Source organism: Streptomyces sp. NBC_01428, from assembly GCF_036231965.1.
GTDB lineage: Bacteria > Actinomycetota > Actinomycetes > Streptomycetales > Streptomycetaceae > Streptomyces.
Genome location: NZ_CP109499.1, coordinates 3432633 through 3490303 on the forward strand (window position 1 = coordinate 3432633; position 57671 = coordinate 3490303).

Sequence of the window (57671 nt, forward strand, 5' to 3'; positions counted from 1 at the left end):
CCCACACCACCACCGACGTCGTCTTCGCCGCTTCCGGCTGGACGCTGGAGGAGGCCGCCTCGGCGATGGCGCACGGCGGCTTCCGGCATCTGATCGTGCTCGACGACGGCGGGCCGGTCGGCATCGTCTCGGTCCGCGACATCATCCGCTGCTGGGCTCCCGCGCGGCAGCAGATCCCCGCCTGACCCGCACGGGGCGGGCACGTCCCGTACGACCCGACACGAGCGGGCCGGAACTCCGGGGCTCACCCCCGGGGTTCCGGCCCGCCGCCCGCGGCAAGGGCCGGCTGTCAGCCGCGCAGGGCCTGGACCGCGGCGTCCAGCCGCTTGCCGAAGTCACCGTCCGCGAGGCGGAAGTTGCGCACCGCGCGCTCGGCGATGTCGTCGCGGGAGACCTTGGCGATGAAGCCCGCCAGGTTCGCGATCAGCCGCTCCTTCTCGTCCTCGGACATCAGCCGGTAGAGGTCGCCCGCCTGCACGAAGTCGTCGTCCTCGGCGTGCACCGGGGCCGCGCCGTTCCCGGTGACCCCGTCGACCGGGACGGGCTGCCACAGCGGCCGGTCCGTCTGGACGGGGCCGCCGAAGCTGTTCGGCTCGTAGTTCTTCCCCCCGTCGTGACGGCCGTCGTACAGCGCGCCGTCGCGCGCGTGGGTGCGCGCCTCGGTGGCGTGCGGGCGGTTCACCGGCAGGTGGCCGGCGTTGATCCCGACGCGGTAGCGGTGCGCGTCCCCGTACGCGAACAGCCGTCCCTGGAGCATCTTGTCGGGCGAGGGCCCGACACCCGGCACGAAGTGGGCCGGCGAGAAGACGCTCTGCTCGACCTCGGCGAACACGTTCCGCGGGTTGCGGTTCAGCTCCAGCCGGCCGATCTCGACGGGAGGGTAGTCCTCGTGCGGCCACACCTTGGTGAGGTCGAACGGGTTGAAGCGGTACGTCGCCGCCTCGGCCGCGGGCATGATCTGCACCTGCACGGTCCAGGACGGGAAGTCACCGCGCTCGATGGCCTCGCGCAGGTCACGCTGGTGCGAGTCGGGGTCCACGCCGGACAGGCGGACCGCCTCCTCGGTGGTGAGGTTCCTGATGCCCTGGTCGGTCTTGAAGTGGTACTTGACCCAGAAGACCTCGCCGGCCGCGTTGTTCCACTGGTAGGTGTGCGAGCCGTAGCCGTTCAGGTGGCGATAGGAGGCCGGAATGCCGCGGTCTCCGAAGAGCCAGGTCACCTGGTGGGTGCTCTCCGGGCTCAGACCCCAGAAGTCCCACACGTTGTCGGCCTCCTGGGAGCCCGTGTACGGGTCGCGCTTCTGCGTGTGGATGAAGTCCGGGAACTTGATGGCGTCCTTGATGAAGAACACCGGGGTGTTGTTGCCGACGAGGTCGTAGTTGCCCTCCTCGGTGTAGAACTTCAGCGCGAAGCCGCGGGGGTCCCGCACGGCGTCCGCCGAGCCGAGGTTCCCGGCCACGGTCGAGAAGCGCAGGAACGTCTCGGTCCGCTTGCCCACCTCGGAGAGGAACGCCGCCCGCGTCCACCGCGAGACGTCACGGGTCAGCGTGAACGTGCCGTACGCGCCGGCACCGCGCGCGTGGACGACGCGCTCCGGAATGCGCTCGCGGTTGAAGTGCGCGAGCTTCTCCAGCAGGAGCTGGTCCTGGACGAGGACGGGGCCGCCGGCACCCGCGGTCTCACTGTTCTGGTTGTCGGCGACCGGCGCTCCGGCCTCCGTCGTCAGCGGTCCCTGCGTCACGTGCGCCTCCAGCGTCATCCAGGCCGGTTCGACTCCCCGGCCAATATCGATTCGATCCTACAATGGACTTTGTCCAAGTCAATTCATCTTCCAAAGTCACACCCATTCGGGATCTGGTTCACCTGCTGTTAGGCTGATCTGTATGAGTGACCTGTTGGAACGACTGCGCGGACGTGGCTGGCGGATGACATCGCAGCGGCGTGTCGTGGCCGAGGTGCTCGACGGCGATCACGTCCATCTGACGGCCGACGAGGTGCACGCCCGGGCCGTGGCCAAGCTGCCCGAGATCTCCCGGGCGACCGTCTACAACACGCTGGGTGAGCTGGTCTCCCTGGGCGAGGTTCTGGAGGTCGCCACCGACAAGCGCGCGAAGCGGTACGACCCGAACGCGCATCGGCCCCACCACCACCTGGTCTGCGCCCAGTGCGGCGCGATCCGTGACGTCCACCCGAGCGGTGACCCGCTCGGCGACCTCCCGGACACCGAGCGCTTCGGCTTCACGGTGTCGGGTGTCGAGATGACGTACCGCGGCGTCTGCCCGAACTGCGCGGCGGCGTAACACAGCCACCCGGAGCCACAGCCCTACGAAAGCCCCGGCACGCCTGGCGTGCCGGGGCTTTCGCCGTCCATCGGTCAGTCGTCGGCGAGGTCTCCGTCACCGGAGAACGCCGCGGGTCGAACGGGGCGCGCCGGTCGCACGGGGCGCGAAAACACCGAAGGCCGGAACCCTTTCGGATTCCGGCCTTCGGTCTTCAGTAGCGGGGACAGGATTTGAACCTGCGACCTCTGGGTTATGAGCCCAGCGAGCTACCGAGCTGCTCCACCCCGCGTCGATGAACTGAACAGTACGTCACCGCTGTGGACCAGCGCAAATCACTTGTCCGGAGGGCGGCGAAGGCCAGGTGCCGCACTGGAACAGGGGCACTCGGGGACCGACGCGGCACCGGCCTCACCCCTCGGCCGGACAGACCCCTGCGGCGTCGCAGCTCCCGTCACAGCTCCCGTCGCCGGGACCGTCACAGCTCCCGTCGCCGGGACCATCGCAGCTCCCGTCTCCCGGACCGGCGACGGGAGCTGCGACAGACGGCGCGTGCGCTCTCGGACGCGTCGCCTCACGCCGACAGTTCCTCCCGCAGCGCGTCCCGCAGCCGGGCCGCGCGCTCGGCGACCTCCGCAGGCCCCAGGGACACCGCGCGGTCGGCCCAGCGCTGGCCCTCGGCGAGCTCCCCGCGGCGCGCGTACACGAGGGCCAGCCGGAGCGCGGCCCGACCGTGACCGGCGTCGGCCGCCCGGGTCCACCAGAGCGCCGCCTCGGGCTCGCTGCCCTCGCGGGCCAGCAGCAGCCCGAGGTTGAACGCGCCGTTGCGCGAGCCCGCCTCGGCGGCCTCGCGGTACCAGCGGGCCGCCTCCACCACGTCACCGCGCGCCGCGGCCAGCATCCCGACGCGCACCTGGGCCCGCCGGTGCCCTTGGGACGCGGCCCGCTCGTACCACTCCTCGCACTCGCTCTTCTCCTGCGTGGGCTCGCCCAGTTCGTGCGCGGGCGCCGGCGGCCGGCGGGCGTCGAGCACGGCGGCGAGCCGGTACGCGGCCTCGGCGCTGCCCCCTCCGGCCGCACTGCGCAGATGCCGCTCGGCCGCCCGCTCGTCGCCCTCCCGCAGCCGAGCGATGGCGACCTGGAGCGCGGCCTCCGTGTGTCCGGCCGCGGCCGCCCGCTCGTACCACCGCAGGGCGGCGGCGTCGTCGCTGTCGGTCGCGCGTCCGGCGTGCAGGATGCCCAGGTTGAACGCGGCGTCCACGCTGCCCGCCTCCGCGGCCTTGGAGAACCAGGGCTCGGCCCCGGCCGCGTCGCCGACCTGGAGCAGCAGGATCGCCAGCGCGTTCGCGGCCTCGCGGTGACCGGCGTAGGCGGCCCGCCGGTACCACTGCTCGGCCTGCGCGGTCCGGCCCTGCTCCACGCAGAGCAGCGCGAGGTTGTGCGCGCCGTTCACGTCGCCCGCGTCCATCGCGGCGCGGTACCAGCGCTCGGCGGTCTGCGTCTCCCCGCGCTCGGCGTGCAGGGCACCCAGTGCGTTGGCGGCGTTGCCGTCGCCGTCCTGGGCGGCCCGGAGCCACCACACGGCGGCGCTCTCGGTGTCCCCGGCGTCGCGCAGCAGGAATCCGAGGGCGCAGGCGGCCCGCGCCTCGCCGTCCTTCGCGGACGTCAGGTACCAGCGCCCGGCCTCCTTGAGGTGGCCCCGCTTCTCCAGGATGGCGCCGAGATGCAGAGCGGCACGCCGGTGACCGCGCGCCGCGGCCTGCCGGTACCACTGCTCGGCGTCCTCGCCCGCCGCACCGATGACACCGTTGTCCGCCACGGCCTGGCCCGATTCCAGGGCCTTGCGGTCGAGCGCGCGCGCCAGCCGGTAGGCGGCCTCGCGGTGCCCGCGCTCCGCGGCGGACCGCATCCAGTGCTCGGCGCCCACGTCGCCGCGATGCTCCAGCAGGTCGGCGAGCGCGTACGCCCCCAGCGCGTGGCCCTGTTCGGCGGACTGGCGCAGCCAGTACTCGGCGGCCGGCTCGTCACCGCGCTCGCGGTGGTGCCGGCCGAGCGCGTGTGCCGCGGCCGCGCTGCCCGCGACGGCGGCGATCCGCCACCATCCGGCGGCCTCGTCGGCGTACCCGCGCTGGTGCAGGAGGACACCCAGGTTGTTGGCCGCGGCCCGGTCGCCCGCGGCGGTCGCCGCGCGCAACTGGGGCTCGGCCGCGTCGAGATCACCCCGGCGCAGCAGCATGGCCCCGAGGACGCTCATCGCCTCGACGTCGCCGGCCTGTGCCGCCGACCACTGGCGCGCCTCCTCGGCAGCCTCACCGGTTTCGTCCCGGTCGGAAGGCTGCGTGAGATCCGCAGGCTGCTCAAAGTCGGCAGGCTGCGCAAACCGCCCTGTATCCAACAGAGTTGCCTTGTCCCCCATAACGTCCATCGTCGCACCACCTGCAACCTGGGTACACCTGGTATACCGCAGCCAGTGAGGTCACTTCAGCGTTTTGTCGACATGCCCACAGAGAGACAAGTGAAACACAGATCCCTCAACTCCCCACGTACGGCGCAGCACTTCCTGGGAGTCGGCAGGTCACCGGGTGCGCCTCGGCGTGGCGTCACACACGCCGAAGGCCCGGATCCATGAACTGGATCCGGGCCTTCGACTTCAGTAGCGGGGACAGGATTTGAACCTGCGACCTCTGGGTTATGAGCCCAGCGAGCTACCGAGCTGCTCCACCCCGCGCCGTTGTGTTGCAACCGTACCACGGCGCGGAGTGGGCCCCTGACCAGCTACTTCAGGAGCTCTTGTCGCTGCTCGGACTGCTGCTGGGGCTGCCGCTCGGACTGCTCTTCTTGTCACCGCTCTTGTCGGAGCCCTTGTCCGTGCTCTTGTCGGCACCGGAGCCGCCGCTGCCGGCCTTGTCCGCCTTGTTCTGCGCGTCCTCGGCCTTCTTCAGCGCGTCCTCCAGATCCTTCTGCGCCTCCCCGTACGCCTGCCAGTCGCCCTTCTTGAGGGCTTCCTGGCCCTGGTCGAAGGCCTTCTGTGCGTCGTCCAGAGCGGCCTGCACCGTCGGGTTGCTCGACGTCGGCGGTTTCGTGGTGTTCTCGTCCGGTGGTGGCTGGGTCGAACTCTCGGCCCCGAAGACCTTGTTGAGCGCCTGGTCCAGCGTGCTCTCGAAGGCCGTGCTGCCTCCGTAGGTGACCAACACCTTGCGCAGCAGCGGGTACTTGAGGTCGCCACCGCGGACGTACACGGGTTCCACGTACAGGAGTCCGCCGTCGAGGGGCACCGTCAGGAGGTTGCCGTACTCCACCTTGGAATCGCCGCGTTCGAGAAGGCTGATGGACTCGGCGATCGACGGTTCGGAGTTGAACTGGCTCTGCACCCGTTTCGGTCCGTCGACGGTTTTGCCCGTCGGCAGTTTCAGGATGCTGATCTTGCCGTAGTCCGGCGTGCCCGCTTCGGCGTCGACGGACATGAACGCGGCGAGGTTGTCCCGGCCGTTCGGTGTCATCGTCGTCGTGAGCGAGAACGCCTGTGACGTCTCCCCCGGCAGCTTCATGCTGAGGTAGTACGGCGGCACGGCACTGCCCGAGTTGTTGCTCGGGTCGTCCGGGACCTGCCACACCTCACTGCCGCTGAGGAACGTCTGCGCGTCCTTCACGTGGTAGCGGGTGAGCAGTTCGCGCTGGACCTTGAACAGGTCCTGCGGGTACCGCAGATGGGCCATCAGGTCCGGCGAGATCGAGTCCTTCGCCTTCACCGTGTTCGGGAACGCCTTCATCCAGGTCTTCAGGACCGGGTCCTTGGTGTCCCACTGGTAGAGCTTGACCTCGCCGGTGTACGCGTCGACGGTCGCCTTCACCGAGTTGCGGATGTAGTTGACCTGGTTCTGCTGGGCCACCACCGCCCGCTGGTTGTTGGCCGCCGTCAGCGAGTCCGCCGTGGTGTCGCCGAGGGTGGTGCGGGAGGCGTACGGATAGCCGTTGGTCGTGGTGTACGCGTCGACGATCCACTGGATCTTGTGGTTGACGATGGCCGGGTAGGCGTCGCCGTCGATGGTGAGCCAGGGGGCCACCGCCTCGACGCGCTCCTTGGGCGTGCGGTTGTAGAGGATCCGGGAACCCTCGCCGATCGCGCCCGAGTAGAGGATCTGCGGCTCGCCGAACGCCACCGCGTACGCGGCGCGGTTGACCGGGCTGGAGAGGCTGATGCCGCTCTTGCCCTTGTAGCTGGTGGTCTTCTCACCGCTGTCGTCGGAGTAGTCGATCTCCTTCTGGGGACCGCCGACGATCGAGTACTGGGTGGTCTTCTCGCCGTAGTAGATCTGCTGCTGGTACTCGCCGAGGTCACCCCTCGACGGCAGGTTGTACTCGGTGAAGACCGGCCGGCCCTCGCTGTCGGCCGTGGTGCCCTTGGCCGCGACCGCGCCGTACCCGTGGGTGTAGCGGAAGTGGTCGTTGATCCAGTTGCTCTTCGGGATGCCCGCGAGGTTCAGCTCGCGGAGACCGATGACGGTGTCCTGGTCCTTGCCGTCCTTGCTGTAGCGGTCGACGTCCAGGTTCGACGGGAAGCCGTAGTAGTTCCGCACCTGCTGGAGCTGCTGGAACGTGGGCGACACGACGTTCGGGTCCATGAGCCGGATGCTCGCCGCCGTGTCGGCGTCGTCCCGGAGCTTGGCCTTGTCCTTGGTGTCGCTCGACCCCGGGTAGTCCTTCACGTCGGTGCCGTCGATCCCGTACGCCTCGCGGGTCGCCTTGAGGTTCTTCTCGACGTACGGCGCTTCCTTGGCCTGCTCGTTCGGCTGGACCTGGAACTTCTGCACGATCGCCGGGTACAGCCCGCCGATGAGGATCGCCGACAGCACCATCAGGCCGAAGCCGATGACCGGCAGCTGCCAGGTGCGCCGCCACAGGGTGGCGAAGAAGAGCAGCGCGCAGATGACGGCGATGCAGAACAGGATCGTCTTGGCCGGCAGATAGGCGTTCGCGTCGACGTACCTCAGGCCCGTCCAGTTGCCCGTCGCCTTGAAGTCGCTCGACTTCACCGCGAGGCCGTACCGGTCGAGCCAGTAGGCGACCGCCTTCAGCGCCACGAAGATGCCGAGGAGCACCGAGAGGTGCCCGGTCGCCGCGGCCGTGGCGCGCGCGCCCGGGCTGGTGACCCGCAGGCCGCCGTACAGGTAGTGCGTGAGCGCGGCGGCGATCAGGGAGAGCACGGCGGCGGCGAAGCCGAAGCCGAGCAGGAAGCGGTACCAGGGCAGGTCGAAGGCGTAGAACGAGACGTCGAGGTGGAACTGGGGGTCCTTCTGGTGGAAGGGCACTCCGTTCACCCACATCAGCCACGTGCGCCACTGGCCCGAGGCGGACGCGCCGGCGATCAGTCCCACCACGGAGACGATGCCGACCAGCAGCCACCGCTTGTAGGGCGCGATGCCCATGCGGTAGCGGTCGAGGCTCTGTTGCTCCATCGACATGGCGCTCAGCGGCGGACGAAGCCGGTGGGCCAGCCAGATGTTGAAGCCGACCGCGGCCGCCATGAGCAGGCCGAAGACGAAGAAGAGCCCGATCTTGGTCCACAGGGTGGTGGTGAAGACCGACGAGTAGTGAACCGATCTGTACCAGAGCCAGTCCGTCCAGAACCCCGCGAACATGACGAAGGCCATGGCCAGTACGGCCAGGACGCCCAGTGTCATGAGCAGGGTCCGGACACGCCGGGACGGCCGGCCCACTCTCATCCGTGGCCCCGTCGGGCCTCCGCCGCGGTCCGGCATCTGGAAAGCCAAGGTGCGCACCTCGAAGTCGCTGTTGATCCGTCAGGCCCCCCGACTTGGAGAGCCGTCCGTAAGGCTCCGTGATCGAGGAGCCTCATCTATGCAACTTACTCACGCTTTACTCGGTTCCCGTTTCCGGGTACGAACGAGGCAGGATTGTGACCATGTCCAACACTCCCATGGCAGCGAGCCCCCTCACCCGGGCCGTACTCGAGATCGACGAGTACGCATCCGGCCTCGGCTGGGACCAGCCCGCCCGCCTCTTCGCCCTCGTAGACACCGCACGGCTGCGGACCCAGGAACCCGGCCTCGCCCGCCAGCTCGGCCTGGAGGACGAGCAGGCGACCACCGGTCTCACCCCCGTCGAGCAGGACGAGATCCCTGCCGGCAAGCCGCTCGACGAGTTCCTCGGCACCATCGCCTGGCCCGACGCCGTGGTGGGCTGCGCGCTCACCGTGGAACGGCTGATGCTGCCGCCGTCCGCCGAGGCGTCCGTACCGGAAGGCCTCAGCGGCAAGAAGCTCACCCAGTGGGTCGCCTCGCACCCGGACCGCCAGGAGGTCCGCATGACGGTCGGCGTGCTGCGCGACGGAACCCGCGACTCCGCCCTGCGGCTGCGGGAGAAGGACGCGTCGACGGAGGTCCTCACGGGCGCGGGCCTGGTGCCGGGCCTCGCGGACGCGCTGTCCGCGACGTTCGCCGACTGATCCGCACAGCACGACGGAGAGGGGGCGCCCGGATGTTCCGGGCGCCCCCTCTCCGTCGTGGCGCTGTCGTACGGGCGGACGGTGTCCGTCAGCCCTTGGTGGTGCACTTCGGCAGGCCGGAGGTCCGGCCCGCGCTGATGTCCTTCAGGGCGTTCATCGCGTCGTCGATGGTGTTGACCTTGACGAGCGTGAGCCCGCTCGGGGTGTCCTTGGCCGCGGCGGCGCAGTTGTCCTTCGGCGTCAGGAAGTACTGGGCGCCCTTGTCGCGCGCGCCGACGGTCTTCAACTCGATGCCGCCGATGGGACCGACCTTGCCGTCGTCCTCGATGGTGCCGGTGCCGGCCACGAACTTGCCGCCGGTGAGGTTCCCCGGGGTGAGCTTGTCCACGATGCCGAGCGCGAACATCAGGCCGGCGCTCGGGCCGCCGACGTCGGCGAGCTTGATGTCGATGGTGAAGGGGTACGTGTGGTCGGTCCCGGCCGAGATCCCGACGATGGCACGGTCGCTGCCCTTGTCGTCGGACCTGGCCGTGGTGATCGTCACGTTCTTGGTGGCGGTCGCCGTCGTGTGCTCCTTCTCGGCGGCGGCCTGCTCCTTGGCGGGCACGATCGTGAACACGACCTTGTCACCGGGCTTGTGCTTGGTGACGAGCTTCGCGACGTCGTCGGGCGCCTTGACCACGGTGCCGTCGACGGACTTGATGACGTCACCGGCGTGCAGCCGGCCCTCCGCCGGGGAGCCCTTGAGGACGGTGGAGACGATCACCCAGGACTTCACCGGGATGCCCAGCTCCTTGAGGGCCGCCACCTTGGCGCTCTCCTGGGACTGGCTGAACTCCTCGGCGTTCTCCTGCGTCGACTGCTGCTCGGTCTTGCCGTCCGGGTACAGCGTGTCGTGCGGCACGACCTTGTTGTCGTGGGCCAGCCAGCCGTAGACGGCCTCGACGAGGTTCATGTTGTAGTCGGCGCTCGTCACCCGGACCGTGGTCATGTTCAGGTGACCGGTCGTCGGGTACGTCTTGCGTCCGGAGATCTGCAGCACCGGCTCGCCGTCGTGATCGCCCAGCGTGTTCACCGTGGGACCCGGTGACATCTCCGCGTAGGGCACTTTGATGAACACTCCCGCGCACAGGAGCGCGATCAGGATCAGAGTGGAGGCGAGCATCGTCGCGGTGCGGCGTGGCATGGAACGACAGTACGGGACAGTCCTGTCGGCGCACCGTCGGGGCCGTCCGTACGGGGTGCCGTCGGGGACCGTTCACCGGGCCCGCCGCAGCCGCGGTGGCCGGGGGGTCTCAGAGCACGTCGGAGGGTGACTTCTCCTCGACGTCCGACCGCTCCATGGCCTCACGGAAGCGTGTGTATCCAGCGAGCTCGACGCCGTCTCCCGCGGCCTTGCGATTCCGGCCGGCCCAACTGCCCCAGACTCCGGCACCGATCGCGGCCATAAGCGGAATCAGCAACCAGGCAAGCGCCGCCATGTCGACCTCCCAACCCCATGAGCGACCGCAACTGACTGATCAGCAGATTAACCATCCGCAGGGTTAACGCTCACGGCAGGGCCCCGGTTACGCAACCGGAGGATCGGTCACGCGACCGGAGGTGCGGATCAGCAGGCGCCGACCCACTCCTGCGAACCGTCGGAGAACGTCTGGTGCTTCCAGATCGGCACCTCGTGCTTGAGGTCGTCGATGAGCTTGCGGCAGGCCTCGAACGCCTCGCTCCGGTGCGGACACGCCACGGCGACGACGACCGCGAGGTCCCCGATCCGGAGATCGCCCACCCGGTGGACGGCGGCCAGCGCCCGCACCGGATAGTCGGCGACGACCTTCTCGGCGACCCGTCGCATCTCCGCCTCGGCGCTGGGGTGACCGGAGTACCCCAGCGCGTCCACGTCGGCACCCCCGTCGTGGTTCCGCACCGTTCCCACGAAGAACGCCGTCCCCCCGGCGGCGTCGTCCCCGACGGCGCGGAAGACCTCGTCCAGGGAGAGCGGCTCGTCGCGGATCGCCAGCAGACGGATCGGGTCCTGCGCGCCCTGCTCGCCGGGGTGGTCATTGGTAGGTGCCATGACTCCATCGTGCCGCACCCCGCCGACAGGGCGGAATAGACCTTTCACCCGGCACGCACGCGTGCCGGGTTGGAGCCTCCTACAGTCCGGGCCCGCCGGGCGCCCGCCGCTCAGGTCGCGCGCACCGTGCGCACGGGCCTCCCCGAGGGGTCCGGGGCCGCGACACGCCCGGGCTCAGATCCGGCGTCGAGCCTTTCGCGCCCGGCGGACGACGGCCGCCGCGCCGAGCAGAGCGACCGTCGCGCCCGCCGCGCCCGCCGCGGTCGCGTCCTTGCGGCCCAGTCGGCGCCCGGCCACGGTGTGCCGCCCGGCGACCTCCTCCAGCAGCTCGGCGAGGACCTCCTCGTTGGTCCACCGGGGCCGCCACCCGGCATCGTGCAGCCGGCTCCCGCTCACCACCCAGGGGTACATCGTGTAGGCCAGGTCACCCGCGGGCGAAGGGGTGAGCCCGATCCGGTGGAGCCGGGCGGCGGCGCCCAGCGCGACCGCGGACGGCAGCTCCATCCGCCGGATCCCGCTCAGCTCCTCCACCTCCTCCTGCTCCAGCCAGCCGTCACACCCGACGGCCAGCTCGCCCTCCACCTTCTCGACGACCGCGTACTCCAGGGCACTGCACAGGTCCTCGACGTGGCAGAACTGCCATGCGGGCCGGGACCCTGCCACGACCAGCAGGCGCGGCGACTCGAAGTACCTGGTCAGCGCGGTGTCGCTGCCGCCCCCGACCAGCACTCCGGGCCGCACGACCGTCACGTTCAGACCGGGGTGCGCGCGGGGCGCGCGCCGGGCCAGCCGCTCGATCTCCAGGAGGTCGCCCACTCCCGTGGCCTCGGCGGTCGCCCGCAGTTCTGAGTCCTCGGCGAGCGGCAGTTCGTTGTCGGGCAGCGCGCCGTAGACCATCGCCGACGTGCACAGGACGACCCGGTGGACACCGGCCGCCGCGGCGGCGGTGAGGACGGTCTGCGTCCCCCGGACGTTGTAGGCCGTCCGGGCCGCCGCGTCCGTCTCCAGGTCGAGGTCGAGGGCCAGGTGCACCACGACGTCCGCACCGCGCAGCTTCTCGGCGATCGCCGGGTCCCGCACGTCCAGGATGTGCCACTGCGCGTCGGCGCACTCGCCGCGCCGCTCGTCGATGGCGACGACCTGCTTGATCTCCTCACTGGCTGCCAGCCGCTCGGTGAGCATCGCGCCCACGCCTGCCGCGGCGCCGGTGACCGCGACGACGGGGCCGCGCGCGGCCGGGCTGGTTGAGCGGTTTCGCGCTGCGCGAACCTGTGGATCTGGGGAACTCACCGGGCGTCTCCAGCGGTTGTCTTCAGTAACGGACGCGCGTGACGCGCCCCTACCAGGTGGCATCCATCCTGCCGCAGGCGACGAGTCGGCGAAGCACCGAGGCCCGATCGGGTTCTGGTGTCTACGCTGGGTGGTGTTGTGGGCAGCCGCCGTCGGAACGAACCCGGCGGCCTTACCAGCCGAGGAATCCCGTGAGTGACACCCCATTCGGATTCGGCCTTCCGCCGGAGGAGCCGGAGAACGGCGACGAGGGCAAGAAGAAGGACCAGCAGGGCGGCGGTGGCCAGGGACCTTTCGGTTTCGGGCCCGGAGCCGGTGGTCCAGGAGGCGACAATCCCCTCGCAGCCATGTTCGGGTCGATGAACCCCAATGATCTCGGCGCCGCGTTCCAGCAGCTGGGCCAGATGCTCTCGTACGAGGGCGGCCCGGTGAATTGGGACATGGCCAAGCAGATCGCCCGTCAGACGGTCTCCCAGGGCGCTTCTGACGGCACCAAGGACGCGAGCGTCGGTCCGGCCGAGCGGCTCGCCGTCGAGGAGGCGGTGCGTCTGGCCGACCTGTGGCTGGACGACGCGACGTCGCTGCCGTCCGGCGCGGGCTCCGCGCTGGCCTGGAGCCGCGCGGAGTGGGTCGAGGCGACCCTTCCCGTGTGGAAGGAGCTGGTCGACCCGGTCGCCGAGCGTGTCGGCGCGGCCATGGGCGACGTCCTGCCCGAGGAGATGCAGGCCATGGCGGGCCCGCTCATCGGCATGATGCGCTCCATGGGCGGCGCCATGTTCGGTACGCAGATCGGGCAGGCCGTGGGTGTCCTGGCGGGCGAGGTCGTCGGCTCCACCGACATCGGCCTGCCGCTCGGCCCGGTCGGCAAGGCCGCGCTGCTCCCGCTGAACATCGCCTCCTTCGGCAAGGACCTGAGCGTCCCCCAGGAGGAGGTGCGGCTCTATCTCGCGCTGCGCGAAGCCGCCCACCAGCGCCTCTTCGCGCACGTGCCGTGGCTGCGCTCGCACCTGTTCGGCGCCGTCGAGGGCTACGCGCGCGGGATCAAGGTCGACACCGCGAAGCTGGAGGACGTGGTCGGCCAGTTCGACCCGCAGAACCCGGAAGAACTGCAGCAGGCGCTCCAGCAGGGCATGTTCCAGCCGGAGGACACGCCCGAGCAGAAGGCCGCGCTGGCCCGCCTGGAGACGGCGCTCGCGCTGGTCGAGGGCTGGGTCGACGCGGTCGTGCACGCGGCCGCCAAGCCGCGCCTGTCGTCGGCCGACGCGCTGCGTGAGACGCTGCGCCGCCGCCGTGCCACGGGTGGTCCCGCCGAGCAGACCTTCGCCACCCTGATCGGCCTGGAGCTGCGTCCGCGCCGGCTGCGGGACGCCTCGCGCCTGTGGGCCTCGCTCACCGACGCGCGCGGTGTGGACGGCCGGGACGGCCTGTGGGCCCACCCGGACATGCTGCCGACGGCGTCCGACCTGGACGACCCGGACGGCTTCGTGCACCGCGAGCACATGGACTTCTCCGAGCTCGACAAGATGCTGGGCGAGGCCGCGAGCGGCTCGGCCGGCAAGCCGGACCTGACGAAGGACACCTCGTCGGAGCCTGCCGACGCCGGGGACGACGAGTCCAAGGGCGCCAAGGGCGACGAAAAGGGTGACGGCACCGAGTGAGCCTGCACGACGACGCGGTCCTCGTGCTGAAGAGCCACGAGGGCCAGGAAGATTTGCGCCAGGTCTATCTGGACCACCTGTCCGAGCACCCGGACGGCACATGGAAGTCCTGCCACGCCGGGCACATCACGGCGAGTGCCCTGGTGGTGGACCCCGAGCGGGGCCGCGTTCTGCTGACGCTGCACCGCAAGCTCCGCATGTGGCTGCAGATGGGCGGCCACTGCGAGCCGGGCGACGCGACGCTGGCCGCCGCCGCCCTGCGCGAGGCGACCGAGGAGTCGGGCATCCGAGGACTGACCCTGGCGCCGGGCGGTCCCGTGACGCTGGACCGGCACGCCATCCCGTCCCCGTGCCACTGGCATCTGGACGTGCAGTACGTCGCCCTGGCGCCGTCCGACGCGGTCGAGGCCATCAGCGACGAGTCCCTCGACCTGCGCTGGTTCGCTTACGACGAGGTCTCCGAGGTGGCCGACGCGTCGGTCGTCCGGCTCCTGGAGGCGGCCCGCGCCCGGCTGTGAACCCACGTCCTGACGCGCCCGTCCGGGCGACCGGGGGCCCTGCGGGACAGACGCCTGTCGCCGAACGGCGTAAGGGGCGACCACCTGAGTGGTCGCCCCTTACGCCGTTCGTCGTGTCTCGGTTCCGCCGTTCCGAGCCGGACCGTCGCGCGGTCAGCTCCAGGCGTTGCCCTGGTTCTGCGCGTGGACACCCTGCTGGCCCATGCCGTACTGGGCCCGCAGCCCCTGGCCGATCGCCGCGTTCTGCGGCGGGAGCAGTTCGCTGGGCTGGACCAGCGCGTACCCGTTGCCCATGAAGCTGAGCTCCCAGCCCTCACCGGTGTTGCCGCGGCGCCGCCACACGCCGGAGGAGTGGGTCTGGGCCTGCATCTGGACGCGCAGGCTCGTGGACCACGCGACGATCGCGTCGGCGTCGCAGTTCACGTAGCGGTCCGGGGTGACCTGCATCATCAGGGGCATCCCGGAGGTCATCAGCGCGACCTTGCCGCGCCCCGTGATGTTGAGCTGGTACTTCCCGGAGCCGGAGATGCCGTACTGGCTGTCCACGGCGATGACCTCGTGGTGGAGCGCGGAGTCCATCGCCAGCACGTAGCTGCTGTCGACGGTGAGGCCGTCCTGGTCCACGTCGACGACGTGGACGTGCTGCGCGAGGTTGGCGAAGTAGACCGTGCCCTGCCCGTGGCAGCGCATCAGGTCGAGTCCCTCACCGGTGTGGGCACGCGCGCGGTGCTGGCCGCCTGTCTGGTACTCGGCGTCGAACTCGACGAGTCCCTGGTAGGCGACCATGGTGCCCTTGCGGGCGAGGATGTCGTCGTGCCCCTCCAGGACGACGCGGAGCATCTGCGAGTTCTGCAGGCTGTAGCGGTCCTGGGTCTGCTGGTCGTTGTAGCCGAAGATCGGGCTCTGCATGGTGTCCTGTTCCCCCTCAGCCCCGGACTCGGAGGCGGTCGGTGCTGTCCTCGCTGGGCTGCACGACGACGATGCCGGTACCGGAGAACGCCATCTGGTAGGCCTCACCGCTGCCGCGGCCGATCAGCGACTGCGCCTTGAAGCTGCGCTTGCCCTTCACCTTGAGGTTCGGGGACCACGCGACGAGCGCGTCCGGGTCGACGTACGTCTCGTCCTCACCGCCGCCGCAGTCGACGACGATGGGCTTGCCCCGGGAGGTCAGCGCGACCCAGCCCTGGCCGGAGATCTTGGTGTTCCACAGACCCTGGCCGGCGAACTTGGCGAGCCCCTTCACCCGCTCCACGCCCCAGGTGAGCTGCGTGTCGAAGGCGAGGAGGTTGGTGGCGTTGACGGAGATCGCGTCACCGTTGAGGTTGATGACGACGACGTCCGCCCCGTAGTCGGCCAGGTAGAGCAGGCCGTCGCCGGAGCACTTCATGAGGGGCGCGCCCTCGCCGGTCATCCAGTCGCGTGCGATCTGGCGTACGGCGGGCGGGTTGGGCTCGTACTGGACGAACCCTTCGTAGGCGACCATCGAGCCCACGCGCGCGTAGAGGTCGCTTCCGGTCTGCATGGCGACCTTCAGCATGTGGCTGCCGTGGTTCTCCATGCGCGCGGTGACGGGCGCGGGGGCGAAGCCCGCGAATGGCTGGTTCATGACGGGCTCCCTCAGACCTCGTACGGCTGGACGACGACGAAACTGCCGGGCGCGGCGCGGAACTGGAGGTTCACGCTCTCGCCGGTGTCGCCGGGGTAGGCGTTCCGGCGCATCCGTACCTGGCTGGAGACGATCACCTGGGCGGCGGCGGACCAGGCGACGACGGCGTTGCAGTCGGCGAACGTCGTGGGCGTCACCGGCAGAACGACGGGCGCGCCGTGCGTCTTGACGACGATGGTGCCCGTTCCCTGGAACTGCATCGTGAACAGCGCGCCGCCGGGGATGCCGTGCCCCTCGATCCGACGGACCTCGTACTGCAGGGACTCGTCGAAGGCGAGGACGTTCTCCGCGGAGACACAGATCGCGTCACCCTGGAGCTCGATCGGGTGCACGTGGGTGGCGTTCTCGGCGAAGAACACCTGGCCCTGGCCGGTGCAGCGCATCAGCTGCATCTCCTGGCCGGTCGCGTTGCCCACGAGCCGGCCGGCGAATCCGGCGCCCTTGTAGCTGAAGTCGACCTTGCCCTGGTACAGCACCATGCTGCCCTGGCGGGCGAGTACGGGCTGACCGCCGACGCCGAGGTCGACACGGATGAGCTTCTTGTTCTGCGGAGTCCAGCGCTGGCCGGTCGGGGTCTCCTTGAAGACACCGAGGGCGGCGGCGACACCGGCTCCGGCCTGCGGAGTTCCCTGGGGAACGCCGTAGGACGAGGGCGCGCCGGGCTGGCCCGGTACCTGCCCGTACTGCGGCTGCTGGCCGTAGCCGGGCGGTGCCGACGGAGGCTGCTGGCCGTATCCGGGAGGTGCGGTCGGTGCCTGCTGCCCGTAGCCCGGAGGCATCGGCGCCGCCTGGCCGGGCGGCTGCTGGCCGTAACCCGGCGGCGGGCCGGGCGGACCGGGAGGGCCGGGGGGCTGCGCGTACGGCGCGGGTCCCGGCGGCGGCACGGTGGCTCCGCCCGGCGGGGTGTGCAGCGGCGCCACGATGGTGGGCGCGCCGTGCACCGAGGGCGCGGGAGCCGGGGCCTGCGGAGCGGCACCGGGCGGCGGCGCGAAACCCTGGGCCGGAGCCGGTGCGGGTGCCCCGAAGGCGGGCGGTGCGAAGGACGGCGCGGCGCCGGGCGGCGGCTGCTGCTGCTGCTGCTGGGCAGGCTCGTCCTCGGCGACCTCGCCGCCGAAGTTCTTCAGCAGCGCGTCGAGACCGCCGTCGAAGCCCTGTCCGACGGCGGCGAACCGCCAGACGTCCTTCAGGTAGAAGTCGCCCAGCATCACGGCGCGCTCGGTGGAGAACTCGGCGCCGCTGAACGCGTACCGGGCCACCTCCTCGCCGCCCGCGACGATGCGCAGGTACCCGGGGGCGATCTGCGACATCTGTCCGGCGCCGTCGATGGTCGCCGTGAAGGACAGCTTCTGGATCTGCGCCGGGATCCGGTCGAGGGTGACCCGGAAGGACTCCGTGTCACCCGACTGGGCGCCGAGCAGCTGGATGGACTCCTCGGGGGACTTCGGCTGGTTGAAGAAGACGAAGTACCGGTCGTCGGACAGTTGCTCGTGGGCGTCGAGCCCGAAGCAACTGATGTCGAAGGTCAGCCCGGGGCCGGTGATCTGCACACCCACATACAGATCGGTGCCCGCGGTGAGGTCAGTGATCTTGGCCTTGTGGCCGCGTTGGAATTCCCTGGCCATGCGTAACGACCGTCCCCCATCCCGAATACAAGTGCGTCGCGTCAGGCTAACGGCAAAATCTTGGGCTGGACTCAGCCGGTACAGACCCGGTACACAATCGCCCCCGCGCCGGGGTGCCGTCGGGTCTCCGCCGAGGACGGGCGGCCTACGACAGACGGCCCTACTCGTCGCCCGTGGCCGGCATCCGGGGCAGCCGGTCCGCCGCGACGACTCCTTCGAGATAGCCGCGAGCCCGCTCGGTGCGCGGATAGGCCTCCAGGAGACGCCAGAAGCGCGGCCCGTGACCGGGAACGAGCAGGTGGGCGAGCTCGTGCAGCAGGACGTAGTCGACGACGTACTCGGGCATGCCCTGCAGCCGGTGGGACAGCCGGATACTGCCCTCGGAGGGGGTGCACGAGCCCCAGCGGGTGTTCTGGTTGGTGACCCAGCGGACCGACGAGGGCCGCGCGCGGCCCTCGAAGTACTGCGCCGACAGCCGCTCGGCCCGTTCGGACAGCTCGGTGTCGCCGAGCACCCGTTTGCTCTCCTGGGCGGCCAGCTTGTCGAGCATGACGGTCACCCAGCGTTGCTCCTCCGCCTCGGACATGCGGGCGGGGATGAGCACGACGGTGCGATCGCCCTCGCGGTACGCGGAAACCGTTCGGCGCCGTCGGGCGCTCCTGCGGACCTCGATCGCGCTCGCCCCCGAACCGCTCGGCGGCGGGCTCGTCGTGCTGCGCTGTGGTTTTGCGGCGCGGTGCAGTGGGTCGGCGGGCACGCCCCGACGTTACCCGCTGCGCATGGGGGAAGTCCCGTCCCCGGGACGGTTCGGTGTCGATCCGCACCCCCCATGTTCGATTTGTACGACGAACGATGCCGCCTGTGGACAACTTTCGGCGGGCTCCGGAGGGGCCGGGCATGCTGGCATCCGGTCCGCGCTGCGGGAGCACCCGGCGGACATTCGGGGACGTACTACGGTCTACGGGGGTAGGTCATGCATCCGATCGTGAAGCCCGCGCTGCGGCGCGCCTGGCGGGATCTCAACACGGTGCAGTTCGGCATGGCGCCGGCGCACGCGATGGTGCTGGGCCCCATGGACACGGCGACCGGCAGCTTCCTCGAGCTGCTCGACGGGACACGCGGGATGCCGCTGCTGCGCGAGCAGGGACGCGAGATGGGCCTGCCGGACGGCCATGTCGACGGTCTGGTGGACCGGCTGGCCCGTTCGGGTCTGCTGGACGACGCGACCGGAGGCGGACCGGCCGGAGATGCGCTGCGGGAGAAGAAGGAGGTCATGGAGCGGATGCGGCCCGATCTCGCCTCGCTCTCCCTCGTCGCTCCCGGGCCGGGCGGGGCTGTGGAGCGCCTCGCCGCCCGTCGCGCTCTGCGTGTCCAGGTGCGCGGCGCCGGCCGGGTCGGCGTCGTCCTGGCCGCGCTGCTCGCGGGCGCCGGTGTGGGCGAGGTCGAGGTGCGTGACCTGGGCCGGGTCGAGCCGGGGGACGTCACGCCGGGCGGCCTGCCCGTGGAGGCGATCGGCGAACGCCGCCAGGACGCCGCCCGGCGGGTGGTGCGGCGAGCGGCGCCGGACCGCGCGCCCCGGTCGTCGTCCAAGGAGCGGGAGGGAGAGGCGACCCGCGGGCTGTCCCTGGTGATCCTCGCGCCCCGGGACGGCCTTTCCGTGCACGCACCCGACCCGGTGTCGGCCGAGCCCCTGATCACCTCGGGGACACCTCATCTGTATGTCGGGGTGGTCGAGGCGACCGGAGTCGTGGGCCCGCTGGTCCTGCCCGGTGACACCGGCTGCGCCGGGTGTCTGGACCAGGTGCGGACCGACCGGGATCCGACCTGGCCACGACTGGTGGCGCAGTGGCGCTCCGGGCGGCAGCGCCGGGTGCCCGCGTGCGATCTGGCCCTGGCCGCGGCCGTCGCCGGACTGGCGGCGAGCCATGCGCTCGCCTTTCTGGACGGCGACGCGCCCTGCGCCGCCGGAGTGCGCTGGGAGGCGTCTCTGCCGGGCTGCGACTGGCATGCGAAGCCTGTCTGGCCCCATCCCGGCTGCCCCTGCGGAGCCGCTGAGAAAACAAAAGGGGAGCGGGCCTCCGAGGACGAGGAGTCGCACGCGACAATGGCAGGGCAACAGTCGCACGCGGCAGGGCTTGCTGGGACCTGGAGGGCGCATGTCTGATCTTCCCCGGAAGGCAGTGACCCGTACTGCCAAACTCGCCGCGCTGCCGCTCGGCTTCGCCGGGCGCGCGACCTGGGGACTGGGAAAGCGCATCGGCGGAGCGTCCGCGGAGCTCGTGGGCCGCGAGCTCCAGCAGCGCACGGCCGAGCAGCTCTTCAAGGTCCTCGGGGAGCTCAAGGGTGGCGCGATGAAGTTCGGGCAGGCGCTGTCCGTCTTCGAGTCGGCACTGCCGGAGGAGGTCGCGGGCCCGTACCGGGCGGCGCTGACGAAACTCCAGGAGGCGGCGCCCCCGATGCCGACGCGCACGGTCCACTCCGTACTGGAGGAGCGGCTCGGCGCGGACTGGGCCGAGCTGTTCCTGGAGTTCGAGGACAAGCCGTCCGCGGCGGCCTCGATCGGCCAGGTGCACCGGGCCGTGTGGCACGACGGGCGCGAGGTCGCCGTCAAGGTGCAGTACCCGGGGGCGGGGGACGCCCTGCTCTCCGATCTGACCCAGCTCAGCCGGTTCGCCCGGCTGCTCGGGCCGCTGATCCCCGGCATGGACATCAAGCCGCTCATCGCGGAGCTGCGCGACCGGGTCTCCGAGGAGCTCGACTACGGCTTGGAGGCGCAGGCCCAGCAGGCGCACGCGGAGGAGTTCGCGGACGATCCGGACGTGCTGGTGCCCGCGGTGGTCCATCAGTGCGACCAGGTTCTGGTGACCGAGTGGATCGACGGCGTGCCACTGGCGGAGGTGATCAACGACGGCACGGAGGAGCAGCGCGACCGCGCCGGCCAGTTGCTGGCCCGCTTCCTTTTCTCCGGTCCCGCCCGCACCGGACTGCTGCACGCCGACCCGCATCCGGGCAATTTCCGTCTGCTGCCGGACGAGGAGAGTGGCTGGCGTCTGGGTGTCCTGGACTTCGGCACGGTGGACCGGCTCCCGGGTGGTCTGCCGCAGACGATCGGGGACTCCCTGCGGATGACGCTGGACGGCGACGCCGAGGGGGTCTACGAACTCCTCCGCGAGGAAGGCTTCGTCAAGGAGTCGATAGACCTCGACCCGGACGCGGTCCTGGACTACCTCGTGCCGATCATCGAACCGGCGCAGGTGGACGCGTTCACCTTCACCCGCGGCTGGATGCGCAGTCAGGCCGCCCGGATCGCCGATCCGCGCTCCCCCGCCCACCAGTTGGGCCGGCAGCTGAACCTGCCGCCGTCCTACCTCCTGATACACCGCGTGACACTCAGCACCATCGGCGTCCTGTGTCAGCTCGGCGCGACGGTCCGGCTGCGCGACGAACTGGAGGAGTGGCTGCCGGGATTCGTACCGGTGGAGGACGACGCGGAAGACGCCGAGGACGCAGAGGACGACGGGGCCGTCGAGGAACCGGACGAGGAGTTGCCGGCCGCGGAGGCCTGAGCCGGCCGGGCTACCACCATGCGGAGTCGAGGCGGCCCTCGATCGCTCTGAGGTTGCTGCGCGAGCAGGCGTCGCAGAAGTAGTGGCGGGTGCCGTTCTCGACGGAGCAGGTCCACGTCGGCCGGGGGCCGTCGGCCCGGGCACCGCAGCGGGCGCACACGATCTGCCGGTCACCGCCCGCGTCGGAGCGCGGCGCCGGACCCGTGCTGTCACTGTCCCCGGGAAGACTCGTCACCCGGCGACGATATCCCCGCAGTCCGCGGATCGTCCCGCACAACGCACCGCGGGGGCCGGTCCGACCGGACCGGCCCCCGCGGGGATGTGGATGTGCCTGCAACTGCTGCGGTTGTCAGAGCGACCGGGGTCGACTACTGCATGACCGCCATGGCCAGCGCGCGGCGGGCGCGCAGCGAAGCGCGCTCGGCCCGGCGCTGCATGCGGCGAGCGGTCGCCAGGCGCACGGCCCGGCGTTCCTGCTCAGCCTGGTGCAGTTGCTCGTGCATATGCGCACGAGCCAGGGCTTCTGGGATGAGTTGCATCTCTCGGGTCCTGTTCTGACGCGAGTCGTTCGCGCCGTGAGAAGTGAAGTCTGGTGTCGCGGAGCCGGCGGGCTCGCTCGGGGACGGCTTCATCGGGGCCTGTTTCTTGGGGTCGTTCGTCAGGGGGCGGTCGATCGTTCCTCGGATGTTCATGCCGCGACCGGGTTCTTGCGCGGGCGGCCACGCGGCCGCTTGCGGGCCACGACAACACCCTGGACGAAGAGCTCGCCACCCCAGACGCCCCAGGGCTCACGCCGCTCCTTGGCGCCGGCGAGGCAGGCCTCCATCAGCGGGCAGGTGCGGCAGAGCGACTTGGCGTACTCGACATCGGCCGGGGACTCGGCGAAGAAGACCTCCGGGTCGTACGAGCGGCAGGGGACGGGTACGCCGAGGTTCTCGATGGCGTCGTCGAGCGCGGTGAGCGCAGTGAGCGGGATCAAGGTGGAGTCCTCCGTGGAGCCGGGCGGGGGGATCGTTTCGGAAGGCGGTACGGACGGGGCGTGCGCTTCGAGTTGCACGGCTGGTTTTCCTCGTCTGGTCGTGCCGGCCGGGTCGGCCGGTTGGCGGCTGGTACCGGGTTCTCATGTCCCGAGGCCCCTTCGCTCTGTCGTCCCCGGTCGGGGACAAACAGAAGGGCCGCGGATCCCGGGTGGGGTTCCGCGGCCCTGAAGGCGCCGGCCTGATCGAATCAGGCTGGATCACTCCAGGGTTCAGGCCCACGGAAGGCCCACATCGTGTGCTGCTGCTGCGTCTGCTTCAGGGATCCGGCACCGGCCGCCGCAAAGGCATAGGCATGCGCCTCTGCCACTACTGCCGCTTCCAGTGCCTGCGTCGGTCGCTCATTGCGCTCCCGGACGGGAAGGACCGCGAGAGACACGGAGGACGCCGGACGGACGGCACGGATGCCGGACAGACCGGTGCCCAGGTTCGAGACGCCGAGCGAGCAGGTGGAGACGACGGTCGAGGGATCGGTCATTTTCACGGTCCTGATGAAGCTGGTGTTGATGCTGATCACTGGAATCGCCTCCTCTCGGCGTCTTGGGGGATCGGCGTGAGCCGACCCGACGGTTATTAAGTACAGCACGGAACCAGTGCCTCGGAGAAGGCCGCTGCTGCCGTGGTTAAGAACCTATGGGGATTGCTGGGGCATGCGCAAACTATTTTTTCGACGATTTTGAATCAGTCGCTCTCACGCTCTTCGTCGACCTCGCGACCTGCGCAGATGGCCAGAACTTCGGTCCCGAAGCGGTTGAGCTTCCGCACGCCGACGCCGGGGATCCGGGCGAGCTCTCCCGCGTCGTCCGGCACGGTCTCGGCGATCGCCATCAGCGTCTTGTCGGTGAAGACGCAGAACGCCGGCTGCCCGCTGCGCTCCGCCTGCACGGCACGCCACTCGCGCAGCCGCTCGTAGAGGCCCTCGTCCATGTCGGAGGGGCAGCCCTCACAGCGCATCAGCTTCATCTCACCGGCGTCGGTGAGCGTCCGCCCGCAGACCCGGCAGCGCGCGGGGGTCCGGCTTCTGCGCCCCACGGCGGTGGCGACGCCGCCACGGACGCCGCGCTCGATGCCCCCGGCCCCACCGCCACCGCCCCGTCCTGCTGTGCCCACGGAGCCGGGACGCAGGCCGTCCAGGAACCGGCTGGGGCGTCGGCCCGCACGTCCGCCGGGCGAGCGGGCCAGCGCCCAGGAGACGAAGAGGTGCTCACGGGCCCGGGTGACACCCACGTACAGGAGGCGGCGTTCCTCCTCGACCTGCTCGTCGGTCTTTGCATAGGTGATCGGCATCATGCCCTCCGCCACACCGACCAGGAACACCACGTCCCACTCCAGTCCCTTGGCGGAGTGCAGGGAGGCGAGCGTGACGCCCTGAACGGTCGGGGCGTGCTGGGCGTTCGCACGTTCGTCGAGCTCGGCCACCAGGTCGGCGAGGGTCGCGCCGGCCTTGGCGGTCGCGAAGTCCTGCGCGAGGTTCACCAGGGCGGCCAGTGACTCCCAGCGCTCTCTGACCGCGCCGGAGCCGGCCGGGGGCCGGGTCGTCCAGCCTTCGCCGGAGAGCACCGCCCGCACCTGGGAGGGCAGGTCGTCCGCGTCGTCGAGCAGTGCGTCGTTGCCGCCGAAGCGGGCCGCGGCGCGCAGGGCCGATCCCGCTTTGCGCACTTCGGGGCGGTCGAAGAACCGCTCGGCGCCCCGCAGCTGGTAGGGGACACCGGCGTCGGCGAGCGCCTGTTCGTAGGTCTCGGACTGGGAGTTCGTCCGGAACAGGATGGCGATCTCGGCGGCGGGGACGCCGGAGGCGATGAGGTCGCGGATCCGGCGGGCGGCGCCCTCGGCCTCCGCGGGCTCGTCCGTGTACTCGGCGTAGACGGGTTCGGCGCCGGACGGTCGCTGGGAGATCAGTTCGAGGCGGTGCTCGGCGGCCCGGCCGTGGGCCTGGGAGAGCAGGCCGTTGGCGAGATGGACGACCTGGGGCGAGGAGCGGTAGTCGCGGACCAGCTTGACGACGGTGGCTCCGGGATGGCGGGTGCGGAAGTCGAGCAGGTGGTCAGGAGTTGCACCGGTGAACGAGTAGATCGTCTGGCTGGCGTCGCCGACCACGCAGAGGCTGTCCCGCTCGCCGAGCCACAGCTCCAGGAGCCGCTGCTGGAGTGGGCTGACGTCCTGGTACTCGTCGACGACGAAGTGCTGGTACTGGGAACGGACCTGTTCGGCGATGTCGTGCCGGTCCTGCAGGACGGCGACCGTCAGCAGCAGGACGTCCTCGAAGTCGATGACGGCGCGGTCGCGCTTCAGGTCCTCGTACGCGGAGTAGATCTGGGCGATCTCGGCCGGGTCCCTGGGGGCTTCGCGGCCGATCTTGGCGGCAGCCGCGGCGTAGTCGGCGGGGATGGTCTGGGTGACCTTGGACCACTCGATCTCGCCCGTGACGTCCCGCAGTTCTCCCCGGTCGAGGCGGATGCGGCAGGCGGCAGCCGCGTCCGCGACGAGCTGGATCTTGCGGTCCACGAGCCGGGGCAGGCTGCCGCCGACCGCCTTCGGCCAGAAGTACTGGAGCTGGCGCAGCGCGGCGGAGTGGAAGGTCCTCGCCTGCACTCCCCCGGCACCGAGCTGGCGCAGCCGTCCGCGCATCTCGCCGGCGGCCCGGTTGGTGAAGGTGACGGCGAGCACGCTGGAGGGCTGGAGGATCCCGGCGCGCACTCCGTAGGCGATGCGGTGGGTGATCGCCCGGGTCTTGCCGGTGCCGGCGCCCGCCAGGACGCACACCGGACCGTGCAGGGCGGTGGCGACCTCGCGCTGCTCGGGGTCGAGCCCGTCGAGCACCGCGTCGGCCGTGTCCGGAACCTGCGGGAAGAGGGTGGAGTGCGTTGCTGCTGTCACCCCGCCATGCTGCCAGGTCCACAGAGACGGGTGAGCCGGTTGTCCACAGGGAGGCACCTGCAGTCGTACGAATGCGACAGGCGTCACGGCGCGGGCCGGGGCGACCGGCGGCCGGAAGCCCGTGCGGGAGTCGGGCGGGTGGATACCCCCGGCGGGAATGGCGGCCCGGCCGCCTGCGTTCCACTGGCAGCGAGCACGCACCCGAAGCCGTGAAGGAGCCGTTGGACATGCAGGGCACTGTGACGATGTACAGCACCACGTGGTGCGGTTACTGCCGTCGGCTGAAGAGCCAGATGGACCGCGAGGGCATCACGTACAACGAGATCAACATCGAGCAGGACCCGCAGTCCGCGGCGTTCGTGGAGAAGGCGAACGGCGGAAACCAGACGGTTCCCACCGTTCTCTTCCCGGACGGTTCGACGCTGACGAACCCCTCGCTGGCCCAGGTCAAGCAGAAGATCGGCGTCTGAGCGACGTCAGACGGCGTTCCCCCGCGTCGGCAGGGGCTTGCCGTACCAGAGCTCGATCAGGCGGGCCGCAATCGAGATTCCGTAGGGAGGCAGTACCTCTCCGGACTCGAAGGCGGCCCGCAGGTCTTCCCTGGAGAACCAGCGGGCCTCTTCGATCTCCTCGCCGTCGACGTTGATCTCGAACGAGGTGGCGCGGGCGAGGAAGCCCAGCATGAGGCTGGAGGGGAACGGCCAGGGCTGGCTGGCGACGTACTCGACGTCCCCGACCGTGATGCCCGCCTCCTCGAAGACCTCGCGGCGCACGGACTGCTCGATCGACTCGCCCGGCTCGACGAAGCCCGCGAGCGTGGAGAAGCGGCCCTCGGGCCAGTGCACCTGGCGGCCGAGCAGGATGCGGTCCTCGTCGTCGGTGACGGCCATGATCACGGCCGGGTCGGTGCGGGGGTAGTGCTCGGCACCGCAGGCGGGGCAGCGGCGGATGTGACCGGCGGCGGCGATGACCGTCCGCTCGCCGCAGCGGGAGCAGAAGCGGTGCAGTCGCTGCCAGTTCTCCAGCGCGACGGCGTGCACCATCAGTCCCGCGTCGCGGGGAGAGAGCAGGAGCCCCGCCTCGCGCAGCCCGGCGGGGCGGGCGGACTGGTCGATGCGGCCGGGCAGCGCGTCCTTCTGGAGCGCGAAGTAGCTCACCCCGTCGTCGTCCGTGCCCAGGAAGTAGCGGTGCGCCTCGGTGAGCGGAGCCTCGAAGGAGGGCGTCATCAGGAGCTCGGTGGTGCCGTCGGCCGTCTCGTCGATGAGCACCTGACCGCCGGAGACCACGAAGACGCGGGTCGTGGGGTGGCTCCAGGCCGCCGCGAGCCAGGCCTCGTCGAGCCGGTGGTGGGCGGCGCGGTCGATGCCGCTCGGCGCGGTCAGCGAGATGGGACGGTCGGCGCTGTGGTCGGTCCAGGTGGTCACGGGTGCTTCCAACTCCCCCGGTGGAACGGTTATTTCGGCGGGCGGTTCGGCAGGACGGGCGTGTGCGGTGCCCATGAGGGTGGGGATCGGCTTGTTCAGTGTGGCTCGCGCCAGTTCTCGGCCAGGTCGCCCCACAGGTGGGCGGCCGTCTCGACGCCCTTCATGAGGAGGTCCAGTTCGACCTTCTCGTTGGGGGCGTGCCAGCCGTCGGAGGGAACGGAGATGCCCAGGAAGAGCACGGGGGCACCGAGGACTTCCTGGAGGTCGGCGGCGGGCCCGGAGCCGCCCTCCCGGGTGTAGCGGATCGGCTGCTCGAAGGCGCGGCCCATCGCGCGTACGACGGACTGGAGGGCGGGGTGGTCCAGCGGGGTGAGGCACGGGCGGGTGGCCGGCCCGAAGGTGATCTCGTGCCGGACACCGGCGGGTACCTGGTCGGCGGCCCAGGCGCGGACGGCCTTCTCGACGTGGTCGGGGTCCTGTCCCGCGACCAGCCGGAAGGAGAGCTTCACCAGGGCCGAGGACGGGATGATCGTCTTGCTGCCGGGGCCCGGGTAGCCGCCGCCGATGCCGTTGACCTCGGCGGTCGGGCGGGCCCAGACCCGCTCCAGGGTGGTGTGACCGGCCTCTCCGTGGGTGGCCGTCGACCGGGCCGTGCGCAGCCACGTCTCCTCGTCGAAGGGCAGCTCGGCGAAGAGCTCGCGCTCGCGGTCGGTGAGTTCGGTGACGCCCTCGTAGAAGCCGGGTACGGCCACGCGTGCGTGCTCGTCGTGCAGGCCCGCGACCAGTCGGGCGGCCGCGGTGGCCGGGTTGGGCACGGCGCCGCCGAACGACCCCGAGTGGATGTCCTGGGCCGGCCCGAACAGCTCGATCTCGCATTCGGCGAGGCCGCGCATGCCGGTGCAGACCGTGGGGGTGTCCTCGGACCACATGCCGGTGTCGGAGACGATCACGGCGTCGGCCGCCAGCCGCTCCGCACGCTCTTCGACGAGCCGGCGGAAGTGCGGGGAGCCGGACTCCTCCTCGCCCTCGACGAGCAGTTTCAGGTGCACGGACGGGGCGGTGCGGCCGGTGGCGGCGAGGTGGGCGCGGACGCCGAGTGTGTGGAAGAACACCTGGCCCTTGTCGTCGGCGGCCCCGCGCGCGTGGAGGCGGTTGCCGTGGATCACCGGTTCGAAGGGGTCGGTGTCCCAGCCGTCCTCGCGGGCGGCCGGCTGCACGTCGTGGTGTCCGTAGACGAGGACGGTGGGCGCTTCGGGGTCTTCGGAGGGCCACTCGGCGAAGACCGCGGGGGCTCCCGCGGTGGGCCAGATCTCGCAGGTGGGGAAGCCGGTGTCCCTGAGTTTGGCGGCGAGCCAGTCGGCGCTGCGCGCCACGTCCGCGGCGTGTTCGGGCTGGGCCGAGACCGAGGGGATGCGCAGCCACTCCGCGAGGTCGTCGAGGAAGGCGCCGCGGTGGGCCTCGATGTACGTGCGGACGGTGCTGACGACGTCGTCAACGGGCTTGCTCATGTTCACGAGCCTAGCTGCCCACGGAGGCGTGTTCGTCCGGCGGTTCTCCGGGGGCCCCGTCCGAGAGGGCCGCGGGGTCCTCGGTGAGCAGCCGCTCCAGTGCCGCACGGTCCAGGAGGCGGCCGGGGCGGACGACCTCGCCGCCGCGGACGTACACGAACGCGGCTGTGACGGCTTCCAGGGGCACGCCCTGCCGCTCGGCCCAGGCGAGGCGGTACACGGCGAGCTGGAGCGGGTCCGCGGTCCGCTCGCGGCTGGTCTTCCAGTCGACGATCTCGTACGTCGTCCCGTCGCCGTCGCCGTCCTTGTAGACGGCGTCGATGCGTCCGCGCACCACGCGCCCGGCGATGGCGAGCTGGAAGGGTGCCTCGACGCGGTAGGGCGTGCGATGGGCGTAGGGGGTGCGTTCGAAGGCGTCCTTCAGGGCTTCCAGATCGCGCTCGTCGGCGATCTCGGCATCGCTGCCGGGCAGCTCGTCGGGCTCCAGCATCGGCAGCCGCAGCGCTTCGAAGCGGGACTCCACCCAGGCGTGGAAGCGTGTGCCCCGGCGTGCGGCGGGCTGCGGGGGGCGCGGCATGGGGCGGGCGAGCTCCTGCGCGAAGGCGTCCGGGTCGGAGGCGAGGCGCAGCAGCTGGGAGGCGGTGAGCGAGGCGGGCAGCGGTACGTCGGTGACGCTCGCGCGGGCACGCAGGAGTTCCCCGGTGAGCGCGTCCAGGTCGCGGTCCCAGGAGGCGAGGGTGCGGGCCTCCTCGGGCGTGAGGTGTTCGGCTCCGGGCTCCTCGGGGTGCCGGCGGGCGTCCACGGCGGGGGCGTGGCCCTGGTGCGGGACGGTCGGGCGGCCTGTTCCGTGCCCGGCCGGGCGGTCGCCGGGGCGTTCCGTCGTCCAGGAGTCCCAGTCGGAGTCGTCGCTCTCGGGGAAGGGCCCCTCGGGAAGGCCGTCACGGGTGGAGTCGTCCTCGGGGAGGTCGTCCTCCTCGTAGGCGAACGGATCGGTCTCCTCGTCGTCCTCGGACGGTGGCGGCCATTCCGGATCGTCGTGGGAGGCAGGGTCGTGGGTGGCCGTCGGACGGTGCCCGGAGGTGGCGGGGTGCGCGTCGCCGTGGGACGCGACGCGCTCCAGGTGGGCGAGCACGGTCTCCGCCGCCGCACGGCGCCTGGTGAGGGCCGCGTCGTCCAGCGGGAGCGGCCAGGCGTGGTCGGCGGACCCCTCGTGCAGGGCGGGGTTCTCCTCGTCCTCCGCGGGTTCGTCCGCCCAGGCCTCGATCTCGCCGTGTCCGGCCGCGCAGTGGTCGTAGAGGGCGTGCAGGAAGTCGGACGGGCCGCGGGGGCGCTTCTGGGACGGGCCCCACCAGTGGCCGGATCCGAGCAGGAGCGAACGGGGGCGGGTGAACGTCACGTAGCCCAGACGCAGTTCCTCGGTGTGCTGGTGCTCCTTCATGGCCTCCTGGAAGGCCTTGATCCCGCGGGCGTCCCAGGCCTCGATGTCGGGCAGGGTGTCGGCGTCGCCGCGCAGGGTGTGCGGCAGGACCTTGCCCTGGGCGGTCCACTTCTCTCGGCCCTGGCTGCTGGGGAAGGTGCCGTTGACCAGGCCGGGCACGGCGACGACGTCCCACTCCAGGCCCTTGGACTTGTGCGCGGTGAGCACCTTGACGGTGTTCTCACCGCCCGGCAGGGCGTTGTCCAGTCCCTTCTCGTACTGCGCGGCGGTGCGCAGGAAGCCGAGGAAAGCCAGCAGACTCGCCTCTCCGTCGCCGGCCGCGAACGACGCGGCGACGTCCAGGAAGTTCGACAGGGTCTCGCGGCGCCGGGCGGCCAGGGCGTGCGGGGACGCGGAGAGTTCGACCTCCAGTCCGGTGACGGCGAGGACCCGGTGCAGGACGTCCATCAGCGGGTCGGCAAGGGAGCGGCGCAGGTCGCGCAGTTCGGCGGCGAGGCGGGCGAACCGCACGCGCGCGTCCGGCGAGAAGGGCAGCCCGTCGTCGTCCCCCGGGGTCTCGAAGGGGGTCTCCAGGAAGGTGTCGAGGGCGTCCGCGAGCGATATCACCTCGGCCGGGTCGACCCCCTCGACGGCGGCGGCGAGCCGGTGGTCCGGGTCCTCGTCGGCCCCCACGCGCGCGTGGGACACGAGCAGGCGCGCCCGGCGTCCGAGGAGGGCCAGGTCGCGTGGGCCGATCCGCCAGCGCGGTCCGGTGAGCAGACGGACGAGGGAGGCGTTGGCCCCCGGGTCCTGCAGGACTTCGCAGACGGCGACGAGATCGGCCACCTCGGGCAGGTGCAGCAGCCCGGACAGTCCGACCACCTCGACGGGGATGTCGCGGGCGACGAGGGCGCCCTGGATCTCGGCGAAGTCGGTGGCGGTGCGGCACAGCACGGCGATCTCGCCGGGCGCCTTGCCGGTGCGTACGAGGTGCGCGATGGATTCGGCGAGCCAGGCGATCTCCTCGGCGTGGGTGCGCAGCAGCGCGCAGCGCACGAGGCCGTCGCGCTCGGCTCCGGGGGCGGGCCGCAGCGCCTCCACGCCCGCGTGCATGGCGCGCAGCGGCTCGGCGAGGCCGTTGGCGAGGTCGAGGAGGCGGCCGCCGCTGCGGCGGTTCTCGCTGAGCGACTGGCGGGTGGCGGGGCGTCCGTCGGAGCGGGCGAAGTGTTCGGGGAAGTCGTCGAGGTTGGCCACCGAGGCGCCGCGCCAGCCGTAGATCGCCTGGCAGGGGTCCCCGACCGCCGTCACGGGGTGCCCGGTGCCACCGCCGAAGAGTCCGGCGAGCAGCACGCGTTGGGCGACCGAGGTGTCCTGGTACTCGTCCAGGAGGACGACCCGGAACTCGTCGCGGAGGATCTCGCCGACCTCGGGCCGGGTGCGGGCGAGGGTGGCGGAGAGGGCGATCTGGTCGCCGAAGTCGAGGAGGTCGCGTTCGCGTTTGGCGGCTCGGTAGCGGCCGACCAGTTCGGCGAGTTCCCGGCGGGCGGCGGCGGCCTCGGGGACCTTGCGCAGGTCCGCGTTGCTGAGCTTGGCGCCTTCGAGGGTGCGCAGCAGTTCGGCGTCGTGGGCGCGCAGGTCCTCGGCTCGCACGAGGTGTTCGGACAGCTCGGAGTCGAGGGTGAGGAGGTCGCCGACCAGGTCGGGGAAGGAGCGGGTCAGCGCCGGGTAGGGGCCCGGCGCTTCGCGCAGCACGCGGGCGGCGAGCTGGAAGCGGGTGGCGTCGGCGAGCAGTCGTGACGTCGGTTCGAGCCCGATCCGCAGGCCGTGGTCGGTGAGCAGACGGCCCGCGAAGGCGTGGTAGGTCGAGATGACCGGCTCACCCGGCGGGTTGTCGGGGTCGATGACGTCCGGGTCCGTGACCCCCGCCTTGACGAGCGCCTTGCGGACCCGCTCGGCGAGTTCGCCGGCCGCCTTGTTGGTGAACGTCAGGCCGAGGACCTGTTCGGGGGCGACCTGTCCGGTGCCGACCAGCCACACCACGCGCGCCGCCATCACCGTGGTCTTGCCCGAACCGGCGCCGGCCACGATCACCTGCGGGGCCGGCGGCGCGGTGATGCACTCCGTCTGCTCCGGGGTGAACGGGATCCCGAGGAGCTCCTTGAGCTGATCGGGACGGGTGATACGGGCGGGCATGTCCGAGAGGCTAGCGGCGCCCGCTGACAGTGGGGGCCACATCGACGCCGGGGGCGGAAGAACCGCTGGTCAGCCCCTGTGGTGCCGTACGTCACGCAGGTGACGTCCCGCCACTCGCACCGTTCGACCCGACGACTCGGTGTCCCTTTCCGGGTAGGTCATTCGACGACCTGCCGTCCCTCCGGCCGGGCACTGCACGACGCCCGGAACGCGCAGTGTGTGCAGTGTTGTCCGGTCGTGGGCGAGAACCGTTCGTCGAGGACCTTGCCCGCGGCGTTCGCCAGGAGGTCGCCGACCCACTCGCCCTCCAGCGGCTCCTGCGCCTGCACCTTGGGAAGGGTCTCGCCGCCGTTCTTCTTGGCGGCACCCTGGCGCAGCTGGACGAGTTCGGCGCCGCCCGGGTCGGGGCGTTCGCCGTCGAAGACGTCGTCGACGGCGCCTTCGCGGACGGCGAGCTGGTACACGGCGAGCTGCGGGTGGTGGGTCACCTCGGCGGCGCTGGGCGCCTGTTTGCCGGTCTTGAAGTCGACCACGTAGGCGCGGCCGTCGGTGTCCGCCTCGACCCGGTCCATGGAGCCGCGGATGCGTACTTCGTAGGAGCCCGCTTCGAGGGTCACGTCGAAGTCGTGCTCGCTGGCCACCGGCGTGCGCCCGGTGCGGTCCATGACGTGCCACTTCAGGAAGCGTTCGAGCGCCACGCGGGCGTGCTCCTTCTCCTGCGCCGACTTCCAGGGCGCGTCGAAGGCGAGCGCGTTCCACACGGAGTCGAGGCGCTCCATGAGCACGGCAAGGTCGGCGGGGGTGCGTCCGGAGGCGACCTCGTCGGCGAGGACGTGCACCACGTTGCCGAAGCCCTGGGCGGCGGTGGCGGGCGCGTCGGCCTTCACCTCGCGCCCGAGGAACCACTGCAGGGCACAGGTGTTGGCGAGTTGGTCGAGGGCGCTGCCGGACAGCACGACGGGCTGGTCGCGGTCGCGCAGCGGGACCTTGCTCTCGGTCGGCTCGTACACGCCCCACCAGCGGTAGGGGTGCGCGGAGGGGACGAGCGGCCGGCCGTCCTCGTCGGCGAGGGCGGCGAGCCGGGCGAGGCGGTGGGCCGCCGCCTGCCTCATGCGGTCCGAGGCGCGCGGGTCGACCGTCGTGGCGCGCAGTTCCGCGACGAGCGCGGCGACGGACAGGGGGCGGCGCGGGCGGCCGGTCACGTCCTTGGGCTCCACGCCGAGTTCGGTGAGGAAGCGGGACGGCTGGTCGCCGTCGTCGGCCGGTGCCTTCACCGCGGTCACGACGAGGCGTTCACGCGCGCGGGTGGCCGCCACGTAGAAGAGCCTGCGCTCCTCTGCGAGGAGGGCACCGGGGGTGAGAGGTTCCGCGAGGCCGTCCCGCCCGATGCGGTCGGCCTCCAGCAGGGAGCCACGCCGGCGCAGGTCCGGCCACAGGCCCTCCTGGACACCCGCGACGACGACGAGCCGCCACTCCAGTCCCTTGGAGCGGTGTGCCGTCATGAGGCGTACGGCATCGGGTCGGAGCGCCCGCCGGGTCAGCGTGTCGGCCGCGATGTCCTCGGCGTCGATCTCCTCCAGGAAGTTCAGGGCCCCCCGGCCTCCGGTCCGCTCCTCCGCGCGCGCGGCCGTGGCGAACAGCGCGCACACCGCGTCGAGGTCCCGGTCGGCGTTGCGCCCGGCCGCACCGCCGCGGCGGGCGGCCCGCTCCAGGCGCTGGGGCCACGGCGTGCCCTGCCAGAGGTCCCAGAGGGCCTCCTCGGCGCTCCCGCCGCCCGCGAGACGCTCACGGGCTTTACGGAGCAGCGCGCCGAGGCGCTGGGCCCCTCGGGCGTACGCCGGATCGTGCGCGACGAGCCGCTCCGGCTCGGCCAGCGCGCGGGCCAGCAGTTCGTCGGACGGCGGCGGTACGAGGTTCCCGGCGGCGCGCTCCTCCTCGCGCAGCGCACGCCCCAGGCGGCGCAGATCCGCCGCGTCCATGCTGGCGAGCGGTGAGGCGAGGAGGGTGAGCGCGGTCTCGGTGCCGAGCCAGGCCGCGACGACCTGCCCACCGCCCGCACCGTCGGCACCGTCGGCCGAATCATCCGCGCCCTCGGAGCCCCTCGTCTCGGCTGTCTCGTCGGTGGCCCCGTCAGTGCCCTCCACGCGCGCGGAGTCCCCGAGAACCTCCCCGGCGCCCTCCACGGGCGCGGAGACGTCCCCGGCGTCCTCGGAGTCACCGGCCTCCTCGGAACCACCCGCGCCTTCGCCGGTCCTCCGCTCCGTGTCCGTATTCGACTCCGCGTTCGACTCCGCCCGGGCCACCGCCCGCAGAGCCGTCAGCAACGGCGCCACCGCCGGTTCGTGCCGCAGAGGCAGGTCGTCGCCGTCGATGTCGAGGGGGACGCCCGCGACGGTGAGCGCCCGCCGGACCGTGGGGATCGAGCGGGAGCCCGCGCGCACCAGGACCGCCATGTCGCCCCAGGGGACGCCGTCCTCCAGGTGGGCGCGGCGCAGGATGTCCGCGATGTTGTCGAGTTCCGTACCGGCCGTCGGGTACGTGTACACCTCGGCGCCGCCCCCGTCCCGCACCGGGGACAGCTCGCGGTGGGCACGTACCTTCTCGGACGGCAGGCGGGTGAGTGGCATGCGCTGGGTGAGCAGACGGGTCGAAGCGAGCAGGGTGGCGCCCGAGCGGCGGGACGTCCGGAGGACCTCGACCGGTGCCGGGCGGCCGTTCGCACGGGGGAAGGCGTCGGGGAAGTCCAGGATGCCGTTCACGTCGGCGCCCCGGAACGCGTAGATCGACTGATCCGGGTCCCCGAAGGCGACGAGGGTGCGGCGGCCACCGCCGGCCAGGGCGTGCAGCAGCCGTACCTGCGCGGGGTCGGTGTCCTGGTACTCGTCCACGTAGACGGCGTCGTACTGCGCGGCGAGCCGCCCGGCGACGTCGGTGCGCCGGGCGAGGAGCACCGCGCGGTGCACCAGTTCCGCGTAGTCGAGCACGCCCTGCATGTCGAGCACGTCGAGGTACTCGGCGAGGAAGGCCGCCGCCGCGCTCCAGTCCGGGCGGCCGATGCGCCGGGCGAAGGCCTCCAGGGCGTCGGGGCCGAGGCCGAGTTCACGACTGCGGGCGAGGACCGCGCGGACCTCGTCGGCGAAGCCACGCGTGGTCAGGCAGGCGCGCAGCTCGTCCGGCCAGCGCACGGAGGCGAGGCCGAGCCGCTCCAGGTCGGGCTGGCCCGCGAGCAGTCCGCGCACCGCCACGTCCTGCTCGGGGCCGGACAGCAGCCGCAGCGGCTCCACGAAGAGGTCGGTGTCCTGGTGGGCGCGGACCAGGGCGTAGCAGAAGGAGTGGAAGGTGGTGGCCTGGGGGGCGCGGGCTGCGCCTATGCGCAGGGCCATGCGGTCGCGCAGCTCGACGGCCGCCTTCCGGCTGAACGTGAGCACCAGGATGCGGGCCGGATCGCCGCCCCGGGCGATCCGCGCGGCGACGGACTCCACCAGCGTGGTCGTCTTGCCCGTACCGGGACCCGCGAGCACGAGGAGTGGTCCGCCGCCGTGCTCAACCACCGCGCGCTGCCCTGCGTCAAGACGAGGGGGATCCACCCGGACCGGGGCGGTGCGCACCAGTCGGTACGCGCCGCGGGTCCCCTGGCGCACCTGGGGGTGCGCCGGGTGCCTGGTGGAAGAAGTGGAGCTCACGTGGTTCGCCGGTCCTGGTGCTCGTACTGGTTGGCGGGCCCTCGCGCGAGTGGCGGTGGCCGCGGGGTGAGGGAGATGCGCGCCGACGACGGTACGCCGGTGAGGTTCACGGAAGCAGGGCTTCCGCTTCTTCCCTCACGTCACGTGCGTCCCTCGCCTCACGAACGTACGGCATGTCACGGATGTGCCTCGGTTCCCTCGTACGGGCCTCAGGTTCCTCTTCCGTCCCGTGAATGCCGGAAGCTGTCAGGTGTGACCTTCCGCCCGCTCGCCGCCGTCCCACCGCGCCCGTCTCATGTCGACGCGTGGCAGATGACCCTCGGCGGACCGGCTCGCCTCCTTCAGGGGCGTGCCTTCCGAGCGGTAGTGGGCCATCGCGTCCAGTTCATGGCCGGGCAGCAGGGTCCCGTCGGAGCGGGTGACCCGCCACCACGGCACCGCTCCGCCGTAGAGGGCCATCACCCGGCCCACCTGTCGCGGGCCCCCCTCCTCCAGCCACTCGGCGATGTCGCCGTACGTCATGACGCGCCCGGGCGGGATCAGCTCGGCGACCTCAAGGACCCGCTCCGCGTACTCCGGCAGGGCGTCCGCCGGAAGACTCTCCTCGCTCATCCGCCCCATCCTGCACCACCCCACCGACAATGTGACGCGTCGGCGACTGTGCGTATGCCTCGCTCCGGGGTGACGCTTGAGGCAGACTGTGCGACCCCGCATTTGCACCCTGATGCCCCCGTGTGTCAGTCGGGCATGCCACCATCGTGCGGGCGGTGACTGGTGATACGAGATCAAGAAGAGACCATGAGGCAGCAGGGCGTGCACCCCGAAGACGCGGAGGGCACCTCCGATGCCTCGTCACGCCCGGACACCGGCGGCGGCGAGAAGAACAAGCGGGACGAGAAGGGCACGGCCGGCTCGACTGAGGAGTCCGGGTCCGGTACGAGCGAGGCCGGCGACGCCGAGGCCGAGGCCCAAGAAGTCTCTTCCGAGGTCGAGGACACCGCTTCGCACCCCTCGGGACCGGAGAAGCGCCAGGCCGGGCAGGACTGCGACGACGAGGCCCACCCGGACGAGGTCGAGGGCGACGAACCCCTCCTCCCCGCGCGCGTGCACCGCCCCTCGGACCTCATGCGCCTCCTTGTCGGCGTGCTCGCCATCGCGGTGCTGCTCGCCATCGCCGCGTTCGCCCACGGCACCACGTCCGGTCTCGAACAGGACATCAACAAGGGCACCGGACAGGCACCCGACCTGCTGATCAAGATCGCGGGGCTCGCGTCGAGCATCGCGATCCTGCTGGTGCCCGTCGCGTTCGCGATCGAACGGCTGATCAAGCGGGACGGACTGCGCATCGCCGACGGCGTGCTCGCCGCGGTCCTCGCCCACGGGGTGACCCTCGCCACGGACCTCTGGGTCGCGAAGGGCTCTCCGGGTTCCATCCAGGAGGCGCTCACCCAGCCCTCTCCCGGTGACATCCACGCCCTCACCGACCCGGTCCACGGCTATCTCGCGCCGGTCATCGCCTATATGACGGCCGTCGGGATGTCCCGCCGACCACGATGGCGCGCGGTGCTCTGGGTGGTGCTCCTGCTCGACGCCTTCTCCATGCTGGTGACCGGCTACACGACGCCGTTCTCGATCATCCTGACGGTCCTCATCGGCTGGACGGTCGCCTACGGAACGCTGTACGCGGTCGGCTCTCCGAACGTGCGGCCCACCGGACGGACCCTCATGGCGGGCCTGCGGCACGTCGGATTCCACCCGGTCAGCGCGGCCCGTGAGGAGACGCCGGAGACCACCGAGAACGGCGACCGTGGCCGGCGGTACTTCGTCGCCCTGGAGGACGGCCCGCCCCTGGACGTCACGGTCGTCGACCGTGAGCAGCAGGCGCAGGCCTTCTTCTACCGCGCCTGGCGCCGGCTGACGCTGCGCGGCATCACCACGCGCCGCAGCCTCCAGTCACTGCGCCAGGCGCTGGAACAGGAGGCTCTCCTCGCGTACGCGGCCATCGCCGCGGGGGCCAACGCGCCCAAGCTGATCGCCACCTCCGAACTGGGCCCCGACGCCGTGATGCTCGTCTACGAGCACACCGGTGGCCGCACCCTCGACTCCCTGCCCGACGAGCAGGTCACGGACGATCTGCTGCGCGACACCTGGCACCAGGTGCAGGCGCTTCAGTCCCGCCGCATCGCGCACCGCAGGCTCGCCGGCGACGCGATTCTGGTGGATCGTTCCGGCAAGGTGATCCTCACCGACCTGCGCGGCGGTGAGATCGCGGCCGGCGACCTCCTGCTGCGGATGGACGTCGCCCAGCTGGTGACCACCGTGGGACTGCGCGTGGGCGCCGAGCGCGCGGTCGCGTCGGCGGTCGGCGTACTCGGCCCGGACGCGGTCGCGGACTGCCTGCCGATGCTCCAGCCGATCGCGCTGACCCGCAGCACGCGCGCGACCCTGCGGAAACTGGCCAGGGAACGCTCGCAGCGCGAGCGGGACGCGGTCCTGGAGGCCTCCCGGCAGGCCAAGCTCGCCCGCGCCGAGGAAACGGCGGAGGCGGCGGAGGCGGCGGCACCCGTCTCGGAGAAGAACGCCAAGAAGGCCGTCCGTGCGGAACAGCGCGCCGAGAAGCGGGCCCTGGACGAAGCGCTGGACGAGGCGCGCGAGGAGGACCTGCTCAGCCAGATCCGCCACCAGGTGCTGCTGATCAGACCGCAGGCACCCGTCGAACCCGCCCGCCTGGAGCGGGTCCGGCCGCGCACTTTGATCAGTTTCATCGCCGGGGCCATCGGCGCGTACTTCCTCCTGACCCAGCTCACCCACATCGAGTTCGGGACGCTCTTCGACAACGCCGAGTGGGGCTGGGTCGCGGCGGCCGTGCTGTTCTCCGCACTGAGCTACTTCGCGGCGGCGATGAGCCTGCTCGGCTTCGTACCCGAGCGCGTGCCCTTCATGCGGACCGTGGCGGCTCAGGTCGCCGGCTCGTTCGTCAAGATCGTCGCCCCCGCGGCGGTCGGCGGTGTGGCCCTGAACACACGCTTCCTGCAGCGTGCCGGCGTCCGGCCCGGGCTCGCCGTCGCGAGCGTCGGCGCCTCACAGCTGTTCGGGCTCGGCTGCCACATCCTGATGCTGCTGTCCTTCGGCTATCTGACCGGCACGGAGAAGACGCCGTCCCTGTCGCCGTCCCGCACGGTCATCGCGGGTCTGCTGACGGTCGCCGTGCTCGTCCTCGTGGTGACGTCGGTCCCGTTCCTCCGCAAGTTCGTCTCCACGCGCGTGCGGTCGCTCTTCGCGGGTGTCGTCCCGCGCATGCTCGACGTGCTCCAGCGTCCGCAGAAACTCGTCACCGGCATCGGCGGCATGCTGCTGCTGACGGCCTGCTTCGTGATGTGCCTGGACGCGTCGATCCGCGCCTTCGGTCACGAGGAGCCGACCACGCTCAGCCTCGCCAGCGTCGCCGTCGTCTTCCTCGCCGGCAACGCGCTGGGTTCCGCGGCACCGACCCCCGGCGGCGTCGGCGCGGTCGAGGCGACCCTGACGGTCGGTCTGATCGCCGTCGGCCTCCCCAAGGAGGTCGCGGCCCCCGCGGTGCTCCTGTACCGGCTGCTCACGCTGTGGATCCCGGTGCTGCCCGGCTGGCTGTTCTTCAACCACCTGACGCGCAAGGGCGCGCTCTAGGACACCGGCCGGAGCTCCCTCGTCAGGGCCTCGTGGCGCACGCTCACCCACACGGCTCGCGCCCCGAGCGCGCCGCCGCACGCGCCCTCAGGATGGGAGCATGCCGAACCCGTCCCAACTGCGCGCCGCTGCCCTGACCGTCACCGCCGTTCTGCTGGCCGCTTGGTCGACCGGCTGCAGCAGCGACTCCAAGAACGAGGATCTGACGGCACAGAAGCTCAGCTGGAAGGAGTGCCCGGCGCCGTCCGATTCCGAGGGTGGCGGCAGCGCCCCTTCGCCCCTGCCGGGCGGTACGGAGTGGCAGTGCGCCACCTTGAAGGCGCCCCTCGACTGGGCGGACCCCAAGGGCGACACGATCGGGCTCGCGCTGATCCGGGCCAGGACGAGCGGCGACGCGAGCAAGCGCATCGGCTCGCTCATCTTCAACTTCGGCGGCCCCGGCGGCTCGGGAGTCACCACCCTGCCCGCGTTCGGCAAGGACTACGCCGCGCTGCGCACCCGCTACGACCTGGTCAGCTTCGACCCGCGCGGTGTCGGCCGCAGCGCCGGTGTGGAGTGCGAGGACGACCAGCAGCTCGACAAGTACTTCCAGCAGGACGCGACCCCGGACGACGCCGCCGAGACGCAGGACCTCCTGGGGAACACCAGGACGTTCAACGCGGCGTGCGAGAAGAACTCCGGCAAGGTCCTCCCTCACGTGCGCACCACCGACGCCGCGCGCGACATGGACCTGATGCGTCAGGTGCTCGGCGACGACAAGCTGCACTACTTCGGCATCTCGTACGGCACCGAACTGGGCGGGGTGTACGCCCACTTGTTCCCCAAGAACGTGGGACGCGCCGTGTTCGACGGGGTCGTCGACCCGACACAGAACCCGGAGCAGAGCTCGCTCGGCCAGGCCAAGGGCTTCCAGCTCGCGCTCGACAACTTCGCCGACGACTGCACCTCGAAGGTCGAGGACTGTCCCATCGGCGACACCGCCCAGGACGTCAAGGACCGGATCGCCAAACTGCTGAAGGACCTCGAGACCAAGCCGATCCCCGGAATCTTCCCGCGCGAACTGACGCAGACCGCCGCGACCAACGGCATCGCACAGTCGCTCTACTCGAAGGACTTCTGGGAGTACCTGACCGAGGGGCTCCAGCAGGCGTACGAGGGCGACGGCAAGGTGCTGATGCTGCTGTCCGACTCGATGAACGGGCGCAACGAGAACGGCACGTACAGCAACATCACGGCGGCGAACATCTCCATCAACTGCGCCGACGACAAGCCGCGTTACAGCGCGGACTTCGTGCGGTCGAAGCTCCCGGAGTTCCGGTCCGCCTCCCCGTTGTTCGGCGACTACCTGGCCTGGGGCATGGTCAGCTGCACCGACTGGGCGGTACCGGGCGCCGCGGACCACCCGGACGTCAGCGCTCCCGGCGCGGCCCCGATCCTCGTGGTCGGCAACACCGGTGACCCGGCAACCCCGTACGAGGGGGCGCGGAAGATGGCGGACGCGCTCGGCAGGGGTGTGGGCGTCGAGCTCACGTACAAGGGCCAGGGACACGGGGCGTACGACAGCAAGAACAAGTGCGTGCAAGGCGCGGTGAACGGCTATCTGCTGCAGGGCACCGTGCCCTCGGCCGGAACCGTCTGCTCCTAGAAAGTCGCAGGTCAGAGCGTTATCCACAGGTCTCGGCGCGGTCGGCGGCCGGCGCCTACTATTGCCTGCATGTGATCCGCGCATTCGGGCGGAGCACGGGCAAGGGGGGACGCTCATGACACGTTTCGCTCGGTGGACGGCCGCTGCCGCCGCCGCGTTGCTGGTGGCCGGCTGCGGCGGGGGATCGTCCGGTGACGGCAAGGACGAGGGGAAGAACAGCGACGGGCCGTCGGCCGCGGCGCCGCCCTCCACGGGGTCGCCGGGGTTGCCCGCCTCCCTGACCGCGCAGAAGCTCGACTGGGGCCGCTGCAAGGCCACTTCGGACGCGCCCGCGCCAGGGAGCGGCTGGCAGTGCGCCACGCTCAAGGCACCCCTCGACTACGCGAAGCCGGACGGCGGGACGATCGGTCTCGCCCTCATCCGCTCGAAGGCGACCGGCGGCCAGAGCAAGCGCATCGGCTCGCTGTTGTTCAACTTCGGCGGCCCCGGCGGCTCGGGCGTCTCCACCATGCCGTCGTACGGAAGCGCCGTCGGCCCCCTCCACGAGCGGTACGACCTGGTGAGCTGGGACCCGCGCGGAGTGGCCGCGAGCGAGGGTGTGCGGTGCCGCACGGACAAGGCCATCCAGGCCTCCGAGTCCGTCGACGCCACGCCGGACGACGCGGCGGAGGAAGCGGCCTACTTCCAGGACGCCGACGACTTCGGCAAGGGCTGCGCCAAGGCGGCCGGGAAGCTGCTGTCCCACGTGTCGACGACGGACACGGCCAAGGACATGGATCTGATGCGCCAGGTCCTCGGCGACCGCAGCATGCATTACTTCGGTATCTCGTACGGCACGGAACTGGGCGGTGTGTACGCCCACTTGTTCCCGAAGAACGTGGGACGCCTGATCCTGGACGCCGTGGTCGACCCCGGTGCCGACACCGTGGGCCACGCCAAGAACCAGACGCTGGGCTTCCAGCGCGCCCTGGACGACTACCTCAAGTCCACCGGGCAGAACCCCGGGCAGGGGTCGCGGAAGATCGCGGACCTGCTGAAGCGGATCGACGCGAAGCCGCTGCCCACCTCCAGCGGGCGCAAGCTCAGCCAGACACTGGCCCTCACCGGCATCGTGCTCCCCCTCTACAGCAAGCAGGGCTGGCCGACACTCACCGAAGCGCTGAAGGACGCCGAGGGCGGGGACGGTTCGGCCCTGCTGCACCTCGCCGACGGATACAACGAACGCGACGCCTCAGGGCACTACGGCACGACGACGCATTCACAACGGGTCATATCGTGCTTGGACGACAGGCAGCGGCCGACTCCGGAGGAGACGAAGAAGCGGCTGGCCGAGTTCGAGAAGATCTCCCCCGTGTTCGGCGGCTTCATGGGCTGGGACACGGCGGGCTGGTGCCACGACTGGCCTGTGGCCGGGCAGTACGACACCCCCGAGGTGAGCGCGCCGGGCGCCGCTCCGGTCCTGGTCGTCGGCAACACCGGGGACCCGGCGACTCCCTACGAGGGCGCCCGCAGAATGGCGGACGAGCTCGGCAAGGATGTCGGGGTGGAGCTGACCTGGAAGGGCGAGGGCCACGGCGCCTACGGCAGTGGGAGCGACTGTGTCGACTCAACCGTGAACAGCTATCTGCTGGACGGGGCGGTGCCGAAGGACGGCAAGGTCTGTTCATGACGACGGCGGGGGTTCCGCGGACACCCGGTCCGCGGAACCCCCGCCATCCAAAGAGCGGGGCGTGCCTCCGGTCAGTACACCGGCTTGTCGGGCTCGATCTGGTTGACCCAGCCGATCACACCGCCGCCGACGTGCACCGCGTCCGAGAAGCCCGCGGACTTCAGGACGGCGAGGACCTCCGCGCTGCGGACACCCGTCTTGCAGTGCAGGACGATCTTCTTGTCCTGCGGCAGGGTCTCCAGGGCGGTGCCCATGAGGAACTCGTTCTTCGGGATCAGCTTGGCGCCGGGGATCGAGACGATCTCGTACTCGTTGACCTCGCGGACATCGATGATCTCGATGTTCTCGCCGTCGTCGATCCACTCCTTGAGCTGCTTGGGAGTGATCGTCGAGCCGGCGGCCGCCTCCTGGGCCTCCTCGGACACGACGCCGCAGAAGGCCTCGTAGTCGATGAGTTCCGTGACGGTCGGGTTCTCGCCGCAGACCGCGCAGTTCGGGTCCTTGCGGACCTTGACCTGGCGGTACTGCATCTCCAGGGCGTCGTAGATCATCAGACGGCCGACGAGCGGGTCGCCGATGCCGGTCAGGACCTTGATCGCCTCGGTGACCTGGATGGAGCCGATGGACGCGCAGAGCACGCCCAGGACACCGCCCTCGGCGCAGGAGGGGACCATGCCCGGCGGCGGGGGCTCCGGGTAGAGGCAGCGGTAGCAGGGGCCGTGCTCGGACCAGAAGACCGAGGCCTGGCCGTCGAAGCGGTAGATCGAGCCCCACACGTACGGCTTGTTGAGCAGCACGCACGCGTCGTTGACCAGGTAGCGGGTCGCGAAGTTGTCCGTGCCGTCGACGATCAGGTCGTACTGGCTGAAGATGTCCATCACGTTCTCGGCCTCGAGCCGCTCTTCGTGAAGGATCACGTTCACGTACGGGTTGATGCCCAGTACGGAATCGCGGGCGGAGGCGGCCTTCGACCGGCCGATGTCCGCCTGGCTGTGGATGATCTGGCGCTGCAGGTTCGACTCGTCGACCTCGTCGAACTCCACGATGCCGAGCGTGCCGACGCCCGCGGCGGCCAGGTACATCAGCGCCGGCGATCCGAGGCCGCCGGCGCCCACACAGAGCACCTTGGCGTTCTTCAGCCGCTTCTGCCCGTCCATGCCCACATCGGGGATGATCAGGTGGCGGGAGTACCTGCGGACCTCGTCTACGGTGAGCTCAGAGGCTGGCTCGACCAGGGGTGGCAGCGACACGGGGACTCCGTTGGTCGGTCAATCACTACAATTGTTCTCCCCGTAACACTGCCACGCCCTTCTTCATTCCGAGACACCCGTTCCGATCCGCGAGACGATTTCGTCCCAGTAGCCGGGCATCGTCTCCCAGGGGTCGACCCTCCCCCCGTGGTCGGTGCGGTCGGTGAAGTAGATCGTGGAGGCTCCCTGCCAGCGCGCGACGCGCAGCGCCTCGTCCAGATGACCGCGCGGCACACCGTGCACGAAGTGGCAGAAGCGCTCGGGCGGATAGTCGGCGGTCCACTCGGCGACCTGCGACCAGCGGTACTCGCTCCAGGGCCCGGAGAAGGTGACCAGTTGGTCGGCGTTCTCCGCGTAGCCCGGATACGGGTGGGTGCCGTGGCCCAGCACGATGTGCGCGCCGTCGCGGAGCGCGCGCAGCGACCCGATGGTGCGGCGGATCTCCGGCAGCGCGGAGCGCTCGGCGGGGCAGCGGTCGAGCAGGAACCCGTCGGCCTGGTACCAGTCGAGGTAGCGGCGCGCGTCGGCCAGCACCTCGCCGAACGGGCGGGCCCCGTAGGCGGTGTCCAGGTGGCCGAGCACCCGGACGCCGGCGTTGCGCAGCCGTCCGGAGGCTTCCAGGCACCGCGGGTCGGGGCGGTCGCCGGGGCCGTTGTCCACGTTCAGGACGACCCAGTGCAGGGGGGTGCCGGGGCGGGTGAGGCCGTCCCATTCGACGGGAGCGACGAGGGGGTGCGCATAGCCGGGGACGCCGAAGCCGACCCCGGACCGGTCGGTGCCCGCCGTGCCGGTGGCGGTGCTGGTCAGATGCGGCATGCCGCCTCCATCCAGATGTCGGCGAGGGACTCTTCGAGGTTGATCCTGGGCCGCCAGCCGAGCCGGTCGCGGGCGGTGCGCACGTCGGCCTGCTGCCAGCCGCCGCAACCGTCCGGGTAGGGGTACGCGACGGGGGCCACGTGGTCGGGTTCCGGGCGGGGGTGACCGATGGTGGCCCGCAGCGCGGGGCCGGGCGGCCCGGGCGGGCCGTCGAGTTCGTGCAGGGCGCCGCCGTAGCCGGCCACGCGGGCGAGGACGGAAGCGGCGTCGCGGAGCCGGACGGCACGTCCCGAGCCGATGTTGATCACGCCCTGCGCGGCGGAGAGGGAGGCGGCGTGCACGGCGCGGGCGACATCACGGACGTCGATGAAGTCGCGTTGGACGGCCAGGCCGCCCAGCTTCAGTTCGCCGTCGCCGGACTGCATGGCGCGGCGCAGGGCCTCGGCGAGCCGGCCGAGCGGGGATCCGGCGGGTGTTCCGGGTCCGGCGGGCGAGAAGACGCGGAGGACGACGGCGTCCAGGCCGGAGCCGAGGACGAGTTCGGTGGCCGCGAGCTTGCTCACGCCGTACGGTCCGCCCGGTCGCGGCACGGCGTCCTCGGCGGTGGACGAGCCGGGCTGGCTGGGCCCGTACTCGGCTCCGCAGCCGAGTTGCACGAGCCGGGCACCGCAACCGCTGCGCCGCAGTGCCTCGCAGACGGTGGCGACGGCGACGGTGTTGTGCCGGGTGAGGTCGCGGGCGCCGCCGCGTGTGGTGCCCGCGCAGTTGATGACGACTCCGGGGTGCACCGCGTCCAGGAAGCGGGTGAGCGCGCCGGGGCTGCCCGAGGCGAGGTCGAAGCGTACGTCGGCGTCGTCGCCCCGGCCGAGCGCGGTCAGCTGCACGGCCGGGTCGGCCAGCAGTCTGTCGGCGACGAAACGGCCGAGGTAGCCGTTGGCTCCGATCAGCAGGACCCTCATCGGGCGGCTCCCGGGGCGGATTCTCCGGTTCGGGAGGTGATCATCTGACTGTCTCCTTCGAGGTGATGCGTAGGTCGGGGAGAGGGCCCGCGGTGTCGGCCCCGCGGGAGAAGGGGGCCCGGCCCCGGGTGTGGTCCCGGGTACCGGAGGGGGCTCATGGCGGCGGAGGCCATGGGCCGGAACAGGACGCGCCGTACGAGGACGGACCGCGCGAGGACGCGCCGTACGAGTCAGGACCGTGCGAGGGAGCGCCGTACGAGTCAGGACCGTGCGAGGACGGACCGTGCGTCGTGGTGGGGCGGCCGAGGGGCCGTGTCGCGCGGGGGTCGTGCGGGGCAGCGTGCCTCGGCGCTGCCCGGACCCCGGGGTCGGTGGCGCCGGAAGCCGGTGGCTCGGTCCGGCCCGTTCGTCTGGTCTCGTCCTCGGCGTTCATGGGGCCTCGCCGGTCCGGGCGTGGGCCGAGGCGCGGGTCAGTGTGCGGGAGGCGTGGAGGAGCAGGATGCCTGCGCCCGCCGCGCACACCAGGGCGGGTACGGCGCCGGGTCCCCAGGTGTCGACGAGGGCGTCGACGGGGGTGGCCAGGAACGAGCAGCCGGGGAGGCGGGCCGCGTAGACCGTGGTCAGGGCCGCTGCTTCCACCGTGCCCACCGCTGCGAGGGCCAGGGCCGGGGCGTGGGCGAAACCGCGCGCCGTCAGGAGCCGTGCGAGCAGGAGGAGGGCGCCGAGGGCACCGGCTCCGGCGTAGGCGGGCGGCTCGTCGAGTACTGCGCCGCACAGGGCGAGCAGGGCGAACAGGGTGCACACGAACAGGCCGAACGCGCCGAGGAGCAGGGGTTGCACGGAGGCGGCGAACTCCTCCAGCCCCCGGCTGGTGGTGAGCCGGCGGCGAGCGCGGCTGACGAACAGGTGGGCGCACCAGGCGGCGGGAGCGCAGGCCAGGGAGAGGGCCAGCACGGGGGCGGTGGCCAGGGGCCAGTTTCCGACCGGCCCGCCGTTGAGCCCGGCGCTCAGCAGGCCGTCGCCGAGAAGGGCGTACGCGATGAGCCAACACGTCCACGCGAGGGTGGCGCCCGTCGTGCCGTGGCTGCTGCTCAGCGGGCCGCGACGCAGCGCGAGGCGCAGGCCGAACGCGACGGCGAGGGCGCCGAACGCGGCGACGGCGAGGCGCGGTTGCCCGTGTGTGAGCCGCAACCCGGCGACGACGCCCGCGCCGAGGGCGCCCGGGACGAGAGCGAGGACGGTCCAGTAGGTGCGCGTGCCGGGCGTCGCCGGGGTCTCCGCGTCGTGCGCCGTGGCTTCGCCGTCGCGCGCCACGCGCGCGTACATCTCCTCGGCGAGCGAGAAGACGTCCCGGTGACGGAAGCGGGCGGCGGTCCGGTCGGTCACGCCGTGCGCCTCCAGGCCGGCGGCGATCTCCAGCGGGTCGACGGCCCGTTCGCAGAGTTCGCGGTGCCGGTGCATCAGCGCCTTCACGGGGTCCGCGGCTCCCCTGCGTCCGGCGTTCCTGCGCGTTCCGTCGGCGCCCTCGGTACTGGTGCCGGGGCCGGGGAGCCTGCGCCCCGCGAAGGCGGCCTCCGCACCGACGCCGGGAAGGCCCGTACCAGGAAGGTCGCTGCCAGGAAGACCGCTGCCAGGCAGCTCGTCCTCACCGTCGGCAGTCGCGGAACTCGGGCTGTCCACGCCAGTGTCGGAGAGCATCAGCCCACCGTCGGCAGCCTCGGCTCGCCCGCCGCCGGCCCGTGCCGCTCCCTCCGCGACCTCCGCTCCCCCGCTCCCGCTCCCGCTGCCGGCTTCGCCCGCCCCCCGTGCTCCCGTGCGGCTGTCGAGGTCGCGTTGCGTCAGGTCGCCCGCGCCGCCGCGGGCGCCAGTGGTGTCGCGGGTCATGCGCCCTCCCCCGCCGGAACGGTGGCCGTGGCACGCACCGGTGCCCCGTCGCCCCAGCGCGGCCGGCCCGCGGCCATCAGGCGGGCCTCGGTCCAGCCGCCCGGAAGGTGGGCCTCGGCGGGGACGCCGAACGGCAGCGGCTCCCCCGCGTTGTCCACGACCAGGCGGCGCACCGGAGCGTGCGAGACGATCTCCAGGTAAATGCCGTGAAATGCCGTGATGTTCTGCTCGACGGTGAAGAGTTCGAGGGCGCGGGCGCGGGCGGCGGCGCCCAGGCGCTCGCGGCGCTCGGGGTCGCGCAGCAGCGCCACGCACGCCTCGGCGAGCGCCCGCGGGTTGCGCGGCGGGACCACCAGTCCCGTACCGCCGATGACCTCGACGACCGCGCCCACGTCGGTGGAGACGGTGGCCCGGCCGCAGAACATGGCCTCGACGAGGCTGATCGGGAAGCCCTCGACGACGCTGGAGAGGACGACCAGGGCGCCGGAGGCGTAGGCCTCGGCGAGGCTCGGGACCTCCGGTCCGCCGATCTCCTCGAAGGACACGGGGTTGTCGCCGACCGCGTGCACGCCCTCGGCCTCGTCGGGGAAGAGCTGGGCGGCGAGCGCCTTGCAGTGGGCCAGGTAGGTCGCGCCGTCCGGGCCGTCGGCGGGGGCGCCGACGATCCGCAGCCGGGTCTTCGGCTCCTCCTTGCGGACCTCCGCGAAGGAGTGCAACAGGGAGATGAGGTCTTTCGCGGGCTCGATGCGGCCGACCCACACCAGCGTGTCCGGGTCCGCGCACCGGCTGCCCTCGGCGCCCTCCCCGACCTCGGCGAAGCGCTCGGCCTCCATGCCGGGGTAGACGGTGCGCAGCTTGGCGCGGTCGGCGCCGCAGCGCTCCTGCCAGCGGCGGGCGTGGGCGTTCCCGGGCGTGATGAGGGTGGCCGCGCCGTACACCTCGGCGGCGAGCGCGCCGTGGAACGCGGCGAGCAGGGCACGGACGGCGGGGGTCTCCGTGACGGTGGCGGAGGACAGGTAGTGCGCGCGGAGCTGCACGCCGTACTCGGTGACGAGCAGCGGGACTCCGAAGAAGTGCCGGGTGAGGAGGCCGGGCAGGGCCGCCGCTCCGCCTGCCGCGGCGTGACACAGGTCGACCGAGCCGAGGGCGTCGTCCTCGTACCAGTCCAGCGAGAGGGGCCGCAGGGCGCGTTCGATGTGGCCGGCGACGGCGAGCAGGTCGGGTACGCGTGCCGCGCGGGCGGTCCGCAGCGCGCCGGGCGCGCGACAGGCGCGCTCCAGGGCGCGGACCGCTCCTTCCGAACGGAGGGCACCGACCAGCCCGCCCTCGTCGCGGGCGAGTTCGGCGAGGGCGTACAGCGCGCTGGCGAAACGGTCCGCCTCCACGCCGGAGGAATCCGCCGCCCCTGCCGAGGGCTCCGTCGCGCCGGAGGTCTCCGGTCCCGCGCAGACGGCCGCGGCGAGTTCCCCGTACGCCTCGGCGAAGCGGCGTCGTGCGCGTCGTCCGTGGACCACGCCGTCGTCCTCCGCCGTCCACAGCGGCGCGGTGCGGACGCGGCTGACCTGGGAGGGAAGCTGGATCCAGCCCTCGTCCTCCTGACGCTCGGTGCGGCTGAGCGCGTAGATGTCGAACTCGTGCTGCCCGAGCCCGCGCACGAGCCGGTCGCACCAGAGTCTGGCGTCACCGCTCACATACGGATAGCCACCCTCCGTCAGCAGTCCGATGCGCACGAGCACACCCCCGATCTCCCGTATGGGGAGCCGCCGTTGACCCGGCGGCTCGCAGCGGGACGAACGTATGCGGACAAGGCGGTGGCGCGACGGACGGTTGTCCATCGCGCCACCAAAAGGGGTGAACGGTCGTAACTTTCCCGCACGGGAGGCGTTCTGTCGCGCTAAGAGATCAAGCGGTGACGTTCGGTCGGCCGCCGCTCGCGATCCGGGCTGCCGCCCGCGAGCCTCACGCGCTCACGCCGGCGTCAGCTCCTTGCCGTCGGTCTCCTTGCCGTCGGCCGGCTCCCTGCGGGCCGCGCGTCGGCGTGCCGCGACCTCCGGGTCGAGTGCCGGGACGGCGGCCAGCAGTTGGCGGGTGTACGGGTCGGCCGGACGCTCGTACACGTCGTCGGCGGGTCCGTACTCGACGAGTCTGCCGCGCCGCATCACGGCCACCCGGTCGCTGACCTGGCGTACCACCGCGAGGTCGTGCGCCACGAACACCAGCGCGAGCCCGAGTTCGCGCTGCAGTTCGCCGAGCAGGGCGACGACCTGGGCCTGCGTGGTGACGTCGAGCGCGGAGACCGGCTCGTCGCACACGATGGCGCGCGGCTCGGCGGCCAGGGCCCGGGCGATGCCCACGCGCTGGCGCTGTCCGCCGCTGAACTCGTGCGGGTAGCGGTCGTAGTGCGCCGCTTCGAGCCCCACACGCTCCAGCAGTTCCCGTACGCGTCCCCGGATGCGTCCCTCGTCCCGCTCGCCGCGCGCCCGCAGCGGGTCGGCGATGGACTCGCCCACACTGCGCCGGGGGTTGAGGGAGGAGACCGGGTCCTGGAAGACCATCTGCACGGAGGGGCGCACGCCGGACTGTTCGCGCCCCTCGTAGCGGATCGACCCGCTCGTGGGCTCCAGAAGCCCCACCAGCATTCTTCCCAGCGTGGTCTTCCCGCTGCCGCTCTCGCCGACGACCCCGAGGGTCTCGCCCCTGCGGACGGTCAGCGACACGTCGTCGACGGCCGCGAACCGCTGCTTCCCGCGCCCGAACTCGCGCCGGAGTCCGACCGCTTCGAGGACCACGTCGTTCGACGGGACGGTCGTCGAGCCGCCGCTGTCCGTGCCGGCGCTCTCCGTACCGGCGCTCCCCGTACGGGCGGTCTCCGCCGCGGGACCGGGCCCACCGGCGGAACCGGCCGCCGCCACACGACCGGGATCGCCTGCCGGATCGGCGGCCGTTCCGGTCGCGCCGCCCCCGCCGGTCGCGCGGGGCGTCTCCACGCGCGGCACCGCGCCGAGGAGTTCGCGCGTGTACGTCTCCCGGGGTGCGCCGAGGACGGCGGTGACCGGTCCGTGCTCGACCGCGCGGCCGTGACGCATCACGAGGATCTCGTCGACGCTCTCGGCGGCGACGCCGACGTCGTGAGTGACCAGCAGCAGGCCCATTCCGGTCTCCTGCCGCAGCGTGTGCAGCAGGTCGAGGATCTGCGCCTGGACGGTCACGTCGAGGGCGGTCGTCGGCTCGTCGGCGATCAGCAGCTCGGGTTCGCAGGCCAGCGCCATGGCGATGAGGGCGCGTTGGCGCATGCCACCGCTGAACTCGTGCGGGCGCGAGCGGGACCGGCGTACGGCGTCGGGGATGCCGACCCGGTCCAGCACGTCGACGGCACGCGCGCGTGCGGCGCGGCGCGAGGCCTTCGTGTGCACCCGGTACACCTCGGCGATCTGGTCGCCGATCGCGTAGTACGGGTCCAGGGACGACAGCGGGTCCTGGAAGACCATGGCGGCCTTCCCGCCGCGCAGCCGGCCCAGCTCGTCGTCGGTCGCCCGCTGCACGTCCACGCCGGCGACGCGGACCGTGCCGGTGACGTGCGCTCCGGTGCCGCGGTGCAGCGCCAGCAGGGCCGAGGCCACGGTCGACTTGCCGGAGCCGGACTCGCCGACCAGCCCGAGGGCTGCCCCCTTCCGCAGGCGGAAGGAGAGCCCGTCGACGGCCCGCAGGCCACCGAAGTCGACGGACAGACCGTCCACTTCGACGAGCGGGGCCGCGACGCCACCGCCCCTGTTCGCGGAGGCCGCGGCGTCCGGCGGGGCGACGGAAGCCGTCGCGGACGCTGTCGTGGAAGAGTCGCTCATGCGAGCACCACCCGTCGGTCGGCCACCGCGTACAGCACGTCCGCGACGGCGTTGGCGATGACCACGAAGAAGCCGATGACCAGGACCATGCCGACGACCACGGGGAGGTCGACGACGTTCACGGCGTGGACCAGTTCCTGGCCGATGCCGGGCAGTCCGAAGAGCGTCTCGGTGAGGACCGCGCCGCCGATGGCACCGCCGACGTTGTTCGCGTTGAGCGCGATGATCGGCGCGAACGCCCCGCGCAGCGCGTGCCGTCCGATGATCGACCGCTCGCCGACGCCGTACGCGCGGAAGGTGCGGATGTGGTCCTCGGCGAGCGTCTCCAGCATCGACGCCCGGGTGAGCCGGGCGAACGTGGCGGCCTCGATGAGGGCGAGGGAGAGCCAGGGCAGGAGCAGGTTCCAGGCCCACTGTTCGGGGTCGTCGGTGAGGCTGACGTACTGCGGGAAGGGCAGGAGCCGTAGTTGCCCGCACACGATGATCATCAGGACGAGCCCGATGACGAAGACGGGGGTGGCCACGCCTGCGAGCGTCACGCCTGTCAGCACGCGCTCGCTGATCCGGCCGCGCCGCCATGCGGACAGGACGCCGGTGCCGACGCCGAGGATCAGCCAGAGGATCATCGCGCCGAACACGAGGGACAGGCTGACCGGCAGCTTCGCGAAGATCAGCCGGGTCACCTGCTGGCCGCCCTGGTACGACATGCCGAGGCAGGGCGCCGAGCAGTGCTCCACCGACGTGCCCGTGGAGTAGTCCTGGCCGACGAGGATGCCCTGGAGGAAGTGCCAGTAGCGCACGTAGAGGGGGTCGTCGAGCCTCAACTGCTGGGCCACCTGGTGCACTTGCTCCGGGGAGCAGCGGGGGCCGCAGGTGATCTGGGCGACATTGCCGGGTGTGACGAAGAAGACGACGTAGACGATCACCGAGATGGCGAGCAGGGTGATCAGGGTGCCGACGAGGCGACGCAGGAGGAATCCGCCGAAGCCGCTCATGCCCGTTCCTCCTTCCGGCCGGTGGCGTCCGCCCCGGCGTTCGCGTCCGCTCCGGCGCTCACGTCCGCGGTGTCCGCGTCGGCCCTTGCCTCACGCCTGCGGCCGGTGCCGATGCTCAGACGGGAGGCGGCGCGCGGGTCGAGGGCCGTACGGATGCCGTCGCCGAGGACGGTCAGCGCCAGGACGGTCACGAAGAGCGCGCCGGCGGGCAGCAGCAGGTACTGCGGGGCGGCCTGGTACCAGACGTCGGCGGCGGTGAGCATCTGTCCCCAGGAGGGTGTCGGGGGCTTCACGCCGACGCCGAGGAAGGACAGCGCGGCCTCCACGCTGATGTTCATCGGGACGAGGAGCGCGGCGTAGGTGATGATCGGCGCGGCGAGTCCGGGCAGCAGTTCGCGGCGGGCGATCCGCCAGGTGCCCCAGCCGCTGAGCCGTGCGGCGGCTACGTAGTCGAGCCCCTTGAGGGTGAGTGTCTGGGCGCGCGTGATCTTCGCGACGTTGCCCCAGGCGATCAGGCCGATGACGAGGGCGACCAGCAGCGGCCGGGGGAAGCTGGTGGGCACGATCGCGAGCAGCGCCAGCGACATGATCATCAACGGCATCGCGAGGATGATCTCGGTGAAGCGGCTCAGCAGCTGGTCGACCCAGCGCGTGCCGAGCGCGGCGGCGACGCCGACCACGACCCCGATGAGGACCTGCACGACGGTCGCTCCGAGCGCGACCCCGAGGGAGACCCGCGCCCCGTAGACGAGACGGGCGAAGAGGTCGCGGCCGGTCTGCGGTTCGACGCCGAGCCAGTGGTCGGCGCTCAGGCCGCCGAACGACCCCACGGGGACCCCGCCGCGTGCGGAGTCGACCAGCGAGGGGTGGTAGGTGGTGGGGTCCTGGCCCTCGATCGCGGTGAGCAGCGGTGCGGCGATCGCGACCAGGACGAGGAGGGCGACGACGGCCGCCGCGACGAGGGCGGCGCGCTGCGCGAGCAGTCGCCGCCAGAACTGACGGGCCCCCGAGGCCCCCGTGACGGACGGATCCGTCACGGGGGCCGAGGAGGCGACAAGTGCCTCGCTCACGGTGCTACTTCACCGCGACCTGGGAGATGTCCAGAACGCCGGTCCAGTCGCTGATCACGATGTTCTTGACGTCCTTGCCGTACAGGCGCTTGTAGACGGGGTGGAACAGCGGCACGGTGAGCGCCTGCTCGCCGATCTTCTTGTCCAGCGCGCCCCAGCGCTTGGCGGCCTGGTCGAGGTCGGTCAGCTTGTTGATCGCGTCGATCTCGTCGTTGACCGACTTGTCGTTCAGGAAGCCCGTGTTGAAGTTGGCGCCGTCCTTGACGATCTGCCGGCCGTCGAAGATCGGGGCCAGGAAGGGACCGCCGGAGGGCCAGTCGGCACCCCAGTGGGCGAGGAAGAAGCCCGGCTCGGTCGTGACGCTCTGGACCTTGTCGCTGTAGTCGTTCGACTCCAAGCCCTGGAGCTTGACGGTGATGCCGGCCTTCTTGAGAGCGTCCTGGATCGCCGTGGCGATCTCCGGGCTGGTCTCGAAGTCCTTGCTGTTGGAGTGCGTCAGCGTCACGGACAGGCCGTTCTTGTAGCCGGCCTCCTTCAGCAGTTCCTTGGCCTTCGCGGCGTTGCCGGACGCGCCCGCCGGGAAGTGGTCGTACGGGGTGTAGCCGAAGGACTTCTGGTTCGGCAGGTACGTGGTCGCGGGCTCGGCGAGCGAGGAGCCGCCGGCCGCGTTGACGACCGAGCTGCGGTCGATGGCGTAGGAGATCGCCTGGCGCACCTTGGGGTTGTCGAACGGCTTCACCTTCGGGTTGAAGGCGATGTAGTTGGTGTAGCCGAAGTGGCCGGTGCCGACGCGGGAGGCCAGCTCCTTGTCGCCGGTCACCTTGGCGAGCTCGGCCGGGCCGAGGTTGGTGTCCGTGGTGACGGCGGCGGCGTCCGGGCCCTGGGAGGAGGACAGCCGCTGGTTGATCACGGAAGAGTCCAGACCGGACCGTACGTCGATCTTGTCCGGGTAGGCCTTGCGCTCGGCGTCGGTCGACGCGGACCAGTGGGTGTTGCGCTCCAGGAGGAGCCGCTCACCGTCGTTCTCGTTCTTGACGACCTTGTACGGGCCCGAGGAGACCGGGTGCTGCTCGTACTTGGTGCCGGTGTCCTTGGCCTTCGGGACGGGGGTGAACTGCGTCTGCGTGGCCAGGTAGGGGAACTCGCCCTCCGGCTTGTTCAGGTGGAAGACGATGGTCAGGTCGTCGGGCGTCTCGATCGAGTCGAGGCCCTTCTTGTCCTTGTAGGGACCCTGGTAGTCGGCCCCGCCGATGAGCCAGTCGCGCAGGTAGGGCGCGCCGCCGGAGAGTTCGGCGGCGAAGGAGCGCTCGATGCCGTACTTGATGTCGGCCGAGGTGATCGGCGAACCGTCCTCGTACGTGAGCCCCTTCTTCAGGGTGTACGTCCACACGGTCGCGTTCTTGCTCGGGCGGCCGGTGTCGGTGGCCAGGTCGGGCACGACCTGGGAGCCGGCGGCGCCGTTCTCGCGGTTGCGGGTGGTGAGCGTGCGGAAGACGAGCGAGGGCACGTTGCCGCCGCCGGAGGTGTAGAGCCGCGCGGGGTCGAAGTCCGACTGCGGGTTGGAGTTCAGCACGCTGAGCGTGCCGCCCTTCTTCGCCTGGGAGTCGCCGCCTCCGGAACTCTTGGCATCGTTGTCCTCAGGGCCGCAGGCGGCGGCGCCCGCTGCCACGACCAGGCTGACGGATGCCACTGCCACGCGGCGGGCTATGAGGGACGGTTGACGCATCGGAAGACGACCTCTCGGATGGTTCGAATACTGAGACGGAATGACGCGGAATGAGACAGCGGGGCACGGAGCCCGCCCAGGGCGTCAAGCGTCGGAGTCCGACCGGACCGGAGGAGGTACGGGCGCGGGGAACCGGAGGGGTTCAGGGGCGCACGGAAACGAGACGAGAAGGAATGCGACGCACTCGCCGGGGGCGGGCGTCAGCGACAGTCGATGTCGGCCACGCACAGCGCGGTCACGCCGATGAGCGCCAGCTCGATGGCGGCGCAGACGGAGGCGTGACGGGGCGACATGCGCCAAAATATGAACGAACTTTCGGCGCATGTCAACGTGGCCCGAGGGCCCCCTGTCAACTCCCGGGATAGGCCCAGGGGTTGGCCCGGCAGTGGATTCCGTCGTGGTCGAGGAACTTGGTCTGCTGCTGCATGACCGGGGCGAGCTCGCCGTCCTTGTCGCAGGTGACGTGCCCGTATCCGAGCCGGTGGCCGACCTCGTGGTTGATCAGCATCTGCCGGTAGGAGTGAATCTTGTCACCGTAGGTCGTCGAGCCCTGGGCCCAGCGGTACGCGTTGATCATGACGCGTTCGGTGGACGCCGAGTCGCACGAGACGTTGTCCTCCGTGGTGTCGAGGCCCGACTTGGCGCACCACTCGGCGGTGGTCCCGGGGCTCGCCAGCGTGATGACGAAGTCCGGTTTGCCCGAACTGATCCGCTCGAAGGTGCGGGCTCCGCCGTGTGCCCAGCTCCGCTTGTCGTTCAGCGTCTTCTGGACGGCCTCGGCGAAGAGGGCACCCTCCAGACCGAGCCCCTGTTCCACGTCGACGCGGTAGGTGTACTTGCGTCCCGTGCCGGGCGCCTTGGCGAACCCGGGCACGGCGTCGAACTTCCCCGACCCCTTGAGCTTCGCGCCGAGCGGGTACGTCCTGGCCATCTTCTGGTCGTACGTCAGGGCCACCGCGGCCACGCTCGGGTGGCCCGCCTGGGTCGGCCTGCCGTCCCCGCGCGAGGCGGGGTCCTGGGTCGCGCGGCCGCCCGCGGCGGACTGGGTCCGGGCGCCGGCGTCGTGCTGTCCGCTCGCGACCTGTCCGGCGACGACGACGGCGAGCACGGTGGTGACGGCGGCCGCGGCGATCCCGGTGAACGCCCGCCCCTTGCCGGCTCGGCCCTTCTCCTGTTCCCCGGTCTCCGGCACCGTCGGTCCACCGGGTCCGCCGGAGCCGTCGGCCTCCGTGTCCCACGACGTGACGGAGCCGTACGGGTCGTCGGTCCGGGGGCCGGCCGTGCGGCCGGGAGCGCCCGCACGGGGCGCGAAGAGGTCGTCGTCCTCGTCCGTGGCGACGTCGAACGCGTCGACGTAGGCCTGCCGGGGGGCGGTCGGGTGCCCCTGGCGCGGGCGCGGGACCGTCGGCCCGAGAGGCGCTCCCTGCGCGGCCGCGCCGGCCCGGGACTCCCCCCAGCCGCCGCCCTGTTCACGCTGCTCGGGGTGTCCGCCCCGGACCCGGGGCATCCCGTGGGCGGGTGTCCCGTCGGGAAGTCGTGGTGTCCCGTGGGCGGGTGTCCCGTCGAAGACGCGCGGTACGCCGTGCGCGGGGGTGCCGTCCTGGAAGCGCGGGACCCCGTGCGCCGGGGTGCCGTCCGCGAAACGCGGCACCCCGCGCGCGGGGGTGCCGTCGAAGGCCTGCGGGAATCCGTGGGCCGGCGTCGCGTCGGCGCGCGGTGGTGCGCTGCGGGGTGAGGCCGTGCCCGCCGGCGGGTAGGGCCCGAGGGCGCCGGGACGGGGCGCCGCCGCTCGGCGGGTCCGGTCAGGGCCCGGCTCCGGTGACGGCTCCGCCTCGGGTACCGCTCGCGTCTGCGAGGTCTCCGCCTTGTCGGCCCGCCCCCGACGACTGTGTCGTCCCACTTCCCGCCTCAGCTCTCCGCGCCGGTTGCCGCCTCGGAGGTCAACTCTCCCTGGTCCGCGAGGAGTTCACGGAAGGCCGTGGCCACCGTCTGTGGATACTCCATCATGGCGACGTGCCCCGCGTCCGGCAGAGTCAGCAGCCGGGAGTCGCGGAAGGCACGGGCCGCGCGCTGGGCCATACGGTAGCCGACGAGCTGGTCGCGGCCGCCATAGACCAGCAGGGTCGGAGCGAGCACGCGCTCGGCCTGCCGCCACAGCCCGTGCTGGCCGCCCAGCGTGTACGCGTTGACGATCCCGCGCGCAGAACGCGCCATGGCGTCCCAGAAGTAGGGGAGCGCGAGCCGCCGCTCCATCTCCTCCACCGCGTCGCGGAACCCCTCGGGCGTCACGATGGTGGGATCGCCGTAGCAGAGGGCCGTCACCCCGCGGACGCGTCGCTCGGCGCTCCACTCCCTGGTCAGGCGGGTGAACAGACCGGCCACCCCGGGCAGGGCGAGCAGCGCGGTCGGCCAGGCGCTCCGCTGGGCGCGGATCTCGGGCAGGGCGGGCGAGACGAGGGTCAGCGTGCGGACGAGGTCGGGACGGACGGCGGCCACGCGCGTCGAGACGGCACCGCCGAGCGAGTTGCCGAAGAGGTGGACGGGCCCGCGTCCGGACGCGTCGAGATAACGGATGACCGCGCGCGCGTGTCCGGTGACCGAGTAGTCGCCGTCGTCCGGCGGCGGCGAGTCGCCGAAACCGGGGAGGTCGAGGGCCTCGCTGTCCACCAGCCCGTCGACGCGGGCCATGAGCGCCGACCAGTTCTGCGAGGAGCCGCCCAGGCCGTGCACGTAGAGAGCGGGCGGCAGCCCCGCGCGGGCCGGGGGCCTCGACCGGACCGTCAGCGTGACCCCGGGAAGCCCGACCGACCGCAGCCGCTCGCCCTCCGCGACCCTGACGGCACCGACCCTGGGCGTGACGGTGGAGGCCAGCGC

Annotated in this window: 44 protein-coding genes and 2 tRNA genes (2 of these 46 cut by a window edge); 11 read left to right on the forward strand and 35 right to left on the reverse strand. The window is 71.6% G+C overall.

The window, feature by feature from the left end:
• Positions 1-185: the 3' end of a CBS domain-containing protein gene (locus OG406_RS14715; protein ID WP_081219319.1), read on the forward strand. The gene continues 208 nt to the left of window position 1, outside the view; the window shows 185 of its 393 coding nt (coding positions 209-393); its start codon lies off the left edge, out of view; it ends in the stop codon at positions 183-185.
• Between the two features lie 104 nt (positions 186-289).
• On the opposite strand, the gene OG406_RS14720 is transcribed toward OG406_RS14715, so the two are convergent.
• Entirely contained in the window at positions 290-1759 is a 1470-nt protein-coding gene (locus OG406_RS14720) for a catalase (protein WP_329186125.1), read from the reverse strand.
• 124 nt (positions 1760-1883) lie between these two features.
• On the opposite strand from OG406_RS14720, the gene OG406_RS14725 reads away from it, so the two are divergent.
• Positions 1884-2300: a Fur family transcriptional regulator gene (locus OG406_RS14725; protein WP_081219317.1), complete on the forward strand. Its 417-nt coding sequence runs from the start codon at positions 1884-1886 to the stop codon at positions 2298-2300.
• Positions 2301-2497: 197 nt separating this feature from the next.
• On the opposite strand, the gene OG406_RS14730 is transcribed toward OG406_RS14725, so the two are convergent.
• The 4 genes from OG406_RS14730 to OG406_RS14745 form a co-directional block, all read right to left on the reverse strand.
• Positions 2498-2571 (reverse strand) — tRNA-Met (locus OG406_RS14730).
• 282 nt (positions 2572-2853) lie between these two features.
• On the reverse strand, positions 2854-4704 hold the full coding sequence (locus OG406_RS14735) for a tetratricopeptide repeat protein (RefSeq protein ID WP_329186127.1): 1851 nt from the start codon (positions 4702-4704) through the stop codon (positions 2854-2856).
• Between the two features lie 229 nt (positions 4705-4933).
• Positions 4934-5007 (reverse strand) — tRNA-Met (locus OG406_RS14740).
• A gap of 52 nt (positions 5008-5059) precedes the next feature.
• A complete protein-coding gene (locus tag OG406_RS14745; protein WP_267050003.1) occupies positions 5060-8038 on the reverse strand; it encodes a UPF0182 family membrane protein in 2979 nt (992 codons plus the stop codon).
• 164 nt (positions 8039-8202) lie between these two features.
• Here OG406_RS14745 and OG406_RS14750 point away from each other — a divergent pair, with 164 nt between their 5' ends.
• On the forward strand, positions 8203-8745 hold the full coding sequence (locus tag OG406_RS14750; protein WP_164371944.1) for a PPA1309 family protein: 543 nt from the start codon (positions 8203-8205) through the stop codon (positions 8743-8745).
• A gap of 88 nt (positions 8746-8833) precedes the next feature.
• Here OG406_RS14750 and OG406_RS14755 read toward each other — a convergent pair whose 3' ends face one another.
• The 4 genes from OG406_RS14755 to OG406_RS14770 all read right to left on the reverse strand — a co-directional run bounded on the left by OG406_RS14755 (position 8834) and on the right by OG406_RS14770 (position 12106).
• Complete coding sequence (locus OG406_RS14755) at positions 8834-9931, reverse strand: YlbL family protein (protein ID WP_326842385.1); 1098 nt, start codon at positions 9929-9931, stop codon at positions 8834-8836.
• A gap of 109 nt (positions 9932-10040) precedes the next feature.
• A complete protein-coding gene (locus OG406_RS14760) occupies positions 10041-10226 on the reverse strand; it encodes a hypothetical protein (RefSeq protein WP_164371942.1) in 186 nt (61 codons plus the stop codon).
• 128 nt (positions 10227-10354) lie between these two features.
• Entirely contained in the window at positions 10355-10816 is a 462-nt protein-coding gene (locus tag OG406_RS14765) for a molybdenum cofactor biosynthesis protein MoaE (protein WP_329186131.1), read from the reverse strand.
• A 174-nt stretch (positions 10817-10990) separates the two neighbouring features.
• On the reverse strand, positions 10991-12106 hold the full coding sequence (locus tag OG406_RS14770) for an SDR family oxidoreductase (protein WP_266616380.1): 1116 nt from the start codon (positions 12104-12106) through the stop codon (positions 10991-10993).
• Between the two features lie 191 nt (positions 12107-12297).
• Here OG406_RS14770 and OG406_RS14775 point away from each other — a divergent pair, with 191 nt between their 5' ends.
• Together OG406_RS14775 and OG406_RS14780 are read left to right on the forward strand one after the other, a co-directional pair.
• The gene (locus OG406_RS14775) at positions 12298-13764 is read left to right on the forward strand and encodes a zinc-dependent metalloprotease (RefSeq protein WP_329186133.1); all 1467 of its coding nucleotides are present in this window, start codon (positions 12298-12300) and stop codon (positions 13762-13764) included.
• Entirely contained in the window at positions 13761-14282 is a 522-nt protein-coding gene (locus tag OG406_RS14780) for an NUDIX hydrolase (RefSeq protein ID WP_266616376.1), read from the forward strand. The genes OG406_RS14775 and OG406_RS14780 overlap by 4 nt, the downstream gene beginning before the upstream one ends.
• A gap of 153 nt (positions 14283-14435) precedes the next feature.
• Here OG406_RS14780 and OG406_RS14785 read toward each other — a convergent pair whose 3' ends face one another.
• The 4 genes from OG406_RS14785 to OG406_RS14800 all read right to left on the reverse strand — a co-directional run bounded on the left by OG406_RS14785 (position 14436) and on the right by OG406_RS14800 (position 18327).
• Positions 14436-15191 carry an AIM24 family protein gene (locus OG406_RS14785; RefSeq protein WP_081219307.1) on the reverse strand — a complete coding sequence of 252 codons (756 nt, stop codon included), beginning with the start codon at positions 15189-15191 and terminating at the stop codon, positions 14436-14438.
• A 16-nt stretch (positions 15192-15207) separates the two neighbouring features.
• A complete protein-coding gene (locus OG406_RS14790; RefSeq protein WP_164371938.1) occupies positions 15208-15888 on the reverse strand; it encodes an AIM24 family protein in 681 nt (226 codons plus the stop codon).
• 11 nt (positions 15889-15899) lie between these two features.
• The gene (locus OG406_RS14795) at positions 15900-17570 is read right to left on the reverse strand and encodes a TerD family protein (protein WP_329186137.1); all 1671 of its coding nucleotides are present in this window, start codon (positions 17568-17570) and stop codon (positions 15900-15902) included.
• A 160-nt stretch (positions 17571-17730) separates the two neighbouring features.
• Positions 17731-18327 carry a M48 metallopeptidase family protein gene (locus OG406_RS14800; RefSeq protein WP_164371936.1) on the reverse strand — a complete coding sequence of 199 codons (597 nt, stop codon included), beginning with the start codon at positions 18325-18327 and terminating at the stop codon, positions 17731-17733.
• Between the two features lie 216 nt (positions 18328-18543).
• Between OG406_RS14800 and OG406_RS14805 the strand changes: the two genes are divergently transcribed.
• Positions 18544-19734 carry a TOMM precursor leader peptide-binding protein gene (locus OG406_RS14805; RefSeq protein ID WP_329186139.1) on the forward strand — a complete coding sequence of 397 codons (1191 nt, stop codon included), beginning with the start codon at positions 18544-18546 and terminating at the stop codon, positions 19732-19734.
• Positions 19727-21136 (forward strand): ABC1 kinase family protein, encoded by a 1410-nt coding sequence (locus tag OG406_RS14810; RefSeq protein WP_329186140.1) that lies wholly within the window; start codon positions 19727-19729, stop codon positions 21134-21136. Before OG406_RS14805 ends, OG406_RS14810 begins: the two co-directional genes overlap by 8 nt.
• A 10-nt stretch (positions 21137-21146) precedes the next feature.
• On the opposite strand, the gene OG406_RS14815 is transcribed toward OG406_RS14810, so the two are convergent.
• The 5 genes from OG406_RS14815 to OG406_RS14835 form a co-directional block, all read right to left on the reverse strand.
• Positions 21147-21371, reverse strand: a complete 225-nt coding sequence (locus OG406_RS14815; RefSeq protein WP_329191116.1) for a hypothetical protein — start codon at positions 21369-21371, stop codon at positions 21147-21149.
• Between the two features lie 133 nt (positions 21372-21504).
• Positions 21505-21828: a hypothetical protein gene (locus tag OG406_RS14820; RefSeq protein ID WP_081219300.1), complete on the reverse strand. Its 324-nt coding sequence runs from the start codon at positions 21826-21828 to the stop codon at positions 21505-21507.
• A complete protein-coding gene (locus OG406_RS14825) occupies positions 21825-22193 on the reverse strand; it encodes a WhiB family transcriptional regulator (RefSeq protein ID WP_081219299.1) in 369 nt (122 codons plus the stop codon). Before OG406_RS14825 ends, OG406_RS14820 begins: the two co-directional genes overlap by 4 nt.
• A 170-nt stretch (positions 22194-22363) precedes the next feature.
• The gene (locus tag OG406_RS14830; protein WP_081219298.1) at positions 22364-22690 is read right to left on the reverse strand and encodes a hypothetical protein; all 327 of its coding nucleotides are present in this window, start codon (positions 22688-22690) and stop codon (positions 22364-22366) included.
• Between the two features lie 164 nt (positions 22691-22854).
• A complete protein-coding gene (locus OG406_RS14835; protein ID WP_326842388.1) occupies positions 22855-25050 on the reverse strand; it encodes an ATP-dependent DNA helicase UvrD2 in 2196 nt (731 codons plus the stop codon).
• A 227-nt stretch (positions 25051-25277) separates the two neighbouring features.
• On the opposite strand from OG406_RS14835, the gene OG406_RS14840 reads away from it, so the two are divergent.
• Entirely contained in the window at positions 25278-25520 is a 243-nt protein-coding gene (locus OG406_RS14840; RefSeq protein ID WP_081219297.1) for a mycoredoxin, read from the forward strand.
• Between the two features lie 6 nt (positions 25521-25526).
• Here the strand turns inward: OG406_RS14840 and nudC are convergent, their stop codons facing one another.
• From nudC to OG406_RS14865, 5 genes are all read right to left on the reverse strand, one after another.
• The gene (gene nudC, locus OG406_RS14845) at positions 25527-26474 is read right to left on the reverse strand and encodes an NAD(+) diphosphatase (protein WP_179165302.1); all 948 of its coding nucleotides are present in this window, start codon (positions 26472-26474) and stop codon (positions 25527-25529) included.
• A 95-nt stretch (positions 26475-26569) separates the two neighbouring features.
• Entirely contained in the window at positions 26570-27982 is a 1413-nt protein-coding gene (locus tag OG406_RS14850) for a dipeptidase (RefSeq protein ID WP_329186145.1), read from the reverse strand.
• A 10-nt stretch (positions 27983-27992) separates the two neighbouring features.
• Entirely contained in the window at positions 27993-31592 is a 3600-nt protein-coding gene (locus OG406_RS14855) for a UvrD-helicase domain-containing protein (RefSeq protein ID WP_329186146.1), read from the reverse strand.
• A 158-nt stretch (positions 31593-31750) separates the two neighbouring features.
• Entirely contained in the window at positions 31751-35275 is a 3525-nt protein-coding gene (locus OG406_RS14860; protein ID WP_329186148.1) for an ATP-dependent helicase, read from the reverse strand.
• Positions 35276-35521: 246 nt separating this feature from the next.
• Positions 35522-35887 carry an MGMT family protein gene (locus OG406_RS14865; RefSeq protein ID WP_266616355.1) on the reverse strand — a complete coding sequence of 122 codons (366 nt, stop codon included), beginning with the start codon at positions 35885-35887 and terminating at the stop codon, positions 35522-35524.
• Between the two features lie 186 nt (positions 35888-36073).
• Between OG406_RS14865 and OG406_RS14870 the strand changes: the two genes are divergently transcribed.
• From OG406_RS14870 to OG406_RS14880, 3 genes are all read left to right on the forward strand, one after another.
• The gene (locus OG406_RS14870) at positions 36074-38941 is read left to right on the forward strand and encodes a lysylphosphatidylglycerol synthase domain-containing protein (protein WP_329186151.1); all 2868 of its coding nucleotides are present in this window, start codon (positions 36074-36076) and stop codon (positions 38939-38941) included.
• Between the two features lie 100 nt (positions 38942-39041).
• Positions 39042-40586 (forward strand): alpha/beta hydrolase, encoded by a 1545-nt coding sequence (locus tag OG406_RS14875; RefSeq protein ID WP_329186153.1) that lies wholly within the window; start codon positions 39042-39044, stop codon positions 40584-40586.
• Between the two features lie 115 nt (positions 40587-40701).
• A complete protein-coding gene (locus tag OG406_RS14880) occupies positions 40702-42255 on the forward strand; it encodes an alpha/beta hydrolase (protein ID WP_267048478.1) in 1554 nt (517 codons plus the stop codon).
• Positions 42256-42326: 71 nt separating this feature from the next.
• On the opposite strand, the gene moeZ is transcribed toward OG406_RS14880, so the two are convergent.
• The 12 genes from moeZ to OG406_RS14940 all read right to left on the reverse strand — a co-directional run.
• Complete coding sequence (gene moeZ / locus OG406_RS14885) at positions 42327-43505, reverse strand: adenylyltransferase/sulfurtransferase MoeZ (protein WP_081219289.1); 1179 nt, start codon at positions 43503-43505, stop codon at positions 42327-42329.
• A gap of 63 nt (positions 43506-43568) precedes the next feature.
• Positions 43569-44321: a spherulation-specific family 4 protein gene (locus OG406_RS14890; RefSeq protein ID WP_266847021.1), complete on the reverse strand. Its 753-nt coding sequence runs from the start codon at positions 44319-44321 to the stop codon at positions 43569-43571.
• Positions 44309-45280 carry an NAD-dependent epimerase/dehydratase family protein gene (locus tag OG406_RS14895; protein WP_081219287.1) on the reverse strand — a complete coding sequence of 324 codons (972 nt, stop codon included), beginning with the start codon at positions 45278-45280 and terminating at the stop codon, positions 44309-44311. Before OG406_RS14895 ends, OG406_RS14890 begins: the two co-directional genes overlap by 13 nt.
• Positions 45281-45709: 429 nt before the next feature.
• Positions 45710-47164, reverse strand: coding sequence for a hypothetical protein (locus tag OG406_RS14900; protein WP_329186158.1), 1455 nt, complete (start codon positions 47162-47164; stop codon positions 45710-45712).
• Positions 47161-48894 (reverse strand): DUF3492 domain-containing protein, encoded by a 1734-nt coding sequence (locus OG406_RS14905; protein WP_329190806.1) that lies wholly within the window; start codon positions 48892-48894, stop codon positions 47161-47163. The genes OG406_RS14900 and OG406_RS14905 overlap by 4 nt, the downstream gene beginning before the upstream one ends.
• Before the next feature lie 237 nt (positions 48895-49131).
• Positions 49132-51006 (reverse strand): ABC transporter ATP-binding protein, encoded by a 1875-nt coding sequence (locus OG406_RS14910; protein WP_329186160.1) that lies wholly within the window; start codon positions 51004-51006, stop codon positions 49132-49134.
• Entirely contained in the window at positions 51003-52001 is a 999-nt protein-coding gene (locus tag OG406_RS14915) for an ABC transporter permease (RefSeq protein WP_081219284.1), read from the reverse strand. Before OG406_RS14915 ends, OG406_RS14910 begins: the two co-directional genes overlap by 4 nt.
• On the reverse strand, positions 51998-53071 hold the full coding sequence (locus OG406_RS14920) for an ABC transporter permease (RefSeq protein ID WP_267048475.1): 1074 nt from the start codon (positions 53069-53071) through the stop codon (positions 51998-52000). Before OG406_RS14920 ends, OG406_RS14915 begins: the two co-directional genes overlap by 4 nt.
• 4 nt (positions 53072-53075) lie before the next feature.
• The gene (locus tag OG406_RS14925) at positions 53076-54797 is read right to left on the reverse strand and encodes an ABC transporter substrate-binding protein (protein ID WP_329186162.1); all 1722 of its coding nucleotides are present in this window, start codon (positions 54795-54797) and stop codon (positions 53076-53078) included.
• A 200-nt stretch (positions 54798-54997) separates the two neighbouring features.
• A complete protein-coding gene (locus OG406_RS14930; protein ID WP_323178179.1) occupies positions 54998-55090 on the reverse strand; it encodes an Ms4533A family Cys-rich leader peptide in 93 nt (30 codons plus the stop codon).
• Between the two features lie 56 nt (positions 55091-55146).
• Complete coding sequence (locus OG406_RS14935) at positions 55147-56697, reverse strand: DUF3152 domain-containing protein (RefSeq protein WP_329186164.1); 1551 nt, start codon at positions 56695-56697, stop codon at positions 55147-55149.
• An 8-nt stretch (positions 56698-56705) separates the two neighbouring features.
• A protein-coding gene (locus OG406_RS14940; protein ID WP_266847034.1) for an alpha/beta fold hydrolase crosses the window boundary here: on the reverse strand, positions 56706-57671 show its 3' portion. Its footprint extends 24 nt past the window's final position; the window shows 966 of its 990 coding nt (coding positions 25-990); its start codon lies beyond the right edge, outside the window; the stop codon is at positions 56706-56708.

What these genes read in the sequence shown, in the direction of transcription:
- OG406_RS14915 (WP_081219284.1), bottom strand. Translation starts at nt 52,001, where the DNA reads ATGAGCGGCTTCGGCGGATTCCTCCTGCGTCGCCTCGTCGGCACCCTG.
- OG406_RS14750 (WP_164371944.1), top strand. Translation starts at nt 8,203, where the DNA reads ATGTCCAACACTCCCATGGCAGCGAGCCCCCTCACCCGGGCCGTACTC.
- OG406_RS14820 (WP_081219300.1), bottom strand. Translation starts at nt 21,828, where the DNA reads ATGAACATCCGAGGAACGATCGACCGCCCCCTGACGAACGACCCCAAG.
- OG406_RS14925 (WP_329186162.1), bottom strand. Translation starts at nt 54,797, where the DNA reads ATGCGTCAACCGTCCCTCATAGCCCGCCGCGTGGCAGTGGCATCCGTC.
- OG406_RS14745 (WP_267050003.1), bottom strand. Translation starts at nt 8,038, where the DNA reads ATGCCGGACCGCGGCGGAGGCCCGACGGGGCCACGGATGAGAGTGGGC.
- OG406_RS14805 (WP_329186139.1), top strand. Translation starts at nt 18,544, where the DNA reads ATGCATCCGATCGTGAAGCCCGCGCTGCGGCGCGCCTGGCGGGATCTC.
- OG406_RS14855 (WP_329186146.1), bottom strand. Translation starts at nt 31,592, where the DNA reads ATGCCCGCCCGTATCACCCGTCCCGATCAGCTCAAGGAGCTCCTCGGG.
- OG406_RS14890 (WP_266847021.1), bottom strand. Translation starts at nt 44,321, where the DNA reads ATGCCGCATCTGACCAGCACCGCCACCGGCACGGCGGGCACCGACCGG.
- OG406_RS14790 (WP_164371938.1), bottom strand. Translation starts at nt 15,888, where the DNA reads ATGAACCAGCCATTCGCGGGCTTCGCCCCCGCGCCCGTCACCGCGCGC.
- OG406_RS14910 (WP_329186160.1), bottom strand. Translation starts at nt 51,006, where the DNA reads ATGAGCGACTCTTCCACGACAGCGTCCGCGACGGCTTCCGTCGCCCCG.
- OG406_RS14720 (WP_329186125.1), bottom strand. Translation starts at nt 1,759, where the DNA reads ATGACGCTGGAGGCGCACGTGACGCAGGGACCGCTGACGACGGAGGCC.
- OG406_RS14895 (WP_081219287.1), bottom strand. Translation starts at nt 45,280, where the DNA reads ATGAGGGTCCTGCTGATCGGAGCCAACGGCTACCTCGGCCGTTTCGTC.
- OG406_RS14875 (WP_329186153.1), top strand. Translation starts at nt 39,042, where the DNA reads ATGCCGAACCCGTCCCAACTGCGCGCCGCTGCCCTGACCGTCACCGCC.
- OG406_RS14735 (WP_329186127.1), bottom strand. Translation starts at nt 4,704, where the DNA reads ATGGACGTTATGGGGGACAAGGCAACTCTGTTGGATACAGGGCGGTTT.
- OG406_RS14765 (WP_329186131.1), bottom strand. Translation starts at nt 10,816, where the DNA reads ATGGCACCTACCAATGACCACCCCGGCGAGCAGGGCGCGCAGGACCCG.
- OG406_RS14795 (WP_329186137.1), bottom strand. Translation starts at nt 17,570, where the DNA reads ATGGCCAGGGAATTCCAACGCGGCCACAAGGCCAAGATCACTGACCTC.
- OG406_RS14760 (WP_164371942.1), bottom strand. Translation starts at nt 10,226, where the DNA reads ATGGCGGCGCTTGCCTGGTTGCTGATTCCGCTTATGGCCGCGATCGGT.
- OG406_RS14840 (WP_081219297.1), top strand. Translation starts at nt 25,278, where the DNA reads ATGCAGGGCACTGTGACGATGTACAGCACCACGTGGTGCGGTTACTGC.
- OG406_RS14755 (WP_326842385.1), bottom strand. Translation starts at nt 9,931, where the DNA reads ATGCCACGCCGCACCGCGACGATGCTCGCCTCCACTCTGATCCTGATC.
- OG406_RS14850 (WP_329186145.1), bottom strand. Translation starts at nt 27,982, where the DNA reads ATGAGCAAGCCCGTTGACGACGTCGTCAGCACCGTCCGCACGTACATC.
- OG406_RS14880 (WP_267048478.1), top strand. Translation starts at nt 40,702, where the DNA reads ATGACACGTTTCGCTCGGTGGACGGCCGCTGCCGCCGCCGCGTTGCTG.
- OG406_RS14725 (WP_081219317.1), top strand. Translation starts at nt 1,884, where the DNA reads ATGAGTGACCTGTTGGAACGACTGCGCGGACGTGGCTGGCGGATGACA.
- OG406_RS14865 (WP_266616355.1), bottom strand. Translation starts at nt 35,887, where the DNA reads ATGAGCGAGGAGAGTCTTCCGGCGGACGCCCTGCCGGAGTACGCGGAG.
- OG406_RS14810 (WP_329186140.1), top strand. Translation starts at nt 19,727, where the DNA reads ATGTCTGATCTTCCCCGGAAGGCAGTGACCCGTACTGCCAAACTCGCC.
- OG406_RS14785 (WP_081219307.1), bottom strand. Translation starts at nt 15,191, where the DNA reads ATGCAGAGCCCGATCTTCGGCTACAACGACCAGCAGACCCAGGACCGC.
- OG406_RS14900 (WP_329186158.1), bottom strand. Translation starts at nt 47,164, where the DNA reads ATGACCCGCGACACCACTGGCGCCCGCGGCGGCGCGGGCGACCTGACG.
- OG406_RS14930 (WP_323178179.1), bottom strand. Translation starts at nt 55,090, where the DNA reads ATGTCGCCCCGTCACGCCTCCGTCTGCGCCGCCATCGAGCTGGCGCTC.
- OG406_RS14870 (WP_329186151.1), top strand. Translation starts at nt 36,074, where the DNA reads ATGAGGCAGCAGGGCGTGCACCCCGAAGACGCGGAGGGCACCTCCGAT.